At 50.2% G+C, this 57,671-nt stretch carries 48 protein-coding genes, 1 tRNA gene, 1 pseudogene and 1 riboswitch (1 of these 51 only partly in view); of the genes and pseudogenes, 25 read left to right on the forward strand and 25 right to left on the reverse strand.

Features of this window, described 5'->3' with window-relative positions; all coding sequences use genetic code 11:
• A protein-coding gene (locus tag DHf2319_RS01650; RefSeq protein ID WP_243479074.1) for a DUF3683 domain-containing protein crosses the window boundary here: on the forward strand, positions 1-3,457 show its 3' portion. The gene continues 473 nt to the left of window position 1, outside the view; the window shows 3,457 of its 3,930 coding nt (coding positions 474-3,930); the start codon falls outside the window, past its left edge; the stop codon is at positions 3,455-3,457.
• Positions 3,458-3,466: 9 nt separating this feature from the next.
• Here the strand turns inward: DHf2319_RS01650 and DHf2319_RS01655 are convergent, their stop codons facing one another.
• The 6 genes from DHf2319_RS01655 to phoB all read right to left on the reverse strand — a co-directional run bounded on the left by DHf2319_RS01655 (position 3,467) and on the right by phoB (position 8,598).
• The gene (locus DHf2319_RS01655) at positions 3,467-4,234 is read right to left on the reverse strand and encodes a LamB/YcsF family protein (RefSeq protein WP_243479075.1); all 768 of its coding nucleotides are present in this window, start codon (positions 4,232-4,234) and stop codon (positions 3,467-3,469) included.
• 9 nt (positions 4,235-4,243) lie between these two features.
• A complete protein-coding gene (locus DHf2319_RS01660) occupies positions 4,244-5,263 on the reverse strand; it encodes a 5-oxoprolinase subunit C family protein (RefSeq protein ID WP_243479076.1) in 1,020 nt (339 codons plus the stop codon).
• Positions 5,260-5,979 (reverse strand): 5-oxoprolinase subunit PxpB, encoded by a 720-nt coding sequence (pxpB, locus tag DHf2319_RS01665; protein ID WP_243479077.1) that lies wholly within the window; start codon positions 5,977-5,979, stop codon positions 5,260-5,262. Before pxpB ends, DHf2319_RS01660 begins: the two co-directional genes overlap by 4 nt.
• Before the next feature lie 18 nt (positions 5,980-5,997).
• Positions 5,998-6,426 carry a VOC family protein gene (locus DHf2319_RS01670; RefSeq protein ID WP_243479078.1) on the reverse strand — a complete coding sequence of 143 codons (429 nt, stop codon included), beginning with the start codon at positions 6,424-6,426 and terminating at the stop codon, positions 5,998-6,000.
• Between the two features lie 118 nt (positions 6,427-6,544).
• Positions 6,545-7,846, reverse strand: coding sequence for a phosphate regulon sensor histidine kinase PhoR (gene phoR, locus DHf2319_RS01675; protein ID WP_369810232.1), 1,302 nt, complete (start codon positions 7,844-7,846; stop codon positions 6,545-6,547).
• A gap of 53 nt (positions 7,847-7,899) precedes the next feature.
• Complete coding sequence (gene phoB / locus DHf2319_RS01680) at positions 7,900-8,598, reverse strand: phosphate regulon transcriptional regulator PhoB (RefSeq protein ID WP_243479080.1); 699 nt, start codon at positions 8,596-8,598, stop codon at positions 7,900-7,902.
• A 195-nt stretch (positions 8,599-8,793) separates the two neighbouring features.
• Here phoB and ubiE point away from each other — a divergent pair, with 195 nt between their 5' ends.
• The 6 genes from ubiE (at position 8,794) to rfaE2 (ending at position 14,358) form a co-directional block, all read left to right on the forward strand.
• The gene (ubiE, locus tag DHf2319_RS01685) at positions 8,794-9,534 is read left to right on the forward strand and encodes a bifunctional demethylmenaquinone methyltransferase/2-methoxy-6-polyprenyl-1,4-benzoquinol methylase UbiE (protein ID WP_243479081.1); all 741 of its coding nucleotides are present in this window, start codon (positions 8,794-8,796) and stop codon (positions 9,532-9,534) included.
• Between the two features lie 143 nt (positions 9,535-9,677).
• Entirely contained in the window at positions 9,678-10,595 is a 918-nt protein-coding gene (locus tag DHf2319_RS01690; protein ID WP_243479082.1) for a Tim44 domain-containing protein, read from the forward strand.
• Positions 10,596-10,682: 87 nt separating this feature from the next.
• Entirely contained in the window at positions 10,683-11,333 is a 651-nt protein-coding gene (locus tag DHf2319_RS01695) for a ubiquinone biosynthesis accessory factor UbiJ (RefSeq protein ID WP_243479083.1), read from the forward strand.
• Entirely contained in the window at positions 11,330-12,877 is a 1,548-nt protein-coding gene (gene ubiB, locus DHf2319_RS01700; RefSeq protein WP_243479084.1) for a ubiquinone biosynthesis regulatory protein kinase UbiB, read from the forward strand. Before DHf2319_RS01695 ends, ubiB begins: the two co-directional genes overlap by 4 nt.
• Before the next feature lie 114 nt (positions 12,878-12,991).
• Positions 12,992-13,855, forward strand: coding sequence for a ferritin-like domain-containing protein (locus DHf2319_RS01705; protein ID WP_243479085.1), 864 nt, complete (start codon positions 12,992-12,994; stop codon positions 13,853-13,855).
• A gap of 14 nt (positions 13,856-13,869) precedes the next feature.
• Positions 13,870-14,358: a D-glycero-beta-D-manno-heptose 1-phosphate adenylyltransferase gene (gene rfaE2, locus DHf2319_RS01710; RefSeq protein ID WP_243479086.1), complete on the forward strand. Its 489-nt coding sequence runs from the start codon at positions 13,870-13,872 to the stop codon at positions 14,356-14,358.
• A gap of 6 nt (positions 14,359-14,364) precedes the next feature.
• Here the strand turns inward: rfaE2 and DHf2319_RS01715 are convergent, their stop codons facing one another.
• From DHf2319_RS01715 to DHf2319_RS01740, 6 genes are read right to left on the reverse strand one after another with little or no spacing between them, the layout of a single operon-like run.
• Entirely contained in the window at positions 14,365-15,750 is a 1,386-nt protein-coding gene (locus DHf2319_RS01715; protein ID WP_243479087.1) for a TolC family outer membrane protein, read from the reverse strand.
• Between the two features lie 10 nt (positions 15,751-15,760).
• The gene (locus DHf2319_RS01720; RefSeq protein ID WP_243479088.1) at positions 15,761-16,441 is read right to left on the reverse strand and encodes a protein-L-isoaspartate O-methyltransferase family protein; all 681 of its coding nucleotides are present in this window, start codon (positions 16,439-16,441) and stop codon (positions 15,761-15,763) included.
• Positions 16,442-16,483: 42 nt separating this feature from the next.
• The gene (thiD, locus tag DHf2319_RS01725) at positions 16,484-17,293 is read right to left on the reverse strand and encodes a bifunctional hydroxymethylpyrimidine kinase/phosphomethylpyrimidine kinase (RefSeq protein ID WP_243479089.1); all 810 of its coding nucleotides are present in this window, start codon (positions 17,291-17,293) and stop codon (positions 16,484-16,486) included.
• 21 nt (positions 17,294-17,314) lie between these two features.
• Positions 17,315-18,121: a thiazole synthase gene (locus tag DHf2319_RS01730; RefSeq protein WP_243479090.1), complete on the reverse strand. Its 807-nt coding sequence runs from the start codon at positions 18,119-18,121 to the stop codon at positions 17,315-17,317.
• Positions 18,118-18,873: a helical backbone metal receptor gene (locus tag DHf2319_RS01735; protein WP_243479091.1), complete on the reverse strand. Its 756-nt coding sequence runs from the start codon at positions 18,871-18,873 to the stop codon at positions 18,118-18,120. Before DHf2319_RS01735 ends, DHf2319_RS01730 begins: the two co-directional genes overlap by 4 nt.
• A gap of 49 nt (positions 18,874-18,922) precedes the next feature.
• Entirely contained in the window at positions 18,923-20,770 is a 1,848-nt protein-coding gene (locus DHf2319_RS01740; RefSeq protein WP_243479092.1) for a TonB-dependent receptor domain-containing protein, read from the reverse strand.
• A gap of 85 nt (positions 20,771-20,855) precedes the next feature.
• A riboswitch (cobalamin riboswitch) is annotated at positions 20,856-21,021 on the reverse strand.
• Positions 21,022-21,148: 127 nt separating this feature from the next.
• Between DHf2319_RS01740 and metH the strand changes: the two genes are divergently transcribed.
• The 4 genes from metH (at position 21,149) to DHf2319_RS01760 (ending at position 30,380) form a co-directional block, all read left to right on the forward strand.
• Positions 21,149-24,925 (forward strand): methionine synthase, encoded by a 3,777-nt coding sequence (gene metH / locus DHf2319_RS01745; RefSeq protein ID WP_243479093.1) that lies wholly within the window; start codon positions 21,149-21,151, stop codon positions 24,923-24,925.
• Between the two features lie 288 nt (positions 24,926-25,213).
• Positions 25,214-29,419, forward strand: coding sequence for a DUF4114 domain-containing protein (locus DHf2319_RS01750; protein WP_243479094.1), 4,206 nt, complete (start codon positions 25,214-25,216; stop codon positions 29,417-29,419).
• 266 nt (positions 29,420-29,685) lie between these two features.
• Complete coding sequence (locus tag DHf2319_RS01755) at positions 29,686-29,997, forward strand: type II toxin-antitoxin system HigB family toxin (RefSeq protein ID WP_243479095.1); 312 nt, start codon at positions 29,686-29,688, stop codon at positions 29,995-29,997.
• Between the two features lie 14 nt (positions 29,998-30,011).
• Positions 30,012-30,380: a helix-turn-helix domain-containing protein gene (locus DHf2319_RS01760; protein WP_243479096.1), complete on the forward strand. Its 369-nt coding sequence runs from the start codon at positions 30,012-30,014 to the stop codon at positions 30,378-30,380.
• Positions 30,381-30,501: 121 nt separating this feature from the next.
• On the opposite strand, the gene thiC is transcribed toward DHf2319_RS01760, so the two are convergent.
• On the reverse strand, positions 30,502-32,415 hold the full coding sequence (gene thiC / locus DHf2319_RS01765; protein WP_243479097.1) for a phosphomethylpyrimidine synthase ThiC: 1,914 nt from the start codon (positions 32,413-32,415) through the stop codon (positions 30,502-30,504).
• Between the two features lie 304 nt (positions 32,416-32,719).
• Between thiC and DHf2319_RS01770 the strand changes: the two genes are divergently transcribed.
• From DHf2319_RS01770 to DHf2319_RS01780, 3 genes are read left to right on the forward strand one after another with little or no spacing between them, the layout of a single operon-like run.
• The gene (locus DHf2319_RS01770) at positions 32,720-33,025 is read left to right on the forward strand and encodes a CopG family ribbon-helix-helix protein (protein WP_243479098.1); all 306 of its coding nucleotides are present in this window, start codon (positions 32,720-32,722) and stop codon (positions 33,023-33,025) included.
• 16 nt (positions 33,026-33,041) lie between these two features.
• The gene (locus tag DHf2319_RS01775) at positions 33,042-33,332 is read left to right on the forward strand and encodes a type II toxin-antitoxin system RelE/ParE family toxin (protein ID WP_256462166.1); all 291 of its coding nucleotides are present in this window, start codon (positions 33,042-33,044) and stop codon (positions 33,330-33,332) included.
• A 28-nt stretch (positions 33,333-33,360) separates the two neighbouring features.
• Positions 33,361-33,858: a SecDF P1 head subdomain-containing protein gene (locus DHf2319_RS01780; protein WP_243479100.1), complete on the forward strand. Its 498-nt coding sequence runs from the start codon at positions 33,361-33,363 to the stop codon at positions 33,856-33,858.
• Between the two features lie 15 nt (positions 33,859-33,873).
• On the opposite strand, the gene proB is transcribed toward DHf2319_RS01780, so the two are convergent.
• The 4 genes from proB to rplU form a co-directional block, all read right to left on the reverse strand.
• Entirely contained in the window at positions 33,874-35,007 is a 1,134-nt protein-coding gene (proB, locus tag DHf2319_RS01785; RefSeq protein WP_243479101.1) for a glutamate 5-kinase, read from the reverse strand.
• 13 nt (positions 35,008-35,020) lie between these two features.
• Positions 35,021-36,121 carry a GTPase ObgE gene (gene obgE, locus DHf2319_RS01790; protein ID WP_243479102.1) on the reverse strand — a complete coding sequence of 367 codons (1,101 nt, stop codon included), beginning with the start codon at positions 36,119-36,121 and terminating at the stop codon, positions 35,021-35,023.
• Positions 36,122-36,189: 68 nt separating this feature from the next.
• Entirely contained in the window at positions 36,190-36,447 is a 258-nt protein-coding gene (gene rpmA / locus DHf2319_RS01795; protein WP_243479103.1) for a 50S ribosomal protein L27, read from the reverse strand.
• Positions 36,448-36,472: 25 nt separating this feature from the next.
• Positions 36,473-36,784: a 50S ribosomal protein L21 gene (rplU, locus tag DHf2319_RS01800; protein ID WP_243479104.1), complete on the reverse strand. Its 312-nt coding sequence runs from the start codon at positions 36,782-36,784 to the stop codon at positions 36,473-36,475.
• A 142-nt stretch (positions 36,785-36,926) separates the two neighbouring features.
• Between rplU and ispB the strand changes: the two genes are divergently transcribed.
• The 8 genes and pseudogenes from ispB (at position 36,927) to DHf2319_RS01835 (ending at position 44,949) form a co-directional block, all read left to right on the forward strand.
• Complete coding sequence (gene ispB, locus DHf2319_RS01805) at positions 36,927-37,853, forward strand: octaprenyl diphosphate synthase (protein WP_243479965.1); 927 nt, start codon at positions 36,927-36,929, stop codon at positions 37,851-37,853.
• Positions 37,854-37,947: 94 nt separating this feature from the next.
• Positions 37,948-38,024: transfer RNA gene (locus DHf2319_RS01810), tRNA-Pro, on the forward strand.
• A gap of 92 nt (positions 38,025-38,116) precedes the next feature.
• Positions 38,117-38,287 (forward strand): annotated as a pseudogene (locus DHf2319_RS13135) (DUF6538 domain-containing protein); the annotation flags it as partial.
• Positions 38,288-38,290: 3 nt separating this feature from the next.
• Entirely contained in the window at positions 38,291-39,817 is a 1,527-nt protein-coding gene (locus DHf2319_RS01815; protein ID WP_243479105.1) for a site-specific integrase, read from the forward strand.
• 324 nt (positions 39,818-40,141) lie between these two features.
• The gene (locus DHf2319_RS01820; RefSeq protein ID WP_243479966.1) at positions 40,142-41,197 is read left to right on the forward strand and encodes a DNA cytosine methyltransferase; all 1,056 of its coding nucleotides are present in this window, start codon (positions 40,142-40,144) and stop codon (positions 41,195-41,197) included.
• A 32-nt stretch (positions 41,198-41,229) separates the two neighbouring features.
• Entirely contained in the window at positions 41,230-42,468 is a 1,239-nt protein-coding gene (locus tag DHf2319_RS01825) for a DNA cytosine methyltransferase (RefSeq protein WP_243479106.1), read from the forward strand.
• 3 nt (positions 42,469-42,471) lie between these two features.
• Positions 42,472-43,449 (forward strand): restriction endonuclease PLD domain-containing protein, encoded by a 978-nt coding sequence (locus tag DHf2319_RS01830; RefSeq protein WP_243479107.1) that lies wholly within the window; start codon positions 42,472-42,474, stop codon positions 43,447-43,449.
• Between the two features lie 1,020 nt (positions 43,450-44,469).
• A complete protein-coding gene (locus DHf2319_RS01835; protein ID WP_243479108.1) occupies positions 44,470-44,949 on the forward strand; it encodes a hypothetical protein in 480 nt (159 codons plus the stop codon).
• 154 nt (positions 44,950-45,103) lie between these two features.
• Here the strand turns inward: DHf2319_RS01835 and DHf2319_RS01840 are convergent, their stop codons facing one another.
• The 4 genes from DHf2319_RS01840 to DHf2319_RS01855 all read right to left on the reverse strand — a co-directional run bounded on the left by DHf2319_RS01840 (position 45,104) and on the right by DHf2319_RS01855 (position 47,565).
• Complete coding sequence (locus tag DHf2319_RS01840; RefSeq protein ID WP_243479109.1) at positions 45,104-45,286, reverse strand: hypothetical protein; 183 nt, start codon at positions 45,284-45,286, stop codon at positions 45,104-45,106.
• A 734-nt stretch (positions 45,287-46,020) separates the two neighbouring features.
• Positions 46,021-46,356, reverse strand: a complete 336-nt coding sequence (locus DHf2319_RS01845) for a hypothetical protein (protein WP_243479110.1) — start codon at positions 46,354-46,356, stop codon at positions 46,021-46,023.
• Between the two features lie 240 nt (positions 46,357-46,596).
• Positions 46,597-46,809: a hypothetical protein gene (locus DHf2319_RS01850; protein ID WP_243479111.1), complete on the reverse strand. Its 213-nt coding sequence runs from the start codon at positions 46,807-46,809 to the stop codon at positions 46,597-46,599.
• Positions 46,810-46,941: 132 nt separating this feature from the next.
• Positions 46,942-47,565: a hypothetical protein gene (locus DHf2319_RS01855; RefSeq protein ID WP_243479112.1), complete on the reverse strand. Its 624-nt coding sequence runs from the start codon at positions 47,563-47,565 to the stop codon at positions 46,942-46,944.
• Positions 47,566-48,279: 714 nt separating this feature from the next.
• Here DHf2319_RS01855 and DHf2319_RS01860 point away from each other — a divergent pair.
• Positions 48,280-49,155 carry a hypothetical protein gene (locus DHf2319_RS01860; protein WP_243479113.1) on the forward strand — a complete coding sequence of 292 codons (876 nt, stop codon included), beginning with the start codon at positions 48,280-48,282 and terminating at the stop codon, positions 49,153-49,155.
• 21 nt (positions 49,156-49,176) lie between these two features.
• On the opposite strand, the gene DHf2319_RS01865 is transcribed toward DHf2319_RS01860, so the two are convergent.
• The gene (locus DHf2319_RS01865) at positions 49,177-49,755 is read right to left on the reverse strand and encodes a recombinase family protein (protein WP_243479114.1); all 579 of its coding nucleotides are present in this window, start codon (positions 49,753-49,755) and stop codon (positions 49,177-49,179) included.
• A gap of 374 nt (positions 49,756-50,129) precedes the next feature.
• On the opposite strand from DHf2319_RS01865, the gene DHf2319_RS01870 reads away from it, so the two are divergent.
• Together DHf2319_RS01870 and DHf2319_RS01875 are read left to right on the forward strand one after the other, a co-directional pair.
• Positions 50,130-51,545: a phage integrase SAM-like domain-containing protein gene (locus tag DHf2319_RS01870; RefSeq protein ID WP_243479115.1), complete on the forward strand. Its 1,416-nt coding sequence runs from the start codon at positions 50,130-50,132 to the stop codon at positions 51,543-51,545.
• 185 nt (positions 51,546-51,730) lie between these two features.
• Positions 51,731-52,774 carry an IS481 family transposase gene (locus tag DHf2319_RS01875; RefSeq protein ID WP_243479116.1) on the forward strand — a complete coding sequence of 348 codons (1,044 nt, stop codon included), beginning with the start codon at positions 51,731-51,733 and terminating at the stop codon, positions 52,772-52,774.
• Between the two features lie 155 nt (positions 52,775-52,929).
• Here the strand turns inward: DHf2319_RS01875 and DHf2319_RS01880 are convergent, their stop codons facing one another.
• From DHf2319_RS01880 to DHf2319_RS01890, 3 genes are all read right to left on the reverse strand, one after another.
• On the reverse strand, positions 52,930-53,109 hold the full coding sequence (locus DHf2319_RS01880; RefSeq protein ID WP_243479117.1) for a hypothetical protein: 180 nt from the start codon (positions 53,107-53,109) through the stop codon (positions 52,930-52,932).
• Between the two features lie 109 nt (positions 53,110-53,218).
• Positions 53,219-54,883, reverse strand: coding sequence for a DUF4214 domain-containing protein (locus tag DHf2319_RS01885; RefSeq protein ID WP_243479118.1), 1,665 nt, complete (start codon positions 54,881-54,883; stop codon positions 53,219-53,221).
• Positions 54,884-55,046: 163 nt separating this feature from the next.
• Positions 55,047-57,113, reverse strand: coding sequence for a DUF4214 domain-containing protein (locus DHf2319_RS01890; protein ID WP_243479119.1), 2,067 nt, complete (start codon positions 57,111-57,113; stop codon positions 55,047-55,049).
• Positions 57,114-57,671: the final 558 nt, after the last annotated feature.

Below are 57,671 nucleotides of genomic sequence, written 5' to 3' on the forward strand. Positions count from 1 at the left end.
CAAGGACAATATCAAGTTCGACGGTCTATCCCGAGTCTCGCATGTTACGGATGCCACCGATTGGCGAGTCGAGTATCCGTTCGTGGTGTTGATGCCAGATACGGAAGAGGAGATTGCCGGGCTGGTGCGAGGCTGTATCGAATTAGGTCTGACCATTGTGCCGCGTGGTGGCGGCACCGGTTACACGGGTGGCGCTCTGCCTTTGACATGGCGATCCGTTGTCATCAATACAGAAAAACTGGAGACCTTAAGTCCGGTCGAAATGACAGAGTTACCCGGATTGGAGGCTTTAGTGCCCACCATCCGCGCAGGGGCCGGCGTTGTGACCCGGCGTGTGGCTGACACAGCTGAGCAAGCTGGATTTGTATTCGCGGTGGATCCGACCTCGGCTGACGCATCCTGTGTTGGTGGCAATGTCGCCATGAATGCCGGCGGGAAAAAAGCCGTGTTGTGGGGCACGGCGCTAGACAACCTCGCATGGTGGCGCATGGTTGATCCAGACGGCAATTGGCTAGATGTCACGAGAGTTGGCCACAATCTAGGCAAAATCCACGATGTCGATGTGGCGACCTTCGAGCTGTCTTGGTCTGACGGCCGGTATGCGGCCGGGCATCGTGTGATCAAAACCAAAACCCTTGAAATCAAGGGGCAACAGTTTCGCAAGGTTGGCTTGGGCAAGGACGTCACCGATAAATTTTTGGCGGGCTTGCCTGGTGTGCAAAAGGAAGGCTGTGATGGCCTGATTACCGCCGCTCGCTGGGTGGTGCATCGCATGCCGGCACATACCCGCACCGTGTGCCTGGAATTCTTTGGTCAGGCCCGTGACGCCATACCTTCGATCGTCGAAATCAAGAATTACCTGGATGGCCCGGGCAAAGCACAAGGCGCGATCTTGGCTGGCCTGGAGCATTTGGACGAGCGTTACTTGCGTGCGGTGGGTTACGCCACCAAGAGCAAGCGAGGTGGCTTCCCCAAAATGGTGTTGATTGGCGATATCGTAGGCGACGATGACAATGTGGTGGCAGCCGCGTGCAGTGAAGTGGTGCGCATGGCCAACAGTCGCCATGGCGAAGGATTCGTGGCAGTCAGCCCTGAAGCACGCAAGAAATTCTGGCTCGATCGCGCCCGAACAGCGGCGATTGCGCGTCATACCAACGCGTTCAAGATCAACGAAGACGTCGTTATCCCGCTGGATCGTATGGGTGAGTACACCGATGCGATCGAGCGCATCAATATCGAACTGTCCACGCGCAACAAGCTGCGCCTTCTCGATGCGCTTGAGGCCAGGTTAAACGAGCCATTGCCGTTAGCAAAGCTCGATGCCGATGATGTGTCCAGAGATGAATGGCTGGCCGAGCGTACGAGCCAAGCGCTCGAGTTGATTAGCCGTGTGCGGGGGCGTTGGGATTGGACTTTGACGCATCTGGACGAGCCGCTCAAAGATGCTCGCGACAAGCTTGTTGAACATGGCCTTAAGGCATTGCTGCCTGCTGTCGAACAACGTCTGGCCAACCAGCCCGATGCCAGGTTGTTTGATGTAGTGCAAGATCGCACGTTGCGCATTTCCTGGAAGGTTGAGTTGCTCAAGCACTTTGAGGATATGTTTGGCGGATCGCACTGGGCACCTGTCTTGGCCGAATTGAAAGCAGTACATGCTCGTGTTCTTAAAAGCCGCGTGTTCGTAGCGTTGCACATGCATGCCGGTGACGGCAATGTGCACACCAATATTCCGGTTAACTCAGACGACTATTTGATGCTGCAGGAGGCCAACGAGACGGTGGCGCGCATTATGCAGATTGCACGTGATCTCGATGGGGTTATTTCCGGTGAGCATGGGATTGGGCTGACCAAGTATGAGTTTCTGACTGAAGAAGAACTTGCACCTTTCCAGGCCTACAAGCAGGAAGTTGATCCGCAAGGCCGGTTCAATGCTGGGAAGTTAATGCCGGGTGCGGATCTGCGCAATGCCTGGACGCCGAGTTTTGGGTTGATGGGTCACGAGTCGCTCATCATGCAGCAAAGCGATATTGGTGAGATCAGTGAGTCAATTAAAGACTGCTTGCGCTGTGGTAAGTGCAAGCCAGTTTGTGCCACACATGTGCCGCGTGCCAACCTACTCTATTCACCGCGCAACAAGATTCTGGCAACCTCGCTCTTGATTGAGGCTTTTCTTTATGAAGAGCAGACTAGACGAGGGATCAGCCTGAAACATTGGCAAGAGTTTGAAGATGTGGCCGATCACTGCACGGTCTGTCACAAGTGCTACAACCCTTGCCCAGTGGACATTGATTTTGGGGATGTGTCCATGAACATGCGTGCGCTTTTGCGTCGCATGGGACGTAAGTCATTTAATCCTGGCACAACGGCTGCGATGTTTTTTCTAAATGCCAAGGATCCGCGCACCATCAATCTGACGCGCAAGTTGATGGTCGATGTGGGCTACAAAGCACAGCGGTTTGCCCACGATTTGCTGTCTAAGTTTGCTCGCCAGCAAACCCAAAAACCACCAGCTACAGTGGGTAAGCCGCCTATGCGCGAGCAGGTTGTGCATTTCATTAATAAAAAAATGCCTGGCGGCCTGCCCAAGCAAAGCGCACGCAAGTTGCTCGACATTGAAGATGCCAACTATGTGCCCATCATACGAGACCCTGCACGTACCACCAGCGACAGCGAGGCTGTGTTTTATTTCCCGGGCTGTGGCTCCGAGCGGTTATTTTCCCAGGTAGGGTTGGCTACACAAGCCATGCTGTGGCATGTCGGTGTGCAAACGGTACTGCCACCTGGCTACCTGTGCTGTGGCTATCCGCAGCGCGGCAATGGCATGAATGACAAGGCCGAGAAAATCATCACTGACAATCGTGTGTTGTTTCACCGGGTGGCCAACACGCTTAATTATCTGGACATCAAAACGGTCGTGGTTAGCTGTGGCACTTGCTACGACCAACTCGCAGGTTATGAGTTCGACAAGATCTTTCCTGGCTGCCGCCTGATCGATATTCATGAGTTTTTGCTTGAGAAGAACGTCAAGCTCGATGGTATTCAAGGCGTGCGTTATATGTATCACGACCCTTGCCATACCCCCATGAAACTGCAGGACCCCTTAAAAACCGTGAAGTCTCTGGTCGGTGAGGGCACGATTAAAACTGATCGTTGTTGTGGTGAGTCTGGCACTTTGGCGGTCACGCGTCCTGATATATCGACTCAAGTTCGTTTCCGCAAGGAAATTGAACTTGACAAGAACATGGCAAGTTTGCGCAGCGACGGTTTTGATGGTCAAGTCAAAATGCTGACCTCATGTCCTTCATGCCTGCAAGGTTTGTCACGTTATCAGGACGATACCGGTGCGCAAGCTGACTATATCGTGGTGGAAATGGCGCGCCATGTCCTGGGCCAAACCTGGCTGGAAGACTATGTCAAAGTTGCCAACCAGGGTGGCATTGAGCGCGTATTGGTCTAGGGTGGATGCCTAGCCGTTTGATACTGCCTTGACGGCGATGCCGTGCTCTTTAAGTGCGGCGCGTATAGCGATAGCAAACTCGACAGCATCAGGCTGATCACCGTGCAGGCAGAGTGTGTCGGCTTTGACCGCGACGCTTGTGCCGTCTTGAGCAATGACTTTGCTTTCTTTGACCATGCGCAGCACTTGTTCGATCGACTGATTCACATCGGTAATCATGGCACCGGGTTTATTGCGGGGTGTCAAACTGCCATCTGGTTGATAGGACCGATCACCGAACACCTCGCCCGCTGCAGTCAGTCCGAGGGCACGAGCCTCCTCGAGCATGTGACTGCCGGCCAACCCAAAAAACACCAGTGACTTGTCGACATCATGTACAGCCTTGGCGATACCGCGCGCTAGCGCCCGGTCTTTGACTGCCATGTTGTAGAGCATGCCGTGGGCTTTGACATGATTTAGTCGGGTACCTTGAGAAGCAGCTACCCCAGCTAGCGTGCCGATCTGTGCCACCACCATGTCGTAGGCCTCTTGCTCGGTGATTTGCATTGCACGCCGCCCAAATCCTTGCAAGTCCGGCAGCCCAGGGTGTGCGCCAATTGCCACGCCATGCTCACGGGCACAAGCCACCGTCTCGCGCATCACACCCGGGTCACCGCCATGGTAACCACACGCAATGTTGGCTGACGATATGTAGGGCATGATTTCAGTGTCGTGTCCCATGGTCCAAGCGCCAAAGCTCTCGCCCATGTCACAGTTCAAGTCTAGTTTTAGGCTCATTGAAGTCTCCTAGTGAATGCTTGCGCGGTCATCAAGTAACCATTGCCTGATGCTTGCGACCGATACTGAAAGTTCATCGAGCGCCTGAGCTTTGGCCCGGTCGAGCTCGCGTGCATGTTCAACATCGACAAGGGTAAAACGAATTTCATCGCCAGGTTTCTTTTGTGCGAGGATGGGTAAATCCACGCTGGCAACCGTGGCTATTTTGGGGTAACCGCCAGATGTCTGGCGGTCTGCCATCAGCACAATGGGTTGCCCGCCACGTGGCACTTGGATCGAACCAAACGACGTTGCTTCAGAAATCATTTCTCTTGGCGAAGCCAGCGCAATTTCCGGGCCTTGAAGTCGATAGCCCATCCGCTCCGAATCAGTGGAGATGCGCCACGTGCCAGAGATCATGGCTGCTTGGCTAGCGGCGGTGAACTCATGCCATTGATCGCTGCGGATCAAACGTACCAGTGACTTGCGACCGGTGTGCTGGCCCAGCATGCTGGGCAAATAAAGCACCTGATCCCATATTCGCTCACTGAGGGCAGTTAATGCTTCTTTGTCGTCCTTCAGTGGGGCGCGCAGCGCAATTTCGTCATCTTTTTGAAGGGCTCTTCCCTGCCAACCGCCAAAGCCAGCGCGCAAGTAGGTGCTTTCGCTGCCCATCACACTTGGCAGGTCAAAGCCGCCATGAACCGCCAGATAAGCTCTTGTACCTTCCGTGGCGGTATCGAAAGTCAAGGTGTCTGAGGCACGAACGATCAGGGGGCGATAGCGTGGCACTGGCCTGCCGTTAACCCGGGCATTCATCTGCGCACCTGCCAAGCAGATGCAACAAGCCTTGCTAAACACCAGTGTTGGCCCAAGCAGGGTGATTTCAAGTGTGGCGCAATCTTCAGTATTTCCGGCAATCAAGTTGGCCATCTGATGCGACTGAATGTCCATTGCGCCGGTGACTGAAACGCCGAGGTGCTGGTAGCCCCAGCGGCCACTGTCTTGAAACGAAGATAGCAAGCCGGGCCGTTTGACGATCATGCTCATGCCGGTTGCTCCTGCTGGGCTTTGATTTCATCAAACTGGTGATCATCGATCGGAACGAACTCGATCTCATCGCCTGGCATCAGCAGTGTGGGTTGTGCAGCCTTGGCGTTAAACAGCCTCAGTGGGGTCGCTCCAATGATGTGCCAACCACCAGGCAGGACGTTGGGGTAGATGGTGCTTTGACGGTTGGCAATGCCTAACGATCCAGCCGGCAGAGCTGTACGAGGGACTTCGCGCCGTGGCAGGGCAAACCGCTCGTCATGAATGCCGATGTAAGGATGGCCTGGCGCAAAGCCGATCATATAGACCCGGCAAATGCTGCCGTGGTGAGCTTGCACTACCTCTTCAGGGCTCAGTCCCATTCGCTTAGCGACGTCCTCAAGGTCTGGCCCGTGTTTGTCACCATAGCAAACTGGAATCTGAATACGTCGAGCCGTCAGCTGAGCGCCTTCGGCAATCTGGCCAATGATGTCCTGGACGACACCGGTTAGATACGCGACTGGATCATCGCCTATCACTGTGCTTGGCTCGAAGTAGATCGCTACGGCGGTAAACGAGGGCACGATATCGAGTACGCCCGGCAAACTCGCTTGTCGCAAGCTATCGGCTAACGTGAGACACCGCAAACCGACCGCCTGATCGATCTGATCACCCAGATCGATCATCAGGCAGCGGTCGCCTTGCGCACGAATCCCTTTGATAAGCTCAGATGCCATTGGCTTGGACTTGCTGGTTTACTTGGCGAACAACGAATCCATGTTCTTGAATGCCTTGATTTCAATGGCGTTGCCCGACGGGTCTTGGAAAAACATGGTGGCCTGTTCGCCGACCTCGCCTTTAAAACGCACGTAGGGCTCGATGATGAACTTGGTGCCAGCCGCTTTGAGTTTGTCAGCAAGTTGTTCCCAAGCGGGGATCGACAGCACGGCGCCAAAGTGGCGCACGGGCACTTGATGGTTGTCAACGGCACTGGTGGCTGCACTGGTGCATTCATCAGGTGACAGGTGTGCCACGATCTGGTGACCGTAGAAATTAAAGTCAACCCAATCTTCTGAGCTACGACCTTCTGAGCAACCAAGCAGCTCGCCGTAGAACTTGCGTGCTTCGGTCAGATCGCGCACGGGGAAAGCCAAATGAAACGGTGGCATGTGAGTGTCAGCCATGATTACAGCGCCTCCGGGAAGGAAGTGAATGGTTTAAGGAAAAAAGGGTCTTTTGTAATGGCTATGCGCCCTACATCAAACCGCCAGGGTGCAACTGAAACCTGAAACCGAAAGAATATCAGGTTGCGCGGGTTAGGCGGCTTTGCGCAAACACTAAACTAAAGGTACTGCCTTGCTGCAGGCGACTCTGGATCTGCAACTCGGCGTCATGGCGCATCGCGATATGCTTAGTGATCGCCAAGCCCAAGCCAGTGCCACCGGCCGCACGCGAACGGCTACGGTCCACTCGATAGAATCGTTCGCTAAGGCGTGGAATGTGTTCAGCCGCTATGCCGATACCGGTGTCCTGCACGCTAAAGCGGGCGCCATCCGACTCAGACATCCATTTGACATAAATGGTGCCTTTGTCGGGGGTGTAACGCACTGCATTGGTCAGCAGGTTGGCAAATGCCGAGGTGAGCTCCGAGGGAGCACCCAAGAGATTTAAGCCCGACTCGATGTCCCACTCGAACTGGTGTCGGCCCGCAGACAGCGCCTCGACCTGCTGGCGCAAGCCATTGAGCATCTCGGTGACATTGACAGTGACTTGTTCGGCCTCTGGCGAGGTCTCCAGGTTTGAGAGTGTCAATAGATCTGAGACGATGGACTGCATACGCTTGGCTTGCTCGCGCATAAGCCCGAAGTAATGCTGAGTCTGTTCTTCTGTCAATGCACCGGCAGGGGCTTCACTAATTGTCTCCACGAACCCCGCCAAAACCGTCAGTGGGGTGCGCAACTCGTGCGAAACATTAGCTACAAAATCACGCCGGGTGGTCTCTAGCTTGTCAATCTGTGTCAGGTCGCGGGTGATCAGCAGTCGTTGCTCACGGGCGTAAACCACGAACTGCATCATCATGAGCTTGTCCTGATTGCCCTGGTGGGTCTTGATGATGATGGGATCCGGCCACGCACGCTGCCGTGCGTAGCGCAGAAATTCTGGCTGTCGGATCAAGTGCAACAGGTTGCTGCCAAGGTCGGCTTGTTCGTTTAGGTTTAACTGTTGGCGTGCCGATTTGTTGAACCATATGATCGACAAAGACTGATCCAGGGCGATCACCCCGACCGGCAAGGCTTGGGCAGCTGCCATGACGGCATCACTGGTCTCCTGCGCTTGTGCCAGTAGTTCGTTCTGCAGATGCAGGTTGTGTTCGAGTTGTCGAACCACATCAGTCCAAGGGCCGACATCTTCAGGGGGCGTTTGATCACGGGCCGACTTAAGCCAGGTGGCTACCCGTGCCGCCTGATAACGCCGCCAAGTGGTCAAGCCTCCGAACCCTATGCCCATAACAATCCAGCCCAGGTTGCTGCCCCAGACCAGATAGATTGCCGTGGCGGCAATCAAACTGAACACGAACCACCAAAGGGTTTTACGCCATTGCATAAGGCGAATTGTCGCACGCGGCCAGTCCGCCGTGCGGGCCACACTACTGTCCATCAGCTCTGAATGGCTTGACGGGTAAAGCGATACCCAGTGCCGCGCACCGTCTCAATGTGCTTGTCATGTCCGCTAGGCTCTAGCGCTTTGCGCAAGCGCCGGATGTGAACGTCCACGGTTCGTTCTTCAACAAACACATGGTCGCCCCAGACCTGGTCCAGTAGCTGTGAGCGCGAGAACACCCGCTCAGGGTGCGTCATAAAGAAATGCAGCAATCTAAATTCGGTCGGTCCGATGGCAAGCGTCAGACCATTGCCGGTTAAGCGATGCGCCGCCGGGTCGAGCTTTAGGCCGGCGACTTCGGTCAGGTCATCGGTTAGCTGTGGAGCGCGTCGGCGTAACACGGCTTTGATGCGAGCCATGAGCTCTTTCGGGGAGAAAGGCTTGGTGATGTAGTCATCGGCGCCCGCTTCCAAGCCGTCAATCTTGTCCTGCTCAGCGCCTTTGGCCGTGAGCATGATGATAGGTACCTGGCGCGTACGTTCGTGATTGCGCAGTTTGCGCGCCAGTGCCAGCCCGGATTGTCCCGGTAACATCCAGTCCAGCAAAATCAGGTCGGGCAGCTCAGCATCGATCAGTATTTGAGCCTGCTCACTGTCAAACGCACGCAACACCTTGTGACCTGCAAAAGACAGATTCACCGCAATCAATTCCTGGATCGCTGGCTCATCTTCAACAACTAGAATGGTGCTCGACATAGAGACTCGCTTTGTTAAGACAGGCAACATGACAATTCATAATTCGATATCCTAAGTCCCTAATATGTCAGGTCTGTGACAATCTACACGAATCGTCATTGAGCTACCATAACGGTAATGCGCCCCGTCGATAGAGCCTTTGCTTGGTGACACGGCGTCCATGCCCGTGAGGGCTGAGTTCAATCAAATGACGACATGACCGACAAAAACATAGACTTTGGGTTTACCCAGGTGCCCGAGTCCGAAAAAGCCAGCAAAGTAGCGGGTGTCTTTGATAGTGTGGCTAGCCGCTACGATCTGATGAATGACCTGATGTCTGGTGGCTTGCATCGCCTCTGGAAGCGCTTTGCCCTGTCGCGGGTGGCGGCTAGGCCCGGTATGCGGGTGTTAGACATCGCCGGGGGCACGGGTGACCTGGCCAAGTCTTTGGCAAAGGACGTGGGCCCCAAAGGCGAGGTTTGGCTGACGGATATCAACTTGTCGATGCTTAAAGTAGGCCGTGATCGAATGCTTGATGCCGGTTTGGTGTTGCCAACGGCGGTGTGTGATGCAGAGGCGCTGCCGTTTGAGGACGGATATTTCGACCGCGTGACCGTCGCCTTTGGGCTGCGCAACATGACGCATAAGGACCAGGCACTGGCGCAAATGACCCGGGTGCTCAAGCCCGGGGGCAAGTTGATGGTGCTTGAGTTTTCTCGGGTGAGCGAGGCCCTTGCGCCGGCCTATGATTGGTATTCATTTAATGTCCTGCCGTGGTTGGGGCGCAAAGTCGCCAACGATGAGGACAGTTATCGCTATTTGGCGGAGTCAATCCGCATGCATCCTGACCAGGAGACCCTTAAGGGCATGATGCAAGCGGCTGGCCTGTCGCGGGTGCAGTATTTCAATCTGACCGCAGGCATTGTGGCGGTACACGAAGGCATCAAAATGCTCTAACAGTCTGGTAACAGAATGTAACTTGGGGCCAAATCCCTCTAACTAAGTGGATTTAGTTGGTGAAACGTAAGTTTCAGTATACAGTTGGGCTGCGTAGCACTTGCTTTGATCAAAGTTGTGAATATTGTTTTGGGGAGAAGGCAATGATTAAAACCCTGTGTGGAAGGTGGCTGGCCATGTTGCTGGTAGCCGGCAGTGGTTTTGCGATGATGGCTGTAGCGTTTGATGCACAGGCCAAACGCTTCGGGGGCGGCTTTAGCAGTGGTCGCCAATCGGTCAATGTCATGCAGCAGCGTCAAGCGGTAACGCCGCCGGCAGCCACTGCACCCAAGGCAGCTGGTACAGCAGGTGCAGCGACCGCCGCATCGGGATCGCGCTGGCTTGGACCTCTGGCCGGTATCGCTGCAGGCCTGGGTCTGGCTGCGTTGTTGTCCCATTTTGGGCTTGGCGGCGCCCTGGCTGACCTTCTGGTGCTAGCGCTGATTGCTGGTATTGCTTTCTTTGGGATCCGGTTTATTTTGCGTGCGCTCAGCGTTGGCTTAAGTCCGGCCGCGCAAGCGGCTAACGTGACCGCCATGCAGCGTCGTCAATACGAACAAGGTGAGCCGCAGCGCTCGCCAATGTCAGGTCTACTTGGGCCCGGCCCGATGCATGTCGAGCCATCCAAGCCGGTGGTAGGCGATTGGTTTATTCCAGCCGACTTTGATCAGCAGTCGTTTATTGAGGAAGCAAAAAAACAGTTCATCGCGATTCAGAAGGCGTGGGATACCGTTGATTTTGATGGGCTACAGTCCCGGCTGACCGAGGAGCTATATGCTGAATATGCGGGCAAGATGGCTGCCCATGGTGGCAAGAATCACACCGAGGTGGTGTTGCTCAATGCAGACCTGATGGGCATTGAGAAACTCACGGACGGTCATTTAGCCAGCGTGAGATTTTCGGGCATGATTCGCGAGGACAATCATGCTGAGGCGACCGCGTTTGAGGAAGTCTGGAACCTCTACAAGCCTGATGGTAAGGGCTGGTTACTCGCGGGCATACAACAATTGTCGTCGAATTAAGAATGACATAAAGGCCAGGACGCTTGCAGTTAAACTCTGTCTAGAGCTTTCATTGAGGTCCTGGCCATTTTCACTGCAAATCCTACCGTGCAGACATTGCCCCTGCTTTGGCAGCAACCGCCAAAGCAGGCGGTTTGCGTTGTGTTAAACCGCCTGTTTCAGCAACAGCCTGCCGTCCTGGAACTGCTTGCGCAGCATGCGGGCAGTAGCTTTCATTTGGTGGCAGCACCAATCGATGCTGCCATTAAGATTGGGCATGATGGCAAGCTTGCACCTGCCGATCCAGCCTTGGTGCCAGACGTTATGCTGACGATTGACACGGGACGTTTGTGGGCCGAGGGCTGGCGACCGGGACAGCCGTTTTCCGAGCGTGCCGGGCTGGTGCATGTCAGTGGTGACGCCGCGATGGCACAGACACTGTCAACGCTTGCCAAGTCATGGCGGCCAGATATTGAGGATTTGTTGTCGCACTACGTGGGTGATTTTGCGTCGGTACAACTGATCAGTGTGACCAAGCGTCTAGCGGGTTTGGCTTCTGAATTTGCCAAGCGCACCAGCCAGAACATAGCGGAATACGCTGCGTATGAGGCGCAGCTGGTGTTGCCAGATGCCCCATTGCGCGAGCATACAAGCGAGTTAGCAGCGTTAAAGCGGCGCCTAGATGATCTGCACAACCAGGTGGAGGCGCTTGACGCTCGCACGCAGCGATTGGCAGAAGAGGCGGGAGGCAACTCATGAGTGCGTTGCGTCTGGCTCGTATTATTGTGGTGAGCTTACGATATCGGCTCGATGAGCTCGTGCTTTCGAGTTTTGATCACCCTTGGGCGGTTCGATTGTTGCGTCTGGTACGTATGGGCGCGGCCCCTAAAATGCCCCGCGGTCAAAGGCTAAGGCTGGCGTTAGAGTCGCTTGGCCCCATCTTTGTAAAGTTCGGGCAGGTGTTGTCAACCCGACGTGACCTGATTCCGCCGGATGTGGCCGATGAGCTGGCATTGCTGCAGGATCATGTGGCGCCATTCCCCTCGGCACAGGCTGCACAGATTATTGAACAGGCCCTCGGTGCGCCACCGTCCGAGCTATTTGCGCATTTTGAGGTGGATCCAGTGGCCTCAGCCTCGATTGCGCAAGTGCATTTCGCTACGCTGCATGATGGTCAAGAGGTGGCTGTTAAGGTGTTGCGCCCTGGCATGCTTGAAGTGATCGATCATGATTTGGCGCTCATGCGCCAGATTGCCCGATTGGTGGAGCGTCTTTCACCGGATGGCAAACGTTTAAAACCTCGGGAGGTCGTGGCTGAATTCGACAAATATCTTCACGACGAGCTTGACTTGCTTCGCGAAGCATCGAACTGCAGCCAGCTGCGCCGCAACTTCTCACCCGGTACAGATCGGGGTGATCTGTTGATGGTGCCAGAGGTCTATTGGGATTACTGCGCGACCAATGTGTTCACCATGCAGCGCATGTACGGCATCCCGGTTGGTCAAATCGAACGATTAAAAGCTGCCGGTGTTGATTTGCAGGATCTGTCGCGCAAAGGGGTGGAGATTTTTTTCACCCAAGTGTTTACCGACGGGTTCTTTCATGCGGATATGCATCCGGGCAACATTTACGTTTCAAACCAACCCGAGAGTTTTGGGCGTTACGTTGCGCTGGATTTCGGCATTGTTGGCTCGCTTTCTGAATTTGATAAAAATTATCTGGCTCAGAACTTTCTGGCATTTTTTCAGCGCGACTATCGACGGGTGGCGCGCTTGCATATCGAATCGGGTTGGGTGCCACCCAATACTCGCGAAGAAGAGCTTGAAGGTGCTATTCGTGCTGTTTGTGAGCCATACTTCGATCGACCACTAGCCGAGATTTCGCTGGGCCAAGTGCTGATGCGATTGTTTCAAACCTCACGCCGGTTTCATGTTGAGATTCAGCCGCAGTTGGTTTTATTGCAAAAGACCTTGCTGAATATCGAAGGGCTTGGACGCGAACTCTACCCACAGCTCGATTTATGGGAGACCGCCAAGCCTTACCTCGAGAAGTGGATGCATGATCGGGTAGGCTTGACTGGCTTGCGGCGCAAAGTTGAACTAGAGGCTGGGCAATGGGCCCAATGGTTACCGGAGTTTCCGCGACTGATGCATGCCGCGCTGTCAAAGCCTGACTACAGTGAGGATGTCTGGCGAGAATTGAGACTGCTGCGCCAAGAGCGCGAGCGTGGCAATCGACTAAGCGCAGCTTTGCTTGTGCTGGCATCGATCGCCTTGGGTGTCGCACTCTATCATTTTTGGTAACCAAATGTAGCCGAGGCTCGTATGTGGTTTGTCATGTATATGTAGGTTATATCGGTTATTAATAACGGACATTTGATATTTTGAAGGCAATATCTTTTAGAGGCACGAGAGCGCATGCTATATCCTGAATTGTTCAAGTCACTCGAAGCAGTCCGTTGGAATATGGATGCCGATATCCCGTGGGACAGTTTTGATGCTTCTTTGTTAAGTGACGAACAAGCCCAAACCATCAAAATGAATGCCATCACGGAGTGGGCAGCGCTGCCGGCTACCGAGATGTTTCTAAGGGACAACCGTGGTGATAGCGATTTCAGTGCCTTCATGTCGGTCTGGTTTTTTGAAGAGCAGAAGCATTCTTTGGTGCTGATCGAGTATTTGCGTCGTTTTCGGCCGGATCTGGTGCCAACCGAAGAGGAGCTGCACAAAGTGCGGTTTGAGTTTGACCCAGCGCCTGCGCTTGAGACCTTGATGCTGCACTTCTGCGGTGAGATTCGTCTAAACCACTGGTATCGGTGTGCAGCACAGTGGCATACCGAGCCAGTGATTCAGTTTATCTACGAGACGATCGCACAGGATGAAGCACGCCATGCAGGTGCTTACTTGCGCTACATGCGCCGCGCATTGAACGATTTGGGCGATGACACGTCGGCCGAAGCCAAGCGCGCGTTTTGCAAGATCGGTGTGTTGATGGCCTCAGCCAAACGCACGTCGCAGGCATTGCACCCAACCAATCTTCACGTTAACCGTGACATGTTCCCCAATGACACGGTGCAGTCCAAGCTGCCCGAGCCCGGGTGGCTTGAACACTGGCTGGATGAGCAGATTCGATTTGATAGCGTCTGGGAAACCAAAGTGGCTGACCGGATCTTGCATAACCTGTCTGTGTTGTTTGGACAGCCCTTTAAGTCTGTTCAGGAATTAAACCGATTCCGCAAGGGTCTGGACAGGCCGGCAGAGTCCGTGCAAGCGGTCGCCTGAGCGAGCCGATCGTAATGGTCGCGCGGTTTGAATCCAAGATTTTGTCGCCCCAACAATGCCTGCAATGGCGGCGTTCGGATCAATGTGTCGGACCGGTCGTTTTTACTAATGGTGTGTTTGACTTGTTGCATCGTGGGCATGTCACGTATCTTGATCGTGCAGCCACCATCGGTGGCTGTTTGATTGTGGCGATCAATACCGACGCATCAGCCAAGCGGCTTGGAAAGGGCCCCGAACGGCCACTGAATAACGAGCAAGATCGTGCTGCCATGCTGGCGGCATTGTCATGTGTTGATGTGGTGACCTGGTTTGATGAGGATACACCCTACGAATTGATCGATCTGTTGCGGCCCGATGTCTTGGTCAAAGGTGGTGACTACGACATGTCCAAGCTAGCCGAAACCAAGCTGATCGAATCCTGGGGCGGTAGGGCCTTGGCGATTCCGTTTGAATTTGAGCGCTCAACAACAGCTTTGGTTAACAAGATTCGCCAATCAGACTAGCGGGGCCTAACGCTGTTTTCTGAGGTCGTGCATGATGCCCGTGCCGGGTGAGCCTGGTGGCTTTAACAGCTGGTTGATCGCAAACAAATCTGACTCTGACAATACGCCGCTATTGGCTCTTAGGCGCAGGCTGGTCAGCAGGGTGTTGTAGCGAGCAGCGGCAAGATCGCGTTTGGTAATGAATAGTTGGCGCTGTGCATCAAGCACATCGAGGTTGATTCGCACGCCAATTTCATAGCCCGTGAGGTTGGCTTTAAGCGCGGACAAGCTGGATTTCTCCGCTGCTTCAAGCCCCTTGATGCGGGCCAACCCCGCTTGAACACCGTTAAAGAACTGGCGCGAAAGCTGCAACGAACGGCGGCGCTCGGCTTCAAGGTCATAAACAGATTTCTGTTGTAGCTCTGCCTTTTCTACGACATTGGCACTGACACCGCCGCCCGAATAAATCGGCACAGACAGCGTCAAACCGACCGTGTTGTCGATGGTCCGGCCATCATAAAAAGGTTGAATCTGGGAGTTGCCAACCAGGTTGCTTGTGGATGATGCTGTCAGATTGACCGATGGGTAATGGCCAGACTTGGCGATTTCGATATCGTACTTCGCAATCCGTGTCTGAATCTGTGCGCGCACTACATTCAAATTGGCCGATTTTGCCTGATCGGACCAGGCGCTCAATTTGTTAGGCTGCGGGGCCGGCAACGGGATGTTGTATGGCAATGGGTATAAGGTCTGAGGCAAGGGCTGGCGACCAATGATACGGGCGAGCTCGTCTTCAGCGTTACTGAGTTCGTTTTCCAGGCCGATGATATTTGCAGAAGTCAGATCGAATCGTGCTTGTGCCTCTAAGGCGTCGGTGACAGTTGCATCACCCAATTCAAATCGCCGCTTGGCCGCAGCGAGTTGCTCTTGAATCGAGCGCTGCTCGGCTTTTAGGGCCTCAAGTTCGTCTTGTAGCGCCAAAATACGGAAATATGCTTCGCTAGAGCGAAGCATCAAGTCTTGATAGGCTAGTTGCAGCTGAACTTCCGCACTTGCCACTTGTAGCTTTGACTGCTCAAACGTCTGGATCGCGGACCAATTAAAAACCGGTTGCGTCAAGTTCAAGGCCCATGCCGAACGAGTGCCCTGAAACACCTGGTCAAAATTGCCTGTGGCCCGGTTGTCCTGATAAGCGCCTGTTAGTCCACCGCTAATGGATGGCAGCAGATTTGCTCTCGCAATGGGTAGTTTCTGGGCAGCTGCCCGATAATTGGCGCGCGCAGCTTGGTAGGTTGGGTCGTTGGTCAATGCCAGTTGCCACACTTGCGACAAATCCATGCTGGCAGCGTTTGACGTGAAGGCTGATAGGCCAAGCGCAACTAACAATCCTGCCAAGCGTCGAGCGCATGCCATCGGGCACCCCTTAGAATTTGAACCTTGAGACGCGTGGGCCTATCAATGGTTTGATGACTGTTTCAAACAGTGATTCGGTCTCGAAGCTAGCGGCGGTCATCCGGGTAATGCGAATGGCAGACATCACCGGCGTCTGGCCCACGACAGCCACCAAACGACCACCAACACGCAATTGATATTTCAGACTGTCAGGCACGCAAGGCAGCGAGCCAGATACCAAAATGGCATCGTATTCCGTGGTGCCCCAGCCTTCGCTGCCATCGCCGGTTTCAACGGTGACATTGTCAATGCCTGCATTTTGCAGATTTCGTTGCGCGATTGTTGCGAGTCTGGAATCAATCTCGACCGTGGTCACCTGGCGCGATAGGCTGGCCAACAAAGCAGCCTGATGGCCAGAGCCTGTGCCAATTTCAAGAACGCAATCGGCAGGCTTGAGTGTCAATGCCTGCGCCAAGCGCGCTTCAAGTTTTGGAGCCAGCATCGTTTGATGAGTATCTTCGCCATGTACGACCAGAGGCACTTCAAGATCACAGAAAGCCAAACCCCGGTACTGTTCGGGCACAAAAAGTTCACGCCGAACTTCGGCAATCGCGCGCAGGACATTCTCGTCATTGACATCCCACGGGCGAATCTGTTGCTCGACCATGTTGAATCGAGCACGTTCAATTTCAGGCAGGCTGGAAGCGTTCATGGTAACTATTGGTTGCTAGTGTTGATTCATTGTACTAGTGGTTCACCATACTGCGTGGAAATGGTGCACCGGCCCATGACCATGACCTACCGATAGTTGGCCAGACTCGGCAATTGCCTTGACCAGATAGGCTTTCGCCTCGGACGCGGCCTCTGGGGCATCGAGCCCCTTGGCCAAAAGCGTAGCAAGTGCGGCTGACAACGTGCAGCCCGTGCCGTGCGTGTTGCGGGTGTTGATTCGTTGGCCTGGCAACTCAATCATGACGTCGCCGTCGTGTAATAGGTCGGTTGTTTCATGACCAGGCAGATGACCGCCTTTTAAAAACACCCAGCGCTGCCCGTCGTGATTCATGAGGCTGCGTAGCCGTTCGGCTTGTTGGCGCATCTCTTTGATGTGCTCGGCTGCGCGGCCCTGCAGTAAAACCCCGGCTTCAGGCAGGTTAGGCGTGAGCATGGTTGCTAAGGGCAGCAGGGCCTCACGCAGCTCGCCGACCGCACGGGTCTCTAGCAACATATCCCCGCTTTTGGCGACCATGACGGGATCTAGCACCACGTGCGCCGGGCACCGTTTGGCCAGTTTGTCCGATACCACCCGGATGACGGGTGCTTGACCGAGCATCCCGATCTTGCAGCCATGAATGGTGACATCGTCAAACAGCGTGTCGATTTGGGCGCCCACGAACTCAACGGGTACGGGATGGATATGGGTGACGGCTTGGGTGTTCTGAGCAGTCAGTGCTGCCACCACTGCGCAACCGTAGCCGCCAAGCGCACTCATGGCTTTGATGTCAGCCAAAATACCCGCGCCACCTGACGGGTCGACACCGGCAATCGTCAATACATTAGGGATCATGATGTGTCTATGCGCGATGTGTTAGGTTTTAGCTGATACGGAACCAATCATCCCACTGGTTGGGGAGCTTGGGCTGCCTTCATAGGTTTTACGGGGCATGCGGCCAGCCAAAAAGGCCTCGCGACCGGCTTCTACGGCTTTGCGCATGGCGTTTGCCATCAAGACCGGATCCCCGGCAGCCGCAATGGCCGTATTCATCAAAACGCCATCACAACCAAGCTCCATCGCAATGGCTGCGTCTGAGGCAGTGCCAACGCCGGCATCGACGAGCACCGGTACTTTGGCTTGGTCGATGATGAGCTTGAGATTCCAGGGGTTCAAGATGCCCATCCCCGAACCAATCAGAGAAGCCAGCGGCATCACAGCCACGCAGCCGATATCTTCAAGCATGCGGCATTGGATCGGGTCGTCTGTGCAATACACCATGACATCGAACCCTTCGGCCACCAGCGTTTTAGCGGCAGCCAATGTCTCGGGCATATTGGGAAAGAGTGTGTGCGGGTCGCCAAGCACTTCAAGCTTGACTAATCGATGGTCATCTAGCAGCTCGCGTGCCAGACGCAGGGTACGGACTGCATCGTCGGCGCTATAGCATCCAGCCGTATTGGGTAAAAGCGTGAATTCGCTTGGCGGCAGGTAGTCCAGCAGGCTCTCTTGGTCGGCGTTTTGACCGATGTTGGTGCGGCGAATCGCCACCGTCACAATCTTGGCGCCACTGGCGTCAATCGCCGCGCGGGTTTGCGCGAAATCTTTATATTTGCCCGTTCCGACCAGCAGTCTGGAGGGGTAGGGTTTGTTGGCGATGACCAGTTGGTCGTTCGAACTCATTGGATTGTCCTTTGTTGGGAACGCTTGTGTCGGACCTGATCTGCGAGCATGCAAATCTGTCTAGCTGCATTTATAAACCTTGGACCCGGACGATACAGCGAATCGGCATCAATCACAGCCAAAGGAACTGTCAGCATCGTGGGTAGGGGATTTTCCAGCGGCCTGCCACTAATAATGACATCGGGCTTGGCTGCGATCAAGCTCTCTGGACTTACTAGGGGCGCTGGGGCTTGCGTTTGCGCAAATGGATTGGTGGCGCCACAGCGCTTGAGCGTATCGTTAATCAGCGCATGGCGGCCGATCACAAATTGACCATCGTTGCTGGCCAGGACCACGATATTCACAATTTGTGATTGATCGGTCGCCACAAAATCATCGAGCCTCTCTATGTCTTGGCTAAATCTTGTATACCAGGCCTGCGCCTGAGTGTCAGTTCCGAACATCTTGCCAAGCGTTATGACCGATCGTCCAATGTCTTCAAGGGATTCAGGGCTACTCGTCATAGTTCTAATCCCCAATGTACCTAGCTGTGAAAGCAGTGCTGATGGCCATCCAATTACCCAGTCAGGTTCAAGCGCAATGACTTGTTCGAGGCTGGTGCTTAACCCATCGCCGACTCGAGTGATTGTCAACGCACGCTCAGGATAGTCGCTTGACTGCACTGTGCCCACGATTTGAGCACCTGCACCGGCCGCAAATACCAATTCGGTGGCATGGGGCGTTAACGTGATGATGCGGGATGGCGCAGCCACCGCAAGGGCGCACCAGGCCCAAAGGCATAGTGCGCCAGAGATTGTTCGGTTAATACGTGGCCTTGACATTAAAAAATACATTGGAGCCCGGGGTGTTGAATCCTCTGACTAAAGTGTAGTTCTTGCCGAACACGTTGTTCCACTGGACTTGGAGTTGTAAGTGTTTATCCACGGCGTAACTGGCGCCGAGGTTAAACAGACCATAACCACCGAGCGTGTAGGCGCCATCCTGACGGCTGCTGGTCAAGTACCAGTCTGCATTGACCTCGAACTCACCCATCTGGTGTGTTCCACCCACCCGCAAAACGCGCTGGGCGTTAAAGGGTAATAGTTCGTCATTGGTCGTGTTGTAGGGGCTTAGCAGATCGTAGCTCGCGTTAATGACGGTGTTACGCCCAATTACCTGGGTGGCCGTTAGCGTCAAGCCCTTGATCACAGCGGTGTCGACATTATCTGGGATGTAGGAAGGCGCTTGCGAGACAATGAGATCCTTGATCTGGTTGTAATACCCTGTTAAGCCAAGCTCGCCACTGCTGTGGCGGTAGGTCAGGCCGAACTCGATATTGCGTGAGCGTTCAGGTTCGAGGTTCGGATTGCTAAAGCCGGGATAGTAGAGTTCGTTAAAGGTCGGTGCTCGAAACGCCGTGTTCGCCGATATATTGGCTCGCCAAGCTCTCGTGATGTCGATGGCATAGCCCAAGCTGCCGGTGGTGAAGTTGCCATACTGGCTGTTGTAGTCATTACGTACGCTGGCTTGAACCTGGTGAATACCCCACTGGCCGGTGTAGATGGCCATGAGTGAATTGGTAAAGAGGCTATCGTTGTCAAACGTCACGGGTGCCCCGTATGAATAGGCGTCTACCGATTGTTCTAGCCGCTCTGCGCCGATCGTCAGATATTGCGTGTCCGTTAATTCGAATCGGTTTAGCCATTGATATTGTTGTTGCTTTGAGCGGAAATAGCCGTCGCCTGCTCCCATGGGATTGTTCTGGGTCTCGTTTTTTTCGCTCATGAAACTAGCCGAGAGTGTGCTTAGCCAACGCTCATTGATTTGGTTGCGCGAGGTAACAATGGTGCTACCTAGCGTCTGGATGCCGCGATCATTAAAGTCTCGATCAAGGGTGTCGAATCCGCCATTGACTCGTGACTGTAAAGTTTGAATTGAAAGTGTTTGACCTTCGGCCCAGGTGTAGCCGAGTTGCCCGCCAATATCTGACTCGTAATAAGAATCGCTGTCTGGTGTCACCGCAAATGGATAATCCCCATTGGTCGCATCAAAACCATGACTTTGACCGTAACCGCCATACAGGCTGTACGTCCAGCCGTTCTGGCTTCCAGACAACGAGGCACTATATTTGCTGGTCGCGTAGGTCCCCACGCCGGCATTGGCCTCGAACTGTAGGGGACGGTCACCCGCTTGGCGGGTAATGACGTTAATGACGCCACCGATCGCATCGGCGCCGTAGATACTGCTGGCGGCACCTCGCATGATCTCAATGCGTTCAATGGCATTGAGCGGGATGGCATTCAGAATCGGCAAGCCGTTGGTTGGCGAGTTCACCCGCATACCGTCAACCAATACCAGACTTTGCTTGCTGTTGGTGCCGCGCACGTTGATGGCTGAGACCGTTTGTGGGCCGCCTCGGTTTATGTAGGTGATCCCATGTTGGCGCGACAGGACTTCAGCGAACGATGTGTCGGGGGTTTGATTCAGAACCTCGCGCGTAATGACAGAGTTGTCGCCGATGGTCGCTTGAACGGGCTCCGGACTGCGGGTTGCCGTCACGATAATCGGGTCTAGTTCGATCGGTGAGGTAAGGCTGTTTTGCGCGAACGCGCAAGTACTAATGACGCAGGCGACCGTGGCGGTCGTGCGCGTGGCGATGGAAAAATACATACGTTTCTCTTGATGTGGACGTGCGTCCCCGCATGTCCGGTCAATCACAGGATCCGAGCGCTTGTCTGACGCGCGTCTCCACCCGCTATGGCCGGTATCGGGCTGGCATCGCTGACACATTTGTCTGATGCTGACCGTTGCGGGGGCAGCACAGGCTGGCGGGCGAATCTCCGCTTCCTGTTTCCCGTTTAACTTTCGCCGTACGACTGCAATTCCAAGAGATTCGCGGCGTCGCATCGAAAGCACCAAAGCGTAGTGACTGTAGCATGCCGATAAAGCCCTTCCTTGATCTAGCGCTACTGAGCTGCAACTTCCCTGAATTTGTTACGATTAGCGGTTAACTTTTAAGCAAACTGTGAGTAATTCCGCAGTATCAGCATGTCCTACCCAAATCTGCCTCATCCCATCGAGTCCTACACCCGCGGCCAAGCGTTTGTTCGCGCATTGAGCAAACGAATCCTGATTCTTGATGGTGCCATGGGCACCATGATTCAGCGTTACAAGCTGACCGAGGAGGATTTCCGTGGCGAGCGGTTTGCCGACCACGGTAAGGATCTCAAGGGCAACAACGAGATTCTCTCGATACTGCGTCCAGACATCATTCGCGAGATCCATGAGCAGTATTTGGCGGCTGGCGCCGATGTGATCGAAACCAACACCTTTGGTGCCACCAGCGTAGCGCAGGGTGATTATGAGCTGCCCGAGCTAGCCTATGAGATGAACCTGGTGTCGGCCAAGTTGGCCTGTGAGGCCCGGGATGCATACGCCAGTTCAGACCGCCCACGGTTTGTCGCGGGAGCTTTGGGTCCACAGCCCAAGACCGCATCCATCTCCCCGGATGTCAACGACCCGGGTGCGCGTAATGTAACGTTTGACGAGTTGCGGGTTGCGTATGCCGAGCAGGTTAATGGTTTGCTTGATGGTGGAGTGGATCTGCTACTGCTTGAAACCATCTTCGATACGCTGAATGCAAAGGCGGCGATATTTGCGATTGAAGAGGTGTTTGAAGCTCGTGGCGAGCGGTTGCCCTTGATGATCTCTGGCACGGTGACCGATGCATCCGGTCGCATTTTGTCTGGCCAGACGGTCGAAGCATTCTGGAATTCAGTGCGCCATGCCCGACCCATCACGATTGGTCTGAATTGTGCTTTGGGGGCGGCGTTGATGCGTCCTTATGTCGCTGAACTTGCCAAGATCTGCGACACCTACGTGTGTGTATATCCCAACGCGGGGTTGCCCAACCCGATGAGCGAGACGGGGTTTGACGAGACGCCAGAAGACACGTCTAGCCTGTTGGAAGAGTTTGCTCAATCCGGGTTGGTCAATATGGCGGGTGGTTGCTGTGGCACCACACCGGAGCATATCGCAGCCATTGGGCAGAAGTTGTCTAATTTGGCGCCACGCCTCGTGCCAGATATACCGTTGCGCACCAGGCTCTCTGGGCTTGAGGCATTGAACTTCGATGCCGAATCTTTATTTATTAATGTGGGTGAACGCACCAACGTGACGGGCAGCAAGATGTTTGCGCGCCTGATTCGTGAAGAAAACTACGACGAAGCCTTATCCGTTGCCCGCCAGCAGGTTGAAAACGGTGCTCAGATTATTGATATCAACATGGATGAAGCCATGCTGGATTCTGAGGCGTGCATGCGCCGGTTCTTGAATCTGGTGGCTTCCGAACCGGATATCTCGCGTGTACCCGTCATGATCGACAGCTCCAAGTGGACAGTGATTGAGGCGGGTTTGAAGTGTGTGCAAGGCAAGCCGGTTGTGAACTCGATTTCACTGAAAGAGGGTGAAGAGCCGTTTCTACATCAAGCCAAACTGTGCCGGCGATATGGTGCCGCGGTGGTCGTGATGGCGTTTGATGAGCAAGGCCAGGCTGATACGCTTGCACGCCGGAAGGAGATTTGTCAGCGCGCCTACGATCTTTTGGTGAACGAGGTGGGCTTCCCGCCAGAAGACATCATTTTTGATCCGAACGTGTTTGCGATTGCCACAGGCATTGAAGAGCATGACCACTACGCGGTCGATTTCATCGAAGCCACGCGCTGGATTCGCCAGAACCTGCCACATGCCAGAATCTCAGGCGGCATCTCCAATGTCAGCTTCTCGTTTCGGGGCAATGAGCCCATGCGAGAGGCGATTCATACGGTTTTTCTGTACTACGCCATCAAAGAAGGCTTGTCGATGGGCATTGTGAATGCCGGGCAGTTGGGTGTCTATGCTGAGCTCGACAAAACCTTGCGTGATCTGGTCGAAGATGTGGTGCTTGATCGACAGGATAATTCTGTTGGCAAGACAGACCCGAGCGACGAGCGCACCAACACCGAGCGTTTGGTCACATTTGCTGACACGATCAAAGGGTCGGGGGCAAAGAGAGAGGAAGATCTGGCCTGGCGTTCAGAGCCAGTAGAAAAACGTCTGACGCATGCGTTAGTGCATGGCATCACAACATTCATTACTGAAGACACCGAAGAAATTCGCCAGCAAGTCGCTGACCGAGGTGGTCGCCCGATTGAGGTCATCGAGGGCCCGCTCATGGATGGCATGAACGTGGTGGGCGATTTGTTTGGCGAGGGCAAGATGTTCCTGCCGCAGGTGGTGAAGTCCGCCCGCGTGATGAAGCAGGCTGTGGCGCATCTGGTGCCTTTCATTGAAGAGGAAAAAAGACAGATCGCCGAAGCGGGTGGCGATGTGCGCGCCAAAGGCAAAATCGTGATTGCCACGGTCAAGGGTGACGTGCACGATATTGGCAAGAACATCGTGACAGTGGTGCTTCAGTGCAATAACTTTGAAGTAGTGAACATGGGTGTGATGGTGCCTGCTGCCAAGATATTGGAGTGCGCCAAACAAGAGAATGCTGACATCATTGGGCTGTCGGGGTTAATCACGCCAAGCCTGGAAGAGATGGCAGTGGTGGCCTCTGAAATGCAGCGCGACGAATACTTCCGTAGCCGTAAGATTCCGCTCTTGATTGGCGGTGCGACGACGAGTCGGGTACACACGGCCGTCAAGATTGCGCCGCACTATGAAGGCCCTGTTATTTATGTGCCCGACGCCAGCCGCTCGGTCGGCGTGGCACAGAACCTGGTTTCAGACAACGCGCAAGCCTACATCGATGGCTTGGCAGAAGAATACGAGACAGTGCGTCAGCGTCATGCGCAGCGCCAGGCAACACCATTGATCTCGATTGCAGATGCACGTGCTGGTAAGCCACAGTTTGACTGGGCGACTTACCAGCCGCCCAAGCCCAAGTTTATTGGGCGTCGACTATTTAAAAACTTCGATTTGGCAGAACTCGCCAAGTACATCGACTGGACGCCATTCTTTCAGACATGGAGCTTGTTTGGTTCATATCCCAAGATCCTCGACGATGATATCGTCGGCGAGCAGGCCAAGAAGGTGTTTGCCGATGGCCAGGCGATGTTAAAGCGACTGATTGATGGTCGCTGGTTGACCGCTAACGGAGCTGTGGCGTTCTACCCGGCCAACACGGTCAATGATGATGACATCGAGGTCTATCGCGATGACCAGCGCGACGAGGTGTTGTTCACTTGGCGAGGCTTGCGCCAGCAGGGTGTTAAGCGTGAGGGTGTGGACAATAAATGTCTCTCGGATTTCATTGCACCGAAGTCTTCTGGCGTGAAGGACTACATCGGTTTGTTTGCGGTCACCGCTGGCGTGGGTGTTGGCAAGAAAGAGGACGAGTTCATGAAGGCGCAAGATGATTACAGCGCGATCATGTTTAAGTCCTTGGCGGATCGCCTGGCTGAAGCATTTGCCGAAGCGCTGCATGCTCGCGTGCGCACCGACCTCTGGGGCTACGCGTCTGAAGAGTCGCTTTCAAACGATGAACTGATTGCCGAGAAATACGTTGGCATTCGTCCGGCGCCCGGTTATCCTGCGTGCCCTGAGCATGTGGTCAAACGTGACATGTTCGATGTCTTGCAGGCTGATGACATCGGCATGGCGTTAACGGATAGTTTTGCGATGGATCCGGCAGCGAGCGTCAGCGGTTTTTATTTCAGTCATCCTCAATCACAGTACTTCAACGTCGGGTTGATTGGTGAGGATCAGTTGCGTGACTATGTGGCCCGTAGTGGTCGGACCGAAGCGGATGTGAGAAGGAGCCTCGCACCTGTCATTGGGTAAATCTGAATGAGATTCACCAAAAACACTGGTATAGCTCACGATCCTAAGGTGCAAGACCTGTATAAGCCTCTGCGGTCGATAAAAAATCCTGTCTAGGATTTGACGGCGCGAGACTCTTGCCTGAACTTGGTCACTGAAACTAACTTCAACTCACCCCTATTCGAGTCGTTCTCTAGGCGCTAGCGAGTTGGTTAACTCCCGTCAAGGACTTTGCTGTAAGCGCAGGCGCATCCTTGCATCCTAATACATTTGCAGTTACAACCATGTCGTTATATTTAAGGATATGTCATGGCGATCACACCTTTGAAATGGACCGCAATCGAACCAAGCGTGATTCGGGATGCGGTTAGTGGCAGGCTTGGGTTTCAGGAACAGTTCGGCACCACCTATGTATCGGGGGCGACCAATAGCCTGGCTTTAAAACAAAACCCAATCGACGGTTCGGTCAATGAGGGTGATGCGCTGCTTTATATCGGTACGACCAACGGTGGTCTATATGTTCGATCCTATGACTACCAGTCTGACCGTTGGTCGGATTCGTGGACTTGGTTAAGTAGACCATCAGGTTCCACATCGGCTGGATATAACGGTGCACAAGGTGTGGCAAGCCTTGCTTTGTCGCCCGATGGATCTCTGATTGCCGCCGGGCGCGGCAACTCCAGTAACTTCAAGGCCTATACGCCAAGCGGTCCCTCGCTGCAAATTGGACAGATACAAGCGGATGGCTCAGTCGATTGGTTGCCCGTCGTTAGTCAAACGGCTCTTTCAGGACAGGGCAGTACTTACAACGTCAGATCTTTGTTGTGGCAAGACGATGCGCTTTATGCCAGTTTCTACAATGACGCCACCAACTACGGCGAAATTGGTCGATTTGTCGTTGATGGTTCTGGTGCGACTTTGAGTTATGAGAGGCTCGGAACCACAAACTCTCCGATCTTGACAGCTACCGCAGGGAACGCTGACCCGGTTTTTTTTGGTACGTTGACTGGAAATCTCTTCCGCGCCAATCCAGATAATTCGGTGAATACGCCGGTCAGCGGTGAGGCTTGGCAACAAGTTGTTCAAACTCGACTTGGAAATTCCGAGTTTCTAGGGCGACTGGTGATGCAATCAGATCCACAGCAGCCCGATGGCTACGTTATGTTGGCAGGTTGGTTCAATATACAGAAAGGCAACATTGCGCATGTAGACCGTTTGACCATGACGGCAGACGGTGTCGTGAGCGCAGTTGATTCCATTGATCTCGCGGGATTAGCGGGAAGTGGTCAAGCCAATGTAATAGACTTTTATGGTAACTATACGTTGGCTTTCGATCCCCAAGATGAATCGTTAGATTCGGTATTGGTTGGTGGCAATCAGTATTTGTCCGCGCACCCGGTTGACGCGCAACCGTATGCGAGCACAGGCGGGTTAATACGAGCGAATTTTACGTCTGGCGCTGTAGAGCCAATTTTTGGGCCTTATCAAGATGAGTCGCAAGCGTTGATTCCCGAAAGTCTTTTGATTGGGGCGCCGCATGCCGATAGCAGATTGATAGTGACCTTAATGACTCCCAATGGCGAGGTCATCATTCAAGGTGATGATGGGGGTGTTTGGCAATTATCAGAAAATCCTGATGCGCCATCTATCTTGCATTGGACTTCATTAAACACAACTGGCCTGAACTCACTTGAGACCGTGGCTAGTGGGTGGGATGCCCGCAGCAACAGCTTTGCATCAGCTTTCCAAGATAATGCAACGTCGATTGGGCAGTTGGGTCGCGATTACATGCACAACGTTTGGGCGGGCGATGGCAACCTTGCATTAATGGATGATGCACCAATCGATGCTCAAAATGCCCTTAGTTGGGTGTACTTACAGTCGCAGAGGTACATGTTTTCTGGCTCGGTCGGAGCATTTGCGCTCGATGGGCAAGGCAATGTCGACCAGGCTCAGCAGCTTCAAATGGTCACGAACTGGCAAGGCAATTCAGTGCAGCCGGTTCAGTGGGTAGAGGTGCTTGCCATCATTGAGGCGAATCCTGAGGTGCCGTTGGATCAGATTGATGACAAAGCCGTCTTCAAAAGCCCTGCTGCAACAAACCCCTATCGCCAGGGTGATGTGGTGTTGGCGGGTCAATCAACGTTGTATGAGACGTTTGTTCCTAATTGGTCTGATCGGGTAACTGCTGACGGCTACGGCACGCTTGAACTGGTGCCAGTCTTACCGTTTTCAGATGCCAATACGATTTTTACTGCAGTCAACATCGGCAGTTCTACAGCCTTGATTAACCAGTTAGGTCAATCGAAGCCTCATTTCTGGGATAGTTTGATGGCCGCCAGTTGGGATCTGACCACTTCCCGCAGCGCCATTTGGTACAGAGATCCAGTGGTCGTGCCCGATGCCCCAGCGACGCTAGGTGAGGTCGACAAGGCCTTTTTAGAAGCGATTGAGCTGAAACAATTGGCCACCACTGAATACCCCATTGGTGATGTGGCTTATCAAACAGATAGCCAAGGTCAGTTACAGGCAGCCTATTGGGTTGAGGTAAGTCGTCCATTGCTTTATCAAGCAGCTTCAAGCAAGACGCTCTATCCTGATGGCGCAAACGAAGGGGCCGCACTAGTCATTTACCGTGACGGTGAACTGACCCGCCTGCCGTATGCGACTACGTCGGGATTAAATCAGCTCGTTCAAGCGGCAGATACCTATGGTCCTACTGCGATCGAAATTTTTCCTGCCAATGAGTCGGCGCCAGCGCTTTTGGTGATTGGTGGCGAGCATGGCTTATTCGCTGCTGAGCTCGATCAGCAAGGAATGCCCGGCACTTTCAGTGCGATGAATATAGATGGGTTGGCTGAAGGTGTCCAACTAGGCAGCGCGGTAACGGGTATTGAATATAACGCCCAAGACGATTTAATGATCGCCTCCATGCTTGGAAACGGGTCATTGCTGTTTAGCCGCACAGGTGACATTGGTGCCACGCCGACATCGGCAGAAAGTTTGCATGTCAGTCAGACGATTGTGCAACAAGCGCTATCGGAAAATTTAGACAAACGAGGTAATCCGGTACAAGGTGGCTTCGTGATTGAGCTTGGCCCGCAGGCCTTTGACGACAACGGAATGGCCACCGTTGAGTTCGTCATCGATGATGCAGATTTGTGGCGAAGTCATCTGGATTCGGTGACCTTTTATCTCGACCCTGGGGACTCGCCTAAAGCCTTCGACTTGTTGGATCGATCAGGCACTCAAATCATTGAGCGACTAACGTTTCATGAATTTGCTGATATGCGCCTTGGAAATTTCCAGACTCGAGCCAGTGCATCAGAATTGCCACCAATTTCATTGCCATACACCGTTAACTTGTTGGATGGCAATGACCAAGTCATTCAGACGGTTCAGTCCAGCATTGATCTGATGCCTAACGGCGCCACGCCAGTGCTCTATGAATACGACAGTCAGCTGACCGACAGAAAAGTGTTTCAGGCACAGTTTGGTTACGGCGATGGTGTTGAGTTTCAAAAATTGCCCTTTGTCGTGAAGACGGCATTGCCCGCAACGCTTGCACAAAACACTGAGCTGTTCCTGTTTGAGGTGGACGATACCAGCGGTTTGATCGAGTTGCCCGATGGGTCTTCCTATTTGCCAACTGATCCGGATTATTTGCAGGTCGCGGTACCAGCGGCACGGATATCATCGGATAGTCCAATCGTTTCGGGACGCTCGAGCGATCTGCAAGGGCTTGATGTAGAGATCTTGAGCCGGCTATTTGGTCAAGATGATTTGTCGGGCTTTTTGGCAACCGAAGAAGTGTACTTTGGTGACAGTGCAGTGACATCGATACCGCTGGTTTTTGATGATCCAGAAGCGCCGATACCTCCACTATTCGGGATGGCACTGAGGTCTCCCGATGGCACGATAACGGCGTCAACGGTGTCGATTGCTAACCTGACTGGAAATCAGGTGTCGTTGATTTCAGATCAGACGCAAGAAAGCTTTGTGATCGATGTCGGCTACGGAGGGTTATTCGCTGCCCAGCACAATGGGGGCGATATCCAGATTGCCAAATTGGGTGGGTTGGCCTCTGCAGTGGGATTTGTCCGCGTGGATGATTTGTTTGGGACGATTGATGGGATTGCGCCTGATCAAGCGGGTTACGTGGTGGCCGCACTAGATCGTAGCCTTGAAGAAGGATTGGCTGTGACCTTGGATCAAGGCTATGGCTCTTTGCAGACCTATCAAGTCGATGGCTTTATTGAAGGTACCTACTATGCCAGTTTCATCACGCCGGGGTATCAAACCGTTCAAGCCGCACGAGATGCACTGGCAGATAACCTTCAGGCCGATACGCCACTGGTTCTATTTAGTTTTGATAAGGCTAACACCAGTGCTCAGGGCCAGACAGTGTCTGCTGCTATTCCATTCGCCAATGATGTGATTGCCTTTGAAGATATGCCCGTTTCGGGTGATCTCGATTTCAATGACATCGTGATTGCATATGGAGCGATTGTGTAGCTTTTAGTTCTTAGTTCTGGTTTAACCTTTGTTGAACAGATCATAAGATCGCCGGGTTACCCCGGCGATTTTTGCGAACTCCACGGCTTTTTCTTGCATAATTTTTGTTGAGCATGCTCATACACATCCTACGTGATCTTCATGCTGCAAAAGTGTATGGCTCATGAGTGAGACATTTCAATTGCCTGCTCTAGTCATGACTGGAAAGCCCGCTGAAAGTTGTTCAAAAACTTGAAATAATCCCAAATTGGGACTAGAATTCCCCTATGCGAATTGTTTCTGTTTCAACACTGAAAAGTTTCTGGCAAAAGCCGGGACGTAAAGACGCAGAGCAACCTTTGAAAGCGTGGTACGCCGAAGCATGTCGAGCGAGCTGGCAGTCCCCAAACGAAATCAAAGTGCAATTTAAAAACGCTAGCGTCGTCGGGAAAAATCGTGTGGTCTTCAATATTTCTGGAAACAAATATCGTTTAGTTGTCGCATTTGCATATCGGATACAGACTGCGTACATAAAGTTCATCGGAACACACGCAGAGTATGACAAGATAGACGTCACAACCATTGATCAGTCATCGTAGGGGAGGAGAGCCTTATGGAGATTCATCCAATTCGTACCAAGAAAGACTACCGTGCGGCCTTGCGAGAGGTATCTGCCTTAGTTGATCTAGATCCATCACCACGTTCCGAGGAGGGCGAGCGACTTGAAGTGCTGGCAACGCTGGTGGAAGCGTACGAGCGAAAGCACTTTTTTATTGAAGCGCCAGACCCCATTGAAGCGATCAAGTTCCGGATGGAACAATCCGGCCTGTCAACCAAGGATCTTGAGCCTTACATCGGACAATCAAATCGCGTCTATGAGGTGCTCAACCGCAAGAGACCACTCACTTTGCGAATGATCCGCAATCTTCACCGCTGTTTAGGGATTCCGGCGCAGGTATTAATCGCAGAGCCGTTAGCCTAAAAATCAAGAGCAAGTGTCTACGCCGAGTTTACTGCACAGCAGTTAGGTTCACAGCGTGTCAGGAAAACTTCTAAGTCACAGTGATGCCTCAGCCAGAGTGGCCGAGGCATCAGTGAATCGCTCAAGTCTGGTGATAAATCTGCGCCCCTTTCTTGACGAACTCCACGGCCTTTTCCTGCATGCCTTTTTCAAGTGCAGAGGCTTCTGACAAGCCTTGCTTTTGAGCGTACTCACGCACATCTTGCGTGATCTTCATGCTGCAAAAGTGTGGTCCGCACATCGAACAAAAGTGAGCGACTTTCATTGAGTCTTTAGGCAGGGTCTCGTCATGAAAATCTTTGGCCGTATCTGGATCAAGGCCTAGATTGAACTGATCCTCCCAACGGAATTCAAAGCGAGCCTTTGACAAGGCGTTATCACGAATGGCTGCGCCTGGATGTCCTTTGGCGAGATCCGCCGCATGGGCTGCAATCTTATAGGTGATGATCCCGTCCTTCACGTCTTTTTTGTTGGGCAACCCGAGGTGTTCTTTGGGTGTGACATAACAAAGCATGGCCGTGCCGTACCAACCGATGAGTGCAGCACCGATGCCCGATGTGATGTGATCGTAGCCAGGCGCAATGTCGGTCGTCAGCGGCCCGAGCGTATAAAACGGCGCTTCATGGCAATGCTCAAGTTGCAACTCCATGTTCTCTTTGATCATATGCATCGGCACATGACCGGGGCCTTCAATCATGACTTGCACATCATGTTTCCAGGCGATCTGGGTCAGCTCCCCGAGGGTCTTGAGCTCAGCAAATTGGGCTTCGTCGTTGGCGTCGTAGGTCGAACCTGGACGCAAGCCATCACCGAGTGAGAAGCTGACGTCATACGCTTTCATGATCTCGCAAATCTCTTCGAAGTGCTCGTACAGAAAGCTTTCTTTGTGATGGGCCAGACACCACTTGGCCATGATCGAACCGCCGCGTGAGACGATGCCGGTCATGCGGTCGGCCGTCATCGGGATGAAAGGCAAGCGAACACCGGCATGAATGGTGAAATAGTCCACGCCTTGTTCGGCTTGTTCGATCAGGGTGTCTTTAAAGATCTCCCAGGTCAGTTCCTCGGCTTTGCCGTCGACCTTCTCTAGAGCCTGGTAGATCGGTACGGTGCCGATTGGCACGGGCGAATTGCGGATGATCCATTCGCGGGTTTCATGAATATGTTTACCCGTTGACAAATCCATCACCGTATCACCACCCCAGCGGATGGCCCATGTCATTTTTTCTACTTCTTCACCGATACCGGAACTGACGGCTGAATTGCCAATATTGGCGTTGATCTTCACCAGAAAATTGCGGCCGATGGCCATCGGCTCGATTTCCGGGTGGTTAATGTTAGCCGGGATGATGGCGCGCCCGCGTGCGATCTCGTCACGCACGAATTCCGGTGTGATCTTTCCGGGTAGTGCGGCTCCAAATGACTGACCCGGGTGCTGACGCAACAGGCGTTTGATTAGCTTGTCACCATCAGGTCCGCTTTGACGCACGGATTCAATGTATTGTTCGAGGCGCAGGTTCTCGCGAATCGCCACGTATTCCATTTCCGGCGTGATGATGCCTTGGCGGGCGTAGTGCATTTGGCTGACATTCTTGCCTGATTTGGCGCGCCGAGGCTGACGCTTTAATTCAAACCGCATGGCCTGCAATGCTGGGTCAGCCAAGCGCTTCTGGCCGTACTGACTGCTTGGGCCAGACAGCACTTCAGTATCACCACGCTCTTCGATCCAGTTGGCACGCAATGCTGGCAGACCTTTACGAATATCGATCGATGCATCGGGATCGGTGTACAAACCGCTGGTGTCATAGACTGTGAGTGGTGGATTTTTTTCTCCGCCGAAGGACGTTGGTGTGTCGGATTGTTCGATCTCGCGAAATGGCACTCGGATGTCTGGGCGTGAACCAGTTTCGTAAACCTTGCGTGACTTCGGTAGGGGCGCGACTGCAGCAGCATCAACTTCTGCCGTGGCGGCAAGAAACTTGGGATTGGCATTCATGTGTAGCTCCAAAAAGTGGTTGGAGCCGAGTCGGAAGAAGCCCATCACTGTCGATGGAACACGCTTCCAGCGTCGGCATTATCCGGACTGGTTCGAAGGGACTCTCTCAACCGGGACGTTGATCCCAGTACCCCTGCGTTGCGTGATTAGTATAGGCTGATCGCGTTGCTATGTCGCAGTTTGTCGTGATTTTTGTGCTGGATGTGGCGCCTGTCGCCTCGTCGAATGAGGTATCTGCAGAACGACAGGTGTTGAAGTATGTATGTATACTACGAGGTAATACCTTTTATTGCGAAGTGAAAACATGTCCAAGCCCTACGCAACCGCTAGGCAAATCGCACCCGTGGCTGTGAAACTTGATGCCGACATGAAAAACCGGTTACAGGCGCTCGCGCAGTCGCGCCAGCGCACCACTCACTGGCTACTTAAGGAAGCGGTTGCACAGTTTGTTTATCGCGAAGAGCAACATGAAGCCCTTCGTAGAGATGCTCTCAAGGCATGGGGTGACTATCAGGAAACTGGCCTGCATATCAGCGCCCGAGAGTCCGACGAGTGGCTGGCGCAACTTGAGCAGGGACACGACGTCGCACCACCGAAGCCCCACGTTTAACCATATTCCGGCATCCATGATCCGCTTGATTTGGACACCTGCCGCAACGCAGGACTTGGTTTGTTTGCATGCTTTCTTGAAACAGAAAAATCCAGACGCGGCAAAAAAGGCAATCGCAGCGATTCGGGCTGGCGTTCGGTTCCTTGAGGGGCATCCAGCCATTGGTAGGCGAGTCGAAGGCATGCAGGAGCAGTTTCGGGAGTGGTTCATCGATTTCGGCGGCAGTGGCTATGTGGCGCTGTACCGCACCGAACATGAGTTAACCACGCTGCTCGCGATCAGGCATCAGAAGGAGGCAGGTTATTAAGGCCCTAACGTTACTTTTTAAGAATGAGTTGGGCAGCTCGTTTGGTACCACTGTTGGCCGAGCATTGACGTTATTTGTGTTCGCAGTTGGGCTAACAGGCTGTGGGGCCATCTATGATGCCATCGTGCCGCCACCACCAGACGATCGACAAAATGTGGCGTTTTACTTCGCCCAAGACGAGTATGAACAGGGGCTCGTGATGCGGGCAGCCCGGGGTGGTGAGCCCAAGGTGTACGCGCAGCAAACGCCCATCATCGAAGGCGCTGACATCAAAATGGCTGTCCCCATGAAAGACGCTGCCGGCTACTTTTTTGTGGGAATACAGCTAAATGACAGCGGCTCTCGCAAGCTTGCTCAAGCCACGCCGCAAATGGTCGGTAAACAGTTGGTGTTGGTGGTGGACGATCGTTTGCTTGGAGCAGCTTTGATTGATGGCCCAATCGACAAAGGGATGTTTGCCATGGCGACGTCAGATCGCCATGCTGCATTTATCTTGTCAGACTTGCTTAGCCCGAAGTCAAAGTGAGCCAGTCCAAGTTTTTTAGTTCAACACCACGAGGTTGTCGCGGTGGATGAGTTCGGACTCCGTCATCTCACCGAGGATGTCGGCAATTTGGTTGCTAGGCTTGCCCATGATGCGGCGGGTATCAGACGAAGAGTAATTAATTAGTCCGCGCGCGCACTCTTTGCCGTTAGGGTCGATGCAGGCAACGAGGTCACCGGTTTCGAACACGCCTTCCACGCTACGCACGCCAACAGGCAGCAGGCTTTTACCGTCTAGCGTGAGTGCTTTGACCGCACCGGCATCAAGCAGCAGGCGGCCCCTGAGCCGCAAGTGATCCGCCATCCATTGTTTGCGCGCTGACCAGATCGGTTCGCTCGCGAGCAGTGCCGAGCCAATTGGCTCACCGTCAGCCAAGCGGGTCAATACGTTGGGTTCACGTCCAGAAGCAATAACGGTCGATGCGCCACTTTTAGCGGCGCGTTGGGCCGCCAGCACTTTGGTCAACATCCCACCCTTTCCGATGTGGCTGCCAGCACCGCCGGCCATGGCCACTAGGCTCTGATCATCGGCTTGCGCCCGAGTGATCAAGCGAGCGTTGGGGTTTTGTCGGGGATCCTGGTCATAAAGCCCAGTTTGGTCGGTCAGAATGATCAGCGCATCGGCTTCCACCAGGTTGGCGACCAGAGCGCCAAGCGTGTCGTTGTCACCCACCTTGATTTCGTCGGTGGCTACCGTATCGTTCTCGTTGACGATCGGGACAATGCCGAATTTAAAGAGCGCCAAAAGTGTTGAGCGGGCATTGAGGTAACGCAACCGATCTGCCATGTCTTCGTGGGTTAGCAGGATTTGCGCAGTTCTTAAACCATGCGCAGCAAATGCGCCTTCGTAGGCTTGCGCCAAACCCATTTGACCGACCGCGGCTGCCGCCTGTAGTTCGTGCATTTCGACCGGGCGTCGCTTCCAGCCAAGACGTGCCATCCCTTCGGCAATCGCCCCGCTAGAAACCAGTACGACTTCTTTGCCGGCTTTCCTTAAGGCTGCGATTTGTTCGCACCACTGACCGACAGCCTGCAAGTCCAATCCACGACCATCGTTGGTGACAAGGCTAGAACCAACCTTGACAACTAATCTGGTGCCAGCCTTTATGGGTGACGGTGTTTCGGGCGCCATGCTGAGTTTCTCATCAACCGTTTCTGTTCGGATCAAATCTAGGATCGTCAAACTCGGCTGTACCGTCTGCGATATCCTGTTCTCGCTGTTCGGCAGCTTTGGTTCGATCAAGCATTTCTTGCAGATCATAGATCAGTTGTTGGGTGCCTTCGCCAGTCAGTGCTGAAATGCAATAGACGGGCCCTTGCCATTGACTGCGGGCGATGAAATCATCTCGGGCCTGCTCGGCATCCTGAATCATGTCGAACTTGTTAAGCACGAGCCACCGTGGCTTGGCGTAAAGTTCAGCATCGTATTTCCGAAGCTCGTTCTCGATTGCTTGCATTTCGTTAACGGCAACATCAATGCGGTCTTCATCTGGATTCATTGTAGAGAGATCAACCAGATGCAATAGCACTCTGGTGCGTGACAAGTGCCGCAAGAACAAGTGCCCAAGGCCTGCGCCTTCTGCCGCGCCTTCAATTAGCCCTGGAATGTCTGCCACCACAAAACTCTTTGACGGCGATGTTCGGACGACGCCGAGATTTGGATGCAAGGTGGTGAAGGGATAGTCAGCCACCTTGGGCCGAGCATTGGAGATCTTGCTGATGAGTGTTGATTTGCCGGCGTTAGGCATGCCCAACAAACCGACATCAGCCAAAACTTTGAGTTCGAGGCGTAAGCGCCGTTGCTCGCCTTCTTTGCCGTAAGTGAATTGACGTGGTGCGCGGTTTACGCTGGATTTGAAATGCAGGTTACCCAAACCACCGTCGCCGCCTTTGGCTAGCACTACCGTTTCGCCGTGCTTATCCAAATCAAACAACTGTTCGTTGGTGTCAGCGTCGTAGATCACGGTGCCCACTGGCATGCGCAAGGTGACATCATCTGCACCAGCACCGTACTGGTCTGAGCCACGACCGTTCTCGCCATTGCGCGCGACGTGTTTGCGAGCAAACCGGTAATCAACCAGTGTGTTGATATTGCGGTCAGCCACCGCGATGACGCTGCCGCCTCGGCCACCGTCGCCACCATCTGGTCCACCCTTGGGGATGAACTTCTCGCGCCTGAAGCTTGAGGCACCATTGCCGCCTTTGCCGGCGATGACTTCAATGGTCGCCTCGTCAACGAATTTCATATTTCATTCCAAAAAAACAAAAAGCCCTGCCGCCAACGACAGGGCTTTGTCTGTCGCGCAGGCGGGAGTTATTCCGCGATGATCGACACGGTCGACTTGTTCAGGTGACCTTTGGTTTCGAATTTCACTTTGCCATCTTTCAAAGCAAACAAAGTGTGATCTTTACCAATGCCGACGTTTACGCCGGGGTGGAACTTGGTGCCACGCTGACGAACAATGATTGAACCAGCCGGGATCAGCTGACCGCCGTAGGCTTTAACGCCTAGGCGTTTCGATTCTGAGTCGCGGCCGTTGCGGGTTGAGCCGCCGCCTTTTTTCTGTGCCATTTAAGTACTCCTGATCTTTACCCGATTAAGCCGAAATCGACTCAATACGGATTTCCGTATAGTTTTGGCGATGGCCTTGACGCTTCTGGTAGTGCTTGCGACGACGCATCTTGAAGATCTTGACCTTGTCATGGCGTCCTTGCGCAAGAACTGTTGCCTTGACCACGGCACCGGCGACAACGGGAGCACCAACCTTGATTTGCTCACCTTCACCGACCGACAGCACCTGGTCTAGCGTGATTTCTTGCCCAATGTCTGCCGGTATCTGTTCTATTTTCAGTTTTTGGCCAGCGGCAATGCGATACTGCTTACCACCGGTTTTTATGACCGCGTACATGGGTTAACCTCTTGGTTTAAGGGTAAAAAACGATTCGGCACTTAGCCGAACCCGTGAATATAGCCTATAACTCCTTGAAAGTCAAAAAGAATCTGCTGTGTCAACCTCTATTGCCGAGTTGTTGTCCCCCATTGCTGATGATATGGCGGCAGTCAATGCCGTTATACGCGATCGTCTTAACTCTGAAGTCGTCTTGATTCGTACCATCGGTGACTACATCATTGGTGCTGGCGGCAAGCGCCTGCGGCCTGCGCTTGTGCTCTTGATGGCAAAAAATTTGGGCTATCAAGGTGACAAACAGGCTGTGATGGCTGCTGTGGTGGAGTTCATCCACACAGCCACCCTGTTGCATGACGATGTGGTCGATGATTCCGATCTGCGCCGCGGTAAAAGCACAGCGAACGCGGTGTTTGGCAACCCAGCCAGTGTGTTGGTGGGTGATTATCTTTATTCGCGCGCTTTTGAGATGATGGTCGAGGTCAACAGCATGGACATCATGCGAGTGATGGCTGAGGCGACCACGGTGATTTCTGAGGGAGAAGTGCTGCAGTTACTTAACGTGAATGATCCTGACGTAACTGAGGAGCGCTATCTACAGGTTGTGCGATATAAAACAGCCAAATTATTTGAGGCAGCTGCGTTGGCGGGTGCGATTCTGGCCAACGCCAAACCTGAGCAGCAAACCGCTGCTGCTGCTTACGGTCGTCACTTGGGTACCGCGTTTCAGTTAATTGATGACTTGCTTGACTATTCCGGCAATGCGGAAACGCTTGGTAAAACGGTTGGCGACGATCTGCGCGAAGGCAAGCCGACTCTGCCATTGTTGCGCGTGCTCGAAGTTGGCACTGACGAACAAAAGCAACTAATCCGGCATGCGATTGAGACTGGCGATGGCGATTTTGTAGCCGTGGCTAACGCTATTCATGGCACGGATGCACTGGCTCACACCAGAAAAGCTGCTGAGGCAGAAATCGAACTGGCCATCGAGGCCCTTGCTGACTTGCCTGACAATGAAATCCGCATAGTGCTAACCAAGGTTGCTGGCTTATCGATTGCGAGAGATAACTAGTACGATAGCCAAGTAGTGAAACCTGCTAGAATTTCAGTCTTTCCGGCGATTGCCGGAATCCCGAGATGGTCACAGCCGTCTGCAAATCCGACATCGGGGCGTAGCTCAGCCTGGTAGAGTACTGCGTTCGGGACGCAGGAGTCGGAGGTTCGAATCCTCTCGCCCCGACCAAAATGTCAAAAAAAGTCGTTATAAATCAATAACTTAGACTTTATAAATTATCTTGAGAAATTGCACGGTGTGATACATGGGTGTGTTACAGCGTGTCGGCAAAATCTCTACACTTGAGTCGGAACAGACTTGGCATCTACTACTTCTATCGCAGAACACCTCTGTCACTGACAGAGCAGTTTCCGACTGTCACAAAATTCGTTAGATTGTCACTGTGGACTAAAGAAAAACGAAGAGCAGTCAAACTTGCGAGGTTACTCACCGTCATGTGGGACATGCGAGCACAGCAGTACTTCAAGAGCGAAGAATCATTTCATGCGGCAATGAAACTCTTTCAGGAATATCTGAAGGCGGCATCCACTTATTCTGACTTTGAATCACTGTCTCAACATTTTTTTGACAATCTAGACGACACCACAGGTAACGAAACTGACTTGTTACAAAGGGCGGTGAATTACCACGCATCTATCAAGGTGCAACAGGGAGACAACCCGTACGAAAAACAGATAGATGAACTGAAAAGACTTATAGAGACGCACATTGCGAATCCTGCAGTCCCTGTTGCGACTGCGTCAGGATTGCATGCAGTGGAAGTTGATAGTGCGTTTGACGAATTCATTAAACAGAAGGTCGCAGGTTGGCGAACTGACAGCACCGCCGAGATTTCCTACAGGACTTCTTACTACCCAATCTTCAAGGCAGTGGTTGGCAAAACTTTAACAACGGAGATCACAAAAAAACACATCAATGAATTCATTGCCGTGGTTCTATCACTGCCAGCAAACAAGACAAAGATTGCCACATACAAAGACAAGTCCGTCTTGGATTTTCCAGAGATGAAGATTCCAGACGCACACAAACTAAGTGCAACGTCTCAAGAAAAGTATCTATCAAGAATTGGGATGTTTTTGAAATGGTTGAAAACCAACGATTACACCAACATTGATTTGGCATTGCCTTTAGGGAACGTGAAACTAGGGAAGAAACAGGCAAACGATAGACGAAACATCTATACCAAGTCCGATCTGCGAAAACTTTTCAACAGCGATGTCTACAGACAAGGCAGACATAAGAAGGCATCACATTTCTGGGTGCCATTAATTGGCATCTTCACTGGTGCACGATTGAACGAAATTTGTCAGATGACTACTGACGACATCCATCAAGACCCCGTCACAAAACGTTGGGTCTTTGATGTCAATGCAAACGATGAACAACACTCAAAAAAATCATTGAAACAACCGTATCATGCAAGAATAGTGCCAATACACAAACGGTTGATAGAACTTGGAATTCTTGACTATCACAGGTCACTCAAGACGACAAAACAGAAACGGTTATTTCCCGACCTTCCCTATGTCAGCAATAACAATCGGTACGGTGACAAACTTCAGCGATGGTTCAACCGTACCTACAGAAACGAATGTGGGATAACAACACCCAACACGTCCTTTCACTCATTGAGACACACTGTAATCACGCACTTGGTCAACGACAAGGGCGTAGACCCAAATAAGATTGCAATTGGTTTGGGGCAGACTCCTGTCGGTGGCGTGACTCAGACCGTGTACACGAAAAGACAATCACACGAGTCGTACTTCAAGTACTTTGACCAGATTGATTTCTCTGATGCATTTGATACCAAGGAAATCAGGGGATGGAAGTTTCATGTTTTCAACAATCTCGCCCCCAAGAAAACAACTCCAATCTCTAAACCTATCGAACCTCAGAACACAAAGAAAAAAGTGACACGCAAGACTGCGTCCAAGACATCTAAAAGTGTTCTAAAGTAGTTCTAAAACTTGGTTAGTGTGTCTCACCAGATGCTACACACGAATGATCGGTAAGTGGAATGTGGCGACTTGCCGACAAGCAGAGACCTCTGGCAAAAAAATCTCCGCTCCTCACCACTGTAGGCAGACCCTTTAAGACGTATTAGCGCAATAGTTCCGAACCAAATTTCAGGTACAGTAGGGGACGCGTCGGGACATCAAAGACGACCAGAGGAGCAAGTTCGGAGCACATGCTTCAAACAATCTGTGCTCAACAGGGTCAACCCAAGTTTCTGACATTAATAGATAAAACAAAGTCGTAGATCGGAGTGAACGAAGTTGAAAATGCCAACGGTCATAGATCTTTTCTGCGGGTGCGGAGGCATATCCAAAGGGTTTATGGATGCAGGGTATAAGGTGTTGTTAGGTATCGATAACGATAAAGCATCGTTAGAGACATATCGTCGAAACATCAATGGTGCAAAGGGTTTAGATATAGATCTCTTTGATCCCAAATTCACAGAGACAATAAAACAGTCGATTAATACGCAAGTCGTCGACGTGATTGTTGCAGGACCACCTTGTCAAGGATTCTCGCTTACCGGCACCCGAAAATTCGACGACAAACGCAACACCTTGTATTTGTCTGTCTTTCACGCAGTCAAATCTTTGTCTCCAAAAGCGTTTGTAATCGAAAACGTCAAAGGAATGAAAACCTTATATGGCGGGTCGGTAAAGGAAGAAATAGTCAGGCGATTCACTGCACTCGGGTACAGATTGCCTGAACCACGTATATTGTGTTCGGCAGACTACGGTGTACCCCAAATTAGAGAAAGACTCTTTTTTGTCGGACTACGTGAAGACCTTGGTGAGTATGAATACCCTGTAGCAACACATTGCCCCGATAGTTACGTAACTTGTTTCGATGCTCTGGCAGACTTACCATCTCGCGAGAAAGAATATGGAATGGAAGTAGATGCATACGATACAGCACCACGAACAGACTATCAGAAATACATGCGCAATAAAGCAACACAACTGTATAACCACGTATCAACACGTCACACAGATCTTGTTAAGGAAGTAATTCGGCAGGTTCCAGAAGGTGGTAATTACAAAGATTTGCCACCGGGGGTTGGCACGTCAAGACGATTTAATGAGGCGTGGACGAGGTACCACAGCAAACGACCGTCGAGAACAATCGATACCGGACATCGGAACCACTTTCATTACAAATATGATCGAGTTCCCACTGTGAGAGAGAATGCACGTTTGCAATCATTTCCTGACGATTTCATCTTCATGGGTACACGCACACAACAAAATCGTCAGGTGGGTAATGCCGTACCACCCCTGCTTGCCCAGGCAATCGCGACAAAATTAATGAGATACATAAAATAACTCATTAGCGTACTTTTAATCCATACATTGGCATGACTAATCAAAAAAAACTCTTTCAATATATTGATCTCTTTGCGGGATGTGGTGGACTAAGTGATGGTTTTGAACAAACTCAGAAATACTCGGGAGTAGCGCATATTGAATGGGAAAAACCTGCCGCTGAGACATTAAGAAAACGCTTGAAAACCAGGTGGAATGTGAAGGACGCGGACAAGCGGGTTATGGTGTTTGATATACAGCGGACTGAAGAACTCTTCTCCGGTTGGAGAGATAATCGATTTGGTCAACATCTTGGGTTGAATAGTCTCATCGATCGCGACAGAGGGGTGGATGTAATAATCGGTGGTCCGCCATGTCAGGCATATTCTCTTGCAGGGAGGATTCGAGATAAGAATGGAATGCGAGACGACTACAGAAATTATTTATTTGAAAGTTATCTTGCAATCGTATCGCGGGTGCAACCGGATGTATTCGTCTTTGAGAATGTAGTTGGAATATTGAGCGCAAAACCTGGCGGCACTATGATTGTGGACCGCATAAAAAAATCTTTCAACGATGCCGGATATTTAACTTTAGATGACTTCCGTGATGCAAAGTTTGACCTGGAACAGTTCGGTATTCCTCAAAAACGAAGTCGTGTAATTATTATTGGACTCCGAAAAGAAGCATTCAAAGGTCATAATTTACAAGTTGTATTAAAAAATTTTTATCAAGAATTTTCAAATGAACATCACGTCGAAAAAATAAAATCGGCAAAAGATGCACTGAAGGGATTGACTAAATTTTATCCAAAACCAATAGTTGATTTATTAGGTAAAAAGTTTTCTCATGAACCGAGTGCATCAAGATTTCTGAATCATTCACCTCGTTACCATAACCCCCGCGATATAGAAATATTCAAATTACTTGCGGAGGATATCGCGAGTGGTGATATGAAATACCAAAGTACAACTGCCCTCAAGCGTCTGTATACGGAAAAAACGGGTAAAGAATCGTCCGTACATAAGTATTTTGTCATAAGACCCAACGCGCCAAGCAACACGATCCCTGCACACTTGTACAAGGACGGGTTGAGACATATTCATTGGGACTTTAATCAGGCGCGAAGTATCACAGTGCGTGAGGCAGCGCGTTTACAAACTTTCGACGATGATTTCGAGTTTCTAGGTAGTATGGGCGATCAATATAAAATGATCGGAAATGCAGTGCCACCAAAATTTGCAAGATCGCTCGCTCTTTCGCTGATTAACCTACTTAATCTAAGGCGGTGACGTATGGGACAGTTGTATTATAGGAATCTGTTTGAACATTTCTTTGACCGATATCCAAATAATGCAACCAAGTTCATTGCTGTTTCGGGATACTTGGGTCCTGATCCAATCAAAAAATTGCATGAGTTACCATTCCCTAGTCAGATAGTTTATGGTCTTCAGCGGGAAACTCCCAATTCTGTACTACATGCACAACTAGTCAAAGAGACCACTGGAAAAGTGAGTGTCTACTATCCGGAAATACCATCACACGCAAAGTGTTATCTCTGGATGGAGGGCGATCGCCCAATACGAGGTTTGGTGGGTTCGGCGAATTTCAGCACAAATGGGTTAAGAAACGACTTTAGGGAAACTTTAATAGAAGTCGAGCGCCCAGACCTTCACTCCGTTTTAGGGTACCTAAACTTGCTTCTCGAACGATCGATGATTTGCACTGAGGTACAGTTAGACCAACGACCAACTCAATCTATTTCACAAACAGAACATTGCGATATGGTCTTATACGATCCCCGTACAGGTGAAGTACAGGAAAGTTCGGGATTAAATTGGGGATTCGCAGATGCGCATGTTGCGCCAAACGACGCTTACATTCCAATAAGGGTCAAGCACATAAAGCAATGTCCGAACCTGTTCCAACCAATATTTTTCAATCCAGAAGCAGGTCATAGAAGCAGAAATGAATATGAAAAGGTCGAACTGATATGGGATGATGGAGTTGTAATGCCAGCACTATTTGAAGGATCACAACCGATTGACGGGCGATCTTATCCTAAACAGATCTCTTCTGTTCCAAACAAAAGCATTCTGGGTGAATATATCCGAGACAGAATTGGAAAACAGAGGGTTACTGACACAAAGGACTCGACACAACTAATAACCAGACAAAACCTTGAGAAATATGGGCGAAATTTCGTACGCCTTAGTTTACTTCAACCGGGAGTCTACTATGCCGACTTCTCACCCGACACTATTTCGTTCTAATTGAATGGAACGATAAATTACCTTAAAAATATATTATTCCATAATGATCAAGAGTTTCTTGCTAATCTCGTTCGAAATCACAATGCACATGGTGTAAGAAGAATAGTATCTTTCCGGGAATGTAATGCAACTATTTCAAATAAGTAGTAATCGCTTGGTGTCACTCGAAAGGGACTCTTTCAAGTTAGAGAAAGATATGCAGTCTCTAATCGAAACGAATATGGATACATTGTTTGATTTGGAGTTTGTTAGTTCCGAGTTTGCAATCTCTGAGTTTCGCATAGACTCCTTAGCGTATGATGTACAGAGCAACTCTTTCGTTATCCTCGAATATAAAAAGGGACACAGTTATTCGGTTGTAGATCAGGGTTACTCTTATCTGTCGGTGATGCTGAACAACAAGGCAGAGTTCATACTTGAATATAACGAGAAAACTGGCAAACAACTCAAACGAACTGACATTGATTGGTGATCGGGATTATAAGAGCAATAAAAAATTAACGATATAAATCGAAGTATTAAATTTATTACAAATTGTGGAGGTGCTTAAATTGTACGCATACTTTGCTGGTCTCGCACTGTTATTTGGCGGTACCGTTACATTCAACGCCAGTTTGGGCGCCTTGGATAATACGCCAGTTTTACAGGGTTTCAAATTTTTCGGGGGTTTATTGTTTTTAGTATTGTTTGTCACTGGTTTTTTTCTATATCAATGGTGGGTTCCGCTTGCAGGTATTTTAGTATCATTAGTTTTGTGGATGCTAATTAATACAGTCGCTTTCAGTGTCAAAGGTGAATCGGCATTAATTGCGTTTCGAAGTCATCTTGGAATTGTTCTCGGTACGATCTTGTGCTTGATAGGAATTTTTGAGGGTTAATGTCGTTGTTAAAATATTGACAGGAGTAGCGAATCTCTAATCTGAGCGATAAGTAACAGAAACTGTAAGGATGAACTTTTCAAGTTTACAAACTTAGAAAGTTATAGATAAAATGGTAACTAGAAAATTTATCTTTGTACTCATGATCAACATTACATTGTCGGGACTTGTGCAGGCACAGTGCTTCAGCGATACAATTACATCACCCGTTCCGTTTATGGGAAATAATGACGAAATATTTAAAATTTCTGATGGTAGTCTTTGGCAAGTAAAATATGAATACGAGTATCTTTATGTGTACTATCCAGACATCGTAATTTGTCCCAACGAGGGCATGATGATCATTGACGATACTACCCTCTCAATCATACCGCTAACAAATGGGTACGCAGCGTCAGGTTTTGGAGCAGTTATAGAGTCACAGATTGATGGCGATTTTGAGGGTTGGGAAGGAGATACAATCTACAAACTGATGAATGGACAGATTTGGCAGCAGGTTTCTTATGAGTACGAGTATTCTTACGGTTTTATGCCCAATGTTATTATTTTTCAAAAAAATGGGTCTAATTACATGAAGGTTGACGGAGTCAATTCGATAGTACAGGTACAACAACTTCGCTAGACGCCTCAATTTTGTGTGATGAATCGCTTGCCATTCATCAATAATCCAAGTAGCATTAAAATGGGTTATTTCAATTAACAAATCCGTTCATCATAGTTCGCTTGCCATTCCTCAAGAAACCAAATACCATTAAAATGAGAAATGGAAACTCGATTTACCGCTTGCCCGTTTCTGTCACAATAACAATCAGTTCTTTCTTCGATGCAAGTGTCTTGAGTTTCTGAGTGAATGTTGTAATCTCAGCATTCGTCACATTCGTCTTGGTGTTAGCACTCAACTCAAGAGATAACACGGCATCTTTCTTCAGTCGTTCAAGATCTTTTTGCTGAATCGTCATGCGAAGAACCTGTTTCTGTCATAGTCAGGCATCGTGCGTCTCAGAATTGAACGAACGAAAGTGCCAGTTCGCAGAGAATACGATTTCGCAAGATTCTCATAGTATGTCTTCTCTGATTTTGTGACTCTGAGACGAATCTCTTCATCGAGTTTTTCGTCTGGTGTTGTGGTGATTGGCATGGGTTAGTGGTCTCCAGTGTCGTTGCGATGTAGAAGTATTTATGCAATCACATCACTCGGACTCTTCGTCATCAGAATCATTTACTGACAATTCTGAGACGACACGAGCAATCCACATCAACTCATTCTCAAGAATCGGTATATCGTCAAGTTCTAGTTCATCGTTCATGTATGTAGATACCATCAGTTTTTCTGCAATTGGTCACTACCACGACACGGTAGAACATCTATCGGTCTCATGTATCAGTCTGCAATAATGACTTCTGATAGTCAGGCAAGTGTTTCATCAGCAAGTATCTGGTAAGGGTAGACGGTTTCAGGTGATGTCTCTGTGCGGTCTCATGCAGTTGTTCTTGAAATGACTTTGAGACTCTCAAGTGCAAGTCTTGTGTCAATCGTTCTCTCTTGATCATAGGGTACAGAATCTCCTTTTTGTTGGTTTGTTGGATATTTAGGTGGGTTCAGAAAGTCTGTCTGGAACCCTGTCTGGAGAAGCGCATGGAATCGTGTTCATGTTTCTTCAGAATCAGGGTTCAGGAAAGACTGACTTTGGTACTAGAGTTGACGACACACTTCAATCCCGTTTTCGTCAAAGCGGATGTCACGGACTATTAATTCATCGTTGGGATCTATGTAGACGATCTTTCTAAACAAGTGTTGTGGCGGAGTCGTGTTTTGTTCAATCTCAACAGAAACTGAATAGTGAGGGATTTCATCATATTCAGGTGTGCAGTCGATTTCACTTACAAGTTTATTCTCGAGTGCATCTCGAACAAGATCCTTGACTTCGCTTTCGTCAAGTAAATCAGGGACTAAAAGATTTACCGATTCAGTTACGATGCGTTGAAACTCAACTCGTACAGGTTTTGTGTCTTTATATTTTATATTCATGTTAATTTCCATTAATAATGTGTTTATTTGAATTAGTCATCTATTTCAATTCCAATTTGACGAAGATTTTGTGCAGACTGTTTGAAAAATGCTTTTTCATAGTTCACATCTGAGGGCGATGTCGCAAGGATGAGAAATGTAGACTGAGCATTCTCTAAGTTGGTCACTGATATCTTGATGTGTCGATTCTGCGCAGTGCTGAAGATACAATTAGCATTACGCAACATTCGATACAATCGCTTAAATGTCTTTTTCGTGCGCATAGGTAGGATCAGACTTTAATTTCATGAGTAAATCCTCAGTTATTGCATAATCTAAATGAGCAGAGAAAACAAACGGTAACGATTCAATTGCTGACAAGATTACATGCTCTTCATCTGTAGAATCTTCTATCACATCGTCTCTAAGTTCTTCATCAATAGCAATTTCAATTTTGTAAATACACTTTTTCATTTCAATATTCCTTTGGGTGTTTGATGTGAGATTTCAGTAATCTCATTAATATATATGCCGCAAGTTGTATAAATCCGTAGTAAAAATAGGCAATCATTCGGTCAATTTCATTGATTGCCGGGATGGCAACATTCAGTGGGTATTCAATTTTTCATAGTCAATCGGGTAGTTAAATTTCAGCATTGTCTCTACTCGAAACTGCCAGAGATTCTTGCTTGCATATCTCAACTGCACATCAGGATTCGAAATCTCTTTCAGATCGGTCGTGCATATGAACTGATACGCATTGCACGGATTCTTCTGCTTACTCATAAAGTACGGTTTCAGTGTGTTGATTCCAGAAAGAGAGAGAAGTCGTGCATCAGACTTACCTCTTGCCGCAATAAGACAATGATGATGCAGGGAAGAACAATTACCTGGATGCATCAGGTTTTTGTTCTGGGGGTCACCGTCTTCAATAAACGAAACAGCAATTGGTTGGCAAATTCTGTTCTTGGAATTAATCCGTCTTTCTTGGATTAGACCCGGAACTAGATTTCTTGTATAAAATCTCAAGAAATCATTATTCAAGGAAGAAACATCTCCGGGGATTGGTGTTTTAATCCAAGTAACGGTCAAATGGAAAAGATGGAAGTTATAACGATTCTTAAGAGTTAGAAAATCATTTTGGATCTTATTCCTAATAAAATCAGTTTCTAGCGCTTTTAGCAAGTACTGTTTTGATTTGATTCTGGATTGTTCTAGCATTTCATTCATAATTCAGTTCTCACAGTTAATTACAGAGTCGCATAGTCTTCTCTCTATTACTGTCTGGAGGACTCTAATAATCTCTGGACAATAGAAGTCTCTATTGAGTGATGTCTATTTACTCAATGAACTTCGCAAGTCACAAGAATTCCCAGAGTCCGACTGCGTGTCTGTATTTATGTAAAAATTGTCTACAGACACGTCTATTTTGTCGACGGTCTGTAGGGTGGAATTGAAGAACGACTGATCTAGTATCACGTCATAGTGATAAAGGTTGTCGTCTTCATTTTTTAATGTCCATTAATCGAACGATCGGATTTGCATTAATCCGCTCAGTCGGGCAGGAATTGCTTTTTCACGATTGCATTTCTCGCAGCAAGGGTCATCAGATAACGGATATGCGTTATGTGCTCTTCGTATATCATGAATTTCTGCGTCGCATAGTGAACAAGATAATTGGCACTTATAGGACTCTAGATCATCCTCTTGTGTGATTAACCTGGCGTCACTTTGTGGCGCATGACTTTTAGAGATTTTGTTGCACATTTTCAACTCCTATTTGTTTGAATGACAATTCTGTTATTCGACGTGAATCAGTCAACCGTCATTACATTTTCTATTTTGCTATATGCTATTTTTGTGTCGAGATACTAATTTATCTATGCAATAACTATCCGCTTCTTCAGATAGAATTAATCAATCAATAACTATCCGGTTTAGATTATGAACAACCCGCTTAAAGAGAAAATTCGATATTGGTTCGAGTTTCTTAGACTTGCACACGAATCGCATGATCCAATCGTTAAGACAAATCTAAAGAAGACAGTGGAGTTCTATGCTCCGTGGGATGACTACAGAACACAGAGATTTGACATTTGGTGGAGGAGTCACTCACGCCTATTCAAAGATCCGGTTTCACTCTCAGTACCTAAGGTTGGTGATGTCGTTACGGAAGATGCTTTTTATGTTCGAGTTCCGTTTACTTACGCCCCCTCAACACTCGGAAAGATAGTTGCTGAGATGTACAACAGAGAACTAACACAGAGGCAGATGCGTAAAAAGAAGACGCGAAAAGTCTACGGAGGAACCTATAGTCTTTCCAGAGATGATTATCAGGTTTCTCAGTTCTATTACTATTTGGTCTTTGTCCGAGACGTTTATTTGCCAGTTCTGCGTGGCAACCCTAAAGCAAAAACGGGCGAGTACGTTGCAAGAAGTAAAGACGTGTTTGGGAAATTAAGAAGGAAAACGACCGTGGTAAGGCAGGTCCCGTTTACTAATAGTCAAGCATCCTATGAGTCACTCTCACGACTAGTTAGGCGATATCGGCAACTATCCGAGAAGTTGCTTCGTAATGTGTCAGAGGGATCTTTCCCGGGCGATTACGAAGAAACCTTTATCAAGAATCAAAGTCAGAAACGGGCGGAAGAGATTGCGAAGTTGTATGCCATCAAACCAACTAAACGTAGTCGAGGTACTTCCACGTCCAGATTTGTTAAAAAAATAGATAGAGTCTCGGGAACTGATCCATATGCAGGTGCTTCACGAAAGACTCGCAGTGATAAAGGAAAGAAGCGAGGGTCTTATTCAAAAGGATGAGTTGGATTACGATAAAACGATTCAAATTACCGAATACACAGTTCCAACACCGACACCGCATTCTTTGGCGATTTGCTTGATGCCCATGCCTTTCTGACGCAGAAGTTGAATTGCAGTCTTGAGACCCTCATTCATCTTTGATGGACGACCCAGTTTCTTGCCCTTTGCTTTGGCACGTTGCTGACCTGCAAGAACACGTTCACGAATCAATGAACGTTCAAACTCAGCAAGAGCACCGAAGACAGAGAACATCATGCGACCACTTGGTGAACTCGTATCCATTGCTTGTTGGTGAAAGAACAAATCAATGTTCTTCTGTTGTAGTTCATTCAGAATCTCAACAAGGTGTTGCAGAGACCGACCGAGGCGATCAATTGACCACACCATGACCATGTCAAACTTGCGTTGAGTTGCAGACTTCATCATGTCATTGAGTGCAGGACGATCAGCACGACCTTTCGCCCCTGAGATGCCTTCATCAGTGAACTCTTGAACGATTTCGTAACCACAGCGTCGAGCAACTTCACGCAGTTGTATCAGTTGATTCGTGACCGTCTGTTTGTCAGTAGAGACTCGTGCGTAGATGGCGACTTTTTTCATGATGATTACCTGATTGGTGCTTGAATGTTCATAAAATATGTTCAGAAATTCATGCTATCAGGACCATGGACGCAGTCAAGCAATACTTAGGAACAGTGTGTTTGTGGTGCAACTAGGTGTGATACATTGGTGTGATACATTGCAAAAATTCAAGAAAAAAACCGTGCAGTTTCATATAGATAAATGATTTTGGTCGGAGATCCTCTCGCCCCGACCAGAAAAATCAATAAAATCAAATATTTACAAAATCTGAAACAAACAAAAACTAGTACAGTCTGACCGTACTACTTTCTTTCGCATCTTCGTAGCGTTTTGTTTGGTTTTTGTCGCCCAAACTTCCCATCCCTTGTAGCATTTGGCTATGGGAGTCTCGCATGGGCAAGCAAGTGACCACATCAACCAAACGTGCCAAAGCTGACACAGCAAAAAAAACAGCACGTTCATCAACAAAAAGAGCAGTCGTCGCTGACAAGCCAAAATCCCAAGCTCGCGCTGCCACGTCTTACACAGAAAAACACGAGATAAAAGGTTATCCAAGCAAACTGTTCATCTACAGACTTGAGGCAAGTCCTTATTGGTGGGCGCGTTATTTCATTGAAGGTCGCGTGCTGCGGAAGACAACAAAAACAAGCAGCAAGCGCGAGGCTATTGAATTTGCGAAGCAGTTTTACGACACAGTTACTGTCAACTATCAACGTGGTGTCGTCGTCAGTGCAACCAACGATTTTGGCAAAGTGGCTGACGCCATGTTGAAGGAAGAGCGAGCCAAGCTTGATCGTCGTGAGATCACACTAATCACTTATACCAACACAGAGTACAGACTGAATAAACATGTGTTGCCTTACTTTCGTGAAAAAGACATAACCAAAATCGACTGCTACATACTGACAGATTATCTGCAGCATATGAGTCGACAAGGCATCAGTGCCAACACCATCCGTGCTTACATGCAGTTGGTGAGTAAAGTCTTGACCCACGCAGCGCGAAGAAAAATCATTTCGCATGTGCCCGAGTTTCCCAATGTCAAAGTCAAGGACAAGCCGCGCGGCTGGTTTACAACTGCTGAATATGACAAGCTTTGGAAGACCGCTAGCAAACTGCGTGGAAAGCGAATTGAGCATCGCGTTTGGCAAGACGACAAAGGTGAAAAACATACGCAGTACATTGACACCAAAGCCAAGACTGGTAAGCAAGGTCGCTTTATTCGTTACGTTGATATGACAGAGGACTTGCGACGTTTGATTGTTTTTATGGTCAACAGTTACATAAGACCAACAGACATAAAGGTCATGCAACATAAGCATGTAGACGTAGTAACGGGCGATTACACATATCTACGATTGCGTTTGCCCACAACCAAAGGACACAGTGATCCTATTACTACAATGAGTAACGCAGTCAATACGTATCTCAAGCTGTGCGAAGTACACGCGAAAAAGTACGAAGATGAAAAAATTCCCAGTGATGACTATGTGTTCATGCCACAGTACAGAGAAAAGCAGCGCGACTATGCTCTGCAGCATTTACAACGACAGTTCGAAGTGGTGTTGGCATTGACTGGCCTAGGCGAAGGCGTCAATGGCGAAAATAGAACACTGTATTCCTTACGTCACACGTGCATTATGTATCGCTTGCTATTTGGTGATGGCATCAACACGCTCGCATTGGCACGCAATGCGAGAACAAGCGTAGAGATGATTGATAGGTTTTACGCCAAGCCACTCAGTGGAGAGATGAATATCGAAATGCTGCAAAGTAGACGGCGCAAGAGGAAGTACTTTGACGGCTGAAGTTGGTAAGCACCAATTCGCACACGGCATAGCCTTAAAGCAAGCGTCCCCCAATTTTTAAAGCAACTAAACTGAAGTAGTTTCGATTTGATCTGACAATTAGGCCTTGCCAAGAGGTGGGGTTACCCAGTTTGATAGAGGTGCGAACTTTTATCAACTAGCGCGAAGCGCAATGGAGTAACCCCATGAGTAGTGTTAACCAAAATGTCATCAAACACAAGGTCGGCCTGTTGAACTTGGCTGCCGAGCTTGGAAACGTATCTCGCGCCTGCAAGGTGATGGGCTTTTCCCGAGACACCTTCTACCGATACCAAGCAGCCGTTGCTGAAGGCGGTGTAGAAGCTTTGCTCGATGCCAACCGCAAGAAGCCAAACTTGCGAAATCGTATTGAGCAAAGCATTGAATCTGCCGTGGTGGCCTTTGCCCTGGAGCAGCCCGCCTTTGGCCAAGTCCGTGTCTCTAACGAGCTGCGTAAGCGAGGTGTCTTTGTTTCGCCATCTGGCGTGAGGTCGGTTTGGTTACGTCATGACCTCGAATCATTCAAGAAGCGCCTGATTTCGTTAGAGAAACATGTAGCAGCCACGGGCGAAGTCTTGACCGAAGCTCAGGTCGCAGCACTCGAGAAAAAGCAAGAAGACGACGTCGCCCACGGAGAGATTGAGACTGAGCACCCCGGTTACCTAGGCAGCCAAGATACGTTCTATGTGGGTACCATCAAGGGCGTGGGTCGTATCTACCAGCAGACCTTTGTCGATACCTACTCCAAGTGGGCGACTGCGAAGCTGTACTGCACCAAGACACCGATTACCGCTGCAGACCTATTGAACGACCGTGTGCTGCCGTTCTTTGCAGAACAGCAGATGGGTGTTCTGAGGATCCTGACAGACCGTGGGACAGAATTCTGCGGCAAGGCCGAAACTCATGATTACCAGCTGTACTTGGCGCTCAATGACATCGAGCACACCAAGACCAAGGTCATGCACCCTCAGACCAATGGCATCTGTGAACGGTTTCACAAGACGATTCTGCAGGAGTTTTATCAGGTCGCCTTCAGACGAAAAATCTATCGGTCCATCGAAGAGCTGCAGGCTGATCTGGACGAGTGGCTGCATTACTACAACCATGACCGAACTCATCAAGGCAAGATGTGCTGTGGTCGAACACCGATGGAAACATTAATTGCTGGCAAACCAGCGTGGGAGGATAAAATCAACCAACTGAATCACTGAACTTGATCTGACATACAGGCACCGCAAACTGGGGATCTGTCAGATCAAGTCGCGACTACTACAACTAAACTAGCAGCTTCGTCTTCCGTAACTGCCCATACTCTCAAATCGCATTTGCGAGTAACGGAAGAACGCTTTTTACGTCGACGAGCAGATCAATCGGCATTGACCGCTTGCTGTAAGCGCTGTTGAGCGGTTTGTACCTTTTGCCGTTTGCGCTCACTTTTCAATGCGTGCTGTGCGGTGTCAACGCTGCGTTGCAAAGCGGCAATCCTAGCTTGTGCTGGCGTATGCGGTGCTTTGGCCGTTGCGGTGGTTATCTCATGTATCAGCATGTCGTGACTCCAAGTGCAGTATTTACACCTTGAGCCTAATAGCTGAGTGTGAGTTACTTGCTAGTCTCTGACCGCTACATAAAAGTACGGTTTGCTGACAATCAGTTACTCAACCCATAAACGCGGTGTACTGAATGCCATCAGCAATGAGCTCAGCCACATTGGCCTTATTTTCGACGGACTCGCTGAAATTGGCCAACACTTGCTCACGTGTCATACCCTCGCTCATTCTCGTTAGCCAATAGTCAAATCCGCTGTCATCTGGCGTTCTATCCAGCACATTGGCATAGAGCAGCGTGATGAAATCAGTATTACTGATGTTAGTGCCGTAGGTGGTTTGAAACTCCGAACTACTGACAAATCCAGCAGCTACAGAGTCAAGTGCTGCGCCCGCATCCATGGCCTTGATCCAATAACCCAAGCCAGTGAGATCTGGCGCACGATCAAATGCTGCTTTGTAGATGCGGTACGCTTGACCAGCCACGCCTTCGGTGTCTAGTGCAACATTGATGTCCATGAAATCGATTCTTTCAACGCCTTCAAGAGTCTTAGTTCCCGTAAACTCGCTGCGGCCATTATTTGCTAACTGCCATTTGTTACCAAATTGAGTCAGCACAAATTGGTCGCGTGAGGCTGAGACAACTAGCATATCGAGACCATCAGCACCCACTAACTGATCATCCCCAGCACTCAAAAAGAATTTATCGTCAATTTCAGAGCCCAGTAAAACATCATTGCCTTGAGTACCATAGTGCAAGGTTTTAAATCCCCAACCGCGGTCTAAATAGTCTTCAATGACTGCTTCTGATTCGGGTTGATAATTCAATAGAAACGAAGCCCTAGCAAACGAGGAGTAGGACTCTGCAACAAGATTACCGCTGGGGTTTCTAATCCAACCCAGTTCCGCCCATGGGGCATACTGCATAATTTGAAAGCCTGCCATATCATCGCTTAGATAATTACCGAAAAATTCAAAAAATCCCTCAATCCAAGCCTCAGCCATAGGGAAGTTGATACGTTCTTCGGGAAAAACCCGATGAAAACTTTGGCCTGGTATTTCAGCGACACTGTCTTCGCCCCAGACATAACTACCTAGATTTTCAATCCAACCAAGGCCTGGTTGACCAGGAGAAAAAGCTAGGCCTCCAAAATAAACGCTTTTTTCTGGATACCTTTCTAGCACTTGCTCTACTTGTCCTAGAACATTATCTTGAGCGTATAAAGGAACAATTTCCTCTGCATCGTAGAGCGGGGTTGTTGACAACGCTAAACCGAGTCCAATAAAGACATTGTCAACCAAATCCCACACTACGTTGTTACTGCGGAAGTCGTTTGCGTAACCAATAGATCCCGTGTAGACGTTTCTCACCCCATTGATTAGATCTATCCACTGGTCACGATAGTCACTAGTATCAAATCCGCTGTTGTATCGGCTCAGCTGTATGCCATCAACTCCAAATTTTTGAGCCTGTTCAGCGATGGGAACCACATACGATTTCACAGATTCGAACATGCGATCAGAATTGAAGTTTGGGCCTACAGTGTCTTTCATGATCATCAGATCTGTTATGGGATCACGAATCAGCAACTCAAGATGAGCCCTTAATCCCAAAGACTCGACGTATTCGTACATGCGCCATATATCAGCTGGAAAAGGCTTGTCCATGTGGCCTGGAGGCATGATAGTCTGCAGTTCACCAGTTTCTCGGTTGATAGGCACGCTGACGTTGAACGATATGGTGTCAAAGCCTTTGTCTACTGTGCGATCGATCATGCGCTTGACTGCATCAAATCCAGTGACTTTTAAGCCGTCAATGGTCACACCGTCTTGATCAAATGGCAAATCAATGTCGACCATTTTGCTGCGGTTCAATGATTCAATTTTCACAGTCTCTTCCTCAGCGTTGTGCAATGTGTCAACCCGTTTAATCAGTTACTCACCCCATAAACGCGGTGTACTGAATGCCATCAGCAATTAGCTCTGCCACATTGGCCTTGTTTTCACCGGACTCGCTGAAATTGGCCAACACTTGTTCACGAGTCATGCCCTCGCTCATTCTCGTTAGCCAATAGTCAAATCCGCTGTCATCTGGCGTTCTATCCAGCACATTGGCATAGAGCAGCGTGATGAAATCAGTATTGTTGATGTTGTTGCCGTAAGTTGTTTGAAACTCCGAGCTGCCGACAAATCCAGCAGCTACAGAATCGAGTGTTGCACCCGCATCTATGGCCTTGATCCAATAACCCAAGCCAGTGAGATCTGGCGCACGATCAAAGGCCGCTTTGTAGATGCGATAGGCTTGACCAGCCACGCCGTCGGTGTCAAAAGCCACAGTCGTGTCATAAAACTTGATTCGTTCAACGGACACCAGCGTGTCGGTGCCCGACATACCGTCAAGTCCATGGATGGACACTGGGCGGCCGCCAGCCAAATCAACGTCATACTGACTGCTTCTGCCCAATACGACCAAGGTGTCAGTGCCAAGACCGCCGTCGATAGTCTCGCTGATGGTGGTGCCATGTACAAAGTTGTTGCCCTCATCACCGCGTGTCCATGGTGTGTTGGTAATCCAAACATCAAATTGGGTGGTGTTGGCTGAATTGTCCCATGGTGAACCAAGCTCGGGGTTGTAAGGGATTTCCATGGTCACAGACGGTAACGCAACAAATGCCAGCTTGCCATCAACAGGCATTATGTCAAGGTTGACGTTGGGTAGACCAGCCACAGTGACTTCAGAGAAGTGTCCCGTTCCATCGTTGAGAAAGAAAACGGTCTCCTTTTGACCGCTGGGATCTGTCATTTCAGTGTTGCGGGGACTAAAGTAACCGCTAAAGGATGTGCTTAACATCAAGTCCATGTGGCCATCACCGTTGATGTCGACTAACTCGTATATCAAATAACCTTGATGGCGATTCAATATCACTTCATACTCGATCTGTGAAATGCGCTCAGCGGTCTCGTTTTGAAACAAGGCACCGTCGTTGATTAGGATTTGTATGGCCTGCTCATTGTTGTTCTCGTTGCCCGCCCTAAACGTGTCAATGTAAGGGCCAGCATTGATGAGATCTTCCCAACCATCACCATTGATGTCGTAAGTTAGGGAGCCGTAGTAGTTGATACCTTTGGTTGGGACTGGATTGCCTACGATTTCGTAGGGATTGGGACCGCTGCTGGGCACAAACTCAGCGTATCTGCCCCACTGCTCAAATCCAGGCACTGCGGCATCTACTCGCAGTTCAACCGATTTGGAGAAGTTCCCCGTACCATCATTCAAGAACAACAAGTGGTGTGGGTCGCCTTTGGGTAGTAACAACAAATCGGGGTGGCCATCTCGATTGGCGTCCACAAAATTCACTGTCTGTGTCTGTCGCCACAAGGCTGTTTTTATCCAACCATTAGGGTAAGTTTCCAACACATCCCAGTTAGGGAACCTCAACAAGTTGTTGGGAATGTTGGCATCAGTCACACTGGGTGTAGCGCCACCCGTGACAAAGTAGCTCTCACCGCCAATACCTGGAAATAACACATCGGGGTAACCGTCACCGTTAACGTCTGCTACACGAATGTGATGATAGAAGTCTTCGCCCTCTAGTTGATAACCTTGAAATCCGTTGCTGCCGCTGATGGCGTACATGCCTGGCAAGTTTTGATACGCTGGTGGTTGCTCACCGCTGGTGGCACTGCCAAAAAACAAGTCGGAAATTCCATCGCCATTGATATCTGGCGCTTCCACACGAGACACTGATTGAATCTGTGGCGAATTAGCTATCGCAAAAGATGTGTCATGAACCAAACCCGCTTGAGTTCCTAAAAAGATTTGTGGCGGATTGCGAGAAATTTCTTCAAATGGAATTCTGTTACCAAAAGCAACGGCTAAGTCGTGAATACCGTCCCCATTGAAATCACCAATCACTCGCTCTTTGCCATGTGTGGCATCAACTTGATCTCCGTGCTTGATCAAGAAGCTTTGCTGTAAACCAACACCAATATCTAATTTGTTCACGGTCTCATCCTTTGCGTTTGGCAAGGCGTCAGCTTATTTACGACGGCGTATTCGTTGATTTTGGGTGCCTAAGAGCTTCAATATTGAGCAATTGGATCTTCTACGATTGTGCTCAAGCTGTTGGCAATCCCAGCTAGTTCGCTTGGAAAAACAGGCGGTTCAATCATTCCCATACCGCTATTTGTGCAAGTAGTTTGTTTGAGCTTACGTATTTTTAAACTTAACTTTAGAATACAAGAAAACCTAGTAAGAATCTATGTTGTGGACGAGTTGCCATCCTTGAAACCTTTGCGTGTGCGTGCAGCGGAGAGTGCGGTCGCCAATTCTGTGAGATCGTTAATCTCGATGGCATTCTTACCCCCTTTGCCTAAGGCCCGAGTGTTTGGGCCATACTTGATGACAGCGTTGAGCTTGCCAGCCCTTGTTGATGGGTACGCAACTACTGACTGTGCCTATGCTATGTTGGAAGCGAAACAGCAGCGTGTGGAGCGTGGCGAGTTAACACGCATCAGTTAGGTAGACCCGAGAGAAAAGCAACAGATTAATGTCCAAAACAGC

This window comes from Orrella daihaiensis (assembly GCF_022811525.1).
Classification (GTDB): domain Bacteria; phylum Pseudomonadota; class Gammaproteobacteria; order Burkholderiales; family Burkholderiaceae_B; genus Algicoccus; species Algicoccus daihaiensis.

Excerpts from the sequence above, each read along its gene's own strand:
- DHf2319_RS01850 (WP_243479111.1), bottom strand. The coding sequence starts at position 46,809 with ATGAAAAAGTGTATTTACAAAATTGAAATTGCTATTGATGAAGAACTT.
- DHf2319_RS01855 (WP_243479112.1), bottom strand. The coding sequence starts at position 47,565 with ATGAATGAAATGCTAGAACAATCCAGAATCAAATCAAAACAGTACTTG.
- DHf2319_RS01830 (WP_243479107.1), top strand. The coding sequence starts at position 42,472 with ATGGGACAGTTGTATTATAGGAATCTGTTTGAACATTTCTTTGACCGA.
- DHf2319_RS01870 (WP_243479115.1), top strand. The coding sequence starts at position 50,130 with ATGGGCAAGCAAGTGACCACATCAACCAAACGTGCCAAAGCTGACACA.
- DHf2319_RS01875 (WP_243479116.1), top strand. The coding sequence starts at position 51,731 with ATGAGTAGTGTTAACCAAAATGTCATCAAACACAAGGTCGGCCTGTTG.
- DHf2319_RS01755 (WP_243479095.1), top strand. The coding sequence starts at position 29,686 with ATGCGAATTGTTTCTGTTTCAACACTGAAAAGTTTCTGGCAAAAGCCG.
- rfaE2 (WP_243479086.1), top strand. The coding sequence starts at position 13,870 with ATGGTCGCGCGGTTTGAATCCAAGATTTTGTCGCCCCAACAATGCCTG.
- DHf2319_RS01815 (WP_243479105.1), top strand. The coding sequence starts at position 38,291 with ATGTGGGACATGCGAGCACAGCAGTACTTCAAGAGCGAAGAATCATTT.
- DHf2319_RS01835 (WP_243479108.1), top strand. The coding sequence starts at position 44,470 with ATGATCAACATTACATTGTCGGGACTTGTGCAGGCACAGTGCTTCAGC.
- obgE (WP_243479102.1), bottom strand. The coding sequence starts at position 36,121 with ATGAAATTCGTTGACGAGGCGACCATTGAAGTCATCGCCGGCAAAGGC.
- thiD (WP_243479089.1), bottom strand. The coding sequence starts at position 17,293 with ATGATCCCTAATGTATTGACGATTGCCGGTGTCGACCCGTCAGGTGGC.
- DHf2319_RS01730 (WP_243479090.1), bottom strand. The coding sequence starts at position 18,121 with ATGAGTTCGAACGACCAACTGGTCATCGCCAACAAACCCTACCCCTCC.
- DHf2319_RS01690 (WP_243479082.1), top strand. The coding sequence starts at position 9,678 with ATGATTAAAACCCTGTGTGGAAGGTGGCTGGCCATGTTGCTGGTAGCC.
- DHf2319_RS01660 (WP_243479076.1), bottom strand. The coding sequence starts at position 5,263 with ATGAGCATGATCGTCAAACGGCCCGGCTTGCTATCTTCGTTTCAAGAC.
- phoB (WP_243479080.1), bottom strand. The coding sequence starts at position 8,598 with ATGTCGAGCACCATTCTAGTTGTTGAAGATGAGCCAGCGATCCAGGAA.
- DHf2319_RS01720 (WP_243479088.1), bottom strand. The coding sequence starts at position 16,441 with ATGAACGCTTCCAGCCTGCCTGAAATTGAACGTGCTCGATTCAACATG.
- DHf2319_RS01740 (WP_243479092.1), bottom strand. The coding sequence starts at position 20,770 with ATGTATTTTTCCATCGCCACGCGCACGACCGCCACGGTCGCCTGCGTC.
- DHf2319_RS01845 (WP_243479110.1), bottom strand. The coding sequence starts at position 46,356 with ATGAATATAAAATATAAAGACACAAAACCTGTACGAGTTGAGTTTCAA.
- pxpB (WP_243479077.1), bottom strand. The coding sequence starts at position 5,979 with ATGGCATCTGAGCTTATCAAAGGGATTCGTGCGCAAGGCGACCGCTGC.
- DHf2319_RS01825 (WP_243479106.1), top strand. The coding sequence starts at position 41,230 with ATGACTAATCAAAAAAAACTCTTTCAATATATTGATCTCTTTGCGGGA.
- ubiE (WP_243479081.1), top strand. The coding sequence starts at position 8,794 with ATGACCGACAAAAACATAGACTTTGGGTTTACCCAGGTGCCCGAGTCC.
- DHf2319_RS01770 (WP_243479098.1), top strand. The coding sequence starts at position 32,720 with ATGTCCAAGCCCTACGCAACCGCTAGGCAAATCGCACCCGTGGCTGTG.
- DHf2319_RS01670 (WP_243479078.1), bottom strand. The coding sequence starts at position 6,426 with ATGGCTGACACTCACATGCCACCGTTTCATTTGGCTTTCCCCGTGCGC.
- ubiB (WP_243479084.1), top strand. The coding sequence starts at position 11,330 with ATGAGTGCGTTGCGTCTGGCTCGTATTATTGTGGTGAGCTTACGATAT.
- proB (WP_243479101.1), bottom strand. The coding sequence starts at position 35,007 with ATGGCGCCCGAAACACCGTCACCCATAAAGGCTGGCACCAGATTAGTT.
- phoR (WP_369810232.1), bottom strand. The coding sequence starts at position 7,846 with ATGCAATGGCGTAAAACCCTTTGGTGGTTCGTGTTCAGTTTGATTGCC.
- thiC (WP_243479097.1), bottom strand. The coding sequence starts at position 32,415 with ATGAATGCCAATCCCAAGTTTCTTGCCGCCACGGCAGAAGTTGATGCT.
- DHf2319_RS01760 (WP_243479096.1), top strand. The coding sequence starts at position 30,012 with ATGGAGATTCATCCAATTCGTACCAAGAAAGACTACCGTGCGGCCTTG.
- metH (WP_243479093.1), top strand. The coding sequence starts at position 21,149 with ATGTCCTACCCAAATCTGCCTCATCCCATCGAGTCCTACACCCGCGGC.
- DHf2319_RS01820 (WP_243479966.1), top strand. The coding sequence starts at position 40,142 with ATGCCAACGGTCATAGATCTTTTCTGCGGGTGCGGAGGCATATCCAAA.
- DHf2319_RS01840 (WP_243479109.1), bottom strand. The coding sequence starts at position 45,286 with ATGACGATTCAGCAAAAAGATCTTGAACGACTGAAGAAAGATGCCGTG.
- DHf2319_RS01715 (WP_243479087.1), bottom strand. The coding sequence starts at position 15,750 with ATGGCATGCGCTCGACGCTTGGCAGGATTGTTAGTTGCGCTTGGCCTA.
- rplU (WP_243479104.1), bottom strand. The coding sequence starts at position 36,784 with ATGTACGCGGTCATAAAAACCGGTGGTAAGCAGTATCGCATTGCCGCT.
- rpmA (WP_243479103.1), bottom strand. The coding sequence starts at position 36,447 with ATGGCACAGAAAAAAGGCGGCGGCTCAACCCGCAACGGCCGCGACTCA.
- DHf2319_RS01655 (WP_243479075.1), bottom strand. The coding sequence starts at position 4,234 with ATGAGCCTAAAACTAGACTTGAACTGTGACATGGGCGAGAGCTTTGGC.
- ispB (WP_243479965.1), top strand. The coding sequence starts at position 36,927 with ATGGCGGCAGTCAATGCCGTTATACGCGATCGTCTTAACTCTGAAGTC.
- DHf2319_RS01750 (WP_243479094.1), top strand. The coding sequence starts at position 25,214 with ATGGCGATCACACCTTTGAAATGGACCGCAATCGAACCAAGCGTGATT.
- DHf2319_RS01880 (WP_243479117.1), bottom strand. The coding sequence starts at position 53,109 with ATGCTGATACATGAGATAACCACCGCAACGGCCAAAGCACCGCATACG.
- DHf2319_RS01775 (WP_256462166.1), top strand. The coding sequence starts at position 33,042 with ATGATCCGCTTGATTTGGACACCTGCCGCAACGCAGGACTTGGTTTGT.
- DHf2319_RS01705 (WP_243479085.1), top strand. The coding sequence starts at position 12,992 with ATGCTATATCCTGAATTGTTCAAGTCACTCGAAGCAGTCCGTTGGAAT.
- DHf2319_RS01865 (WP_243479114.1), bottom strand. The coding sequence starts at position 49,755 with ATGAAAAAAGTCGCCATCTACGCACGAGTCTCTACTGACAAACAGACG.
- DHf2319_RS01860 (WP_243479113.1), top strand. The coding sequence starts at position 48,280 with ATGAACAACCCGCTTAAAGAGAAAATTCGATATTGGTTCGAGTTTCTT.
- DHf2319_RS01885 (WP_243479118.1), bottom strand. The coding sequence starts at position 54,883 with ATGATCGATCGCACAGTAGACAAAGGCTTTGACACCATATCGTTCAAC.